The organism is Brevundimonas sp. LM2, from assembly GCF_002002865.1.
Lineage (GTDB): Bacteria > Pseudomonadota > Alphaproteobacteria > Caulobacterales > Caulobacteraceae > Brevundimonas.
This window is the reverse complement of record NZ_CP019508.1, coordinates 1902501-1959730: the sequence shown is the minus strand read 5'-3', so window position 1 is coordinate 1959730 and position 57230 is coordinate 1902501. Positions and strand designations below refer to the sequence as shown.

At 63.5% G+C, this 57230-nt stretch carries 50 protein-coding genes, 1 tRNA gene, 2 rRNA genes and 1 pseudogene (2 of these 54 cut by a window edge); 14 read left to right on the top strand and 40 right to left on the bottom strand.

Annotated features, from left to right (window positions below):
• From BZG35_RS09645 to BZG35_RS09605, 9 genes are all read right to left on the bottom strand, one after another.
• On the bottom strand, nucleotides 1-155 hold the 5' portion of the coding sequence (locus tag BZG35_RS09645) for a hypothetical protein (protein ID WP_150126001.1). The gene continues 193 nt to the left of window position 1, outside the view; only the first 155 of its 348 coding nucleotides appear in the window; it begins with the start codon at nucleotides 153-155; its stop codon lies beyond the left edge, outside the window.
• 55 nt (nucleotides 156-210) lie between these two features.
• The gene (locus BZG35_RS09640; protein WP_077355454.1) at nucleotides 211-651 is read right to left on the bottom strand and encodes a hypothetical protein; all 441 of its coding nucleotides are present in this window, start codon (nucleotides 649-651) and stop codon (nucleotides 211-213) included.
• A complete protein-coding gene (locus BZG35_RS09635) occupies nucleotides 651-1403 on the bottom strand; it encodes a hypothetical protein (RefSeq protein ID WP_077355453.1) in 753 nt (250 codons plus the stop codon). The genes BZG35_RS09640 and BZG35_RS09635 overlap by 1 nt, the downstream gene beginning before the upstream one ends.
• A 201-nt stretch (nucleotides 1404-1604) precedes the next feature.
• Entirely contained in the window at nucleotides 1605-2552 is a 948-nt protein-coding gene (locus BZG35_RS09630) for a formylglycine-generating enzyme family protein (RefSeq protein WP_253189138.1), read from the bottom strand.
• Nucleotides 2553-2557: 5 nt separating this feature from the next.
• Nucleotides 2558-3088: a hypothetical protein gene (locus BZG35_RS09625; protein ID WP_216351840.1), complete on the bottom strand. Its 531-nt coding sequence runs from the start codon at nucleotides 3086-3088 to the stop codon at nucleotides 2558-2560.
• Nucleotides 3089-3103: 15 nt separating this feature from the next.
• Nucleotides 3104-3946: a type 1 glutamine amidotransferase domain-containing protein gene (locus tag BZG35_RS09620; RefSeq protein WP_077355451.1), complete on the bottom strand. Its 843-nt coding sequence runs from the start codon at nucleotides 3944-3946 to the stop codon at nucleotides 3104-3106.
• A gap of 26 nt (nucleotides 3947-3972) precedes the next feature.
• The gene (locus BZG35_RS09615; RefSeq protein WP_077355450.1) at nucleotides 3973-5775 is read right to left on the bottom strand and encodes an arylsulfatase; all 1803 of its coding nucleotides are present in this window, start codon (nucleotides 5773-5775) and stop codon (nucleotides 3973-3975) included.
• A 39-nt stretch (nucleotides 5776-5814) separates the two neighbouring features.
• Complete coding sequence (locus BZG35_RS09610; RefSeq protein WP_077355449.1) at nucleotides 5815-6639, bottom strand: hypothetical protein; 825 nt, start codon at nucleotides 6637-6639, stop codon at nucleotides 5815-5817.
• 78 nt (nucleotides 6640-6717) lie between these two features.
• Nucleotides 6718-7779 carry an AraC family transcriptional regulator gene (locus tag BZG35_RS09605; RefSeq protein WP_077355448.1) on the bottom strand — a complete coding sequence of 354 codons (1062 nt, stop codon included), beginning with the start codon at nucleotides 7777-7779 and terminating at the stop codon, nucleotides 6718-6720.
• A gap of 237 nt (nucleotides 7780-8016) precedes the next feature.
• Here BZG35_RS09605 and BZG35_RS09600 point away from each other — a divergent pair, with 237 nt between their 5' ends.
• Both BZG35_RS09600 and BZG35_RS09595 read left to right on the top strand, forming a co-directional pair.
• Nucleotides 8017-8727 carry a Crp/Fnr family transcriptional regulator gene (locus BZG35_RS09600; protein WP_077355447.1) on the top strand — a complete coding sequence of 237 codons (711 nt, stop codon included), beginning with the start codon at nucleotides 8017-8019 and terminating at the stop codon, nucleotides 8725-8727.
• A gap of 492 nt (nucleotides 8728-9219) precedes the next feature.
• Nucleotides 9220-10293, top strand: a complete 1074-nt coding sequence (locus BZG35_RS09595) for an SDR family NAD(P)-dependent oxidoreductase (protein ID WP_077355446.1) — start codon at nucleotides 9220-9222, stop codon at nucleotides 10291-10293.
• Here the strand turns inward: BZG35_RS09595 and BZG35_RS09590 are convergent.
• The 6 genes from BZG35_RS09590 to BZG35_RS09565 form a co-directional block, all read right to left on the bottom strand.
• On the bottom strand, nucleotides 10286-11239 hold the full coding sequence (locus tag BZG35_RS09590) for an AraC family transcriptional regulator (RefSeq protein ID WP_077355445.1): 954 nt from the start codon (nucleotides 11237-11239) through the stop codon (nucleotides 10286-10288). The genes BZG35_RS09595 and BZG35_RS09590 overlap by 8 nt on opposite strands.
• Nucleotides 11240-11367: 128 nt before the next feature.
• On the bottom strand, nucleotides 11368-12573 hold the full coding sequence (locus BZG35_RS09585) for an MFS transporter (RefSeq protein WP_256364154.1): 1206 nt from the start codon (nucleotides 12571-12573) through the stop codon (nucleotides 11368-11370).
• A gap of 89 nt (nucleotides 12574-12662) precedes the next feature.
• Nucleotides 12663-13607, bottom strand: a complete 945-nt coding sequence (locus BZG35_RS09580) for an AraC family transcriptional regulator (protein ID WP_077355443.1) — start codon at nucleotides 13605-13607, stop codon at nucleotides 12663-12665.
• Between the two features lie 105 nt (nucleotides 13608-13712).
• A complete protein-coding gene (locus tag BZG35_RS09575; protein WP_077355442.1) occupies nucleotides 13713-14507 on the bottom strand; it encodes a MipA/OmpV family protein in 795 nt (264 codons plus the stop codon).
• A gap of 74 nt (nucleotides 14508-14581) precedes the next feature.
• Complete coding sequence (locus BZG35_RS09570; RefSeq protein WP_077355441.1) at nucleotides 14582-15427, bottom strand: SDR family oxidoreductase; 846 nt, start codon at nucleotides 15425-15427, stop codon at nucleotides 14582-14584.
• Nucleotides 15428-15562: 135 nt separating this feature from the next.
• On the bottom strand, nucleotides 15563-15970 hold the full coding sequence (locus tag BZG35_RS09565) for a RidA family protein (RefSeq protein ID WP_077355440.1): 408 nt from the start codon (nucleotides 15968-15970) through the stop codon (nucleotides 15563-15565).
• A 107-nt stretch (nucleotides 15971-16077) separates the two neighbouring features.
• On the opposite strand from BZG35_RS09565, the gene BZG35_RS09560 reads away from it, so the two are divergent.
• The gene (locus BZG35_RS09560) at nucleotides 16078-16974 is read left to right on the top strand and encodes a LysR family transcriptional regulator (protein WP_077355439.1); all 897 of its coding nucleotides are present in this window, start codon (nucleotides 16078-16080) and stop codon (nucleotides 16972-16974) included.
• Nucleotides 16975-16995: 21 nt separating this feature from the next.
• Here the strand turns inward: BZG35_RS09560 and BZG35_RS09555 are convergent, their stop codons facing one another.
• From BZG35_RS09555 to BZG35_RS09545, 3 genes are all read right to left on the bottom strand, one after another.
• The gene (locus tag BZG35_RS09555; RefSeq protein ID WP_077355438.1) at nucleotides 16996-17886 is read right to left on the bottom strand and encodes a LysR family transcriptional regulator; all 891 of its coding nucleotides are present in this window, start codon (nucleotides 17884-17886) and stop codon (nucleotides 16996-16998) included.
• A 138-nt stretch (nucleotides 17887-18024) separates the two neighbouring features.
• Nucleotides 18025-18480, bottom strand: a complete 456-nt coding sequence (locus BZG35_RS09550) for a DoxX family protein (RefSeq protein WP_171981927.1) — start codon at nucleotides 18478-18480, stop codon at nucleotides 18025-18027.
• Between the two features lie 401 nt (nucleotides 18481-18881).
• A complete protein-coding gene (locus BZG35_RS09545; RefSeq protein ID WP_077355436.1) occupies nucleotides 18882-19763 on the bottom strand; it encodes an SDR family oxidoreductase in 882 nt (293 codons plus the stop codon).
• 100 nt (nucleotides 19764-19863) lie between these two features.
• On the opposite strand from BZG35_RS09545, the gene BZG35_RS09540 reads away from it, so the two are divergent.
• Complete coding sequence (locus tag BZG35_RS09540; protein WP_077355435.1) at nucleotides 19864-20682, top strand: helix-turn-helix transcriptional regulator; 819 nt, start codon at nucleotides 19864-19866, stop codon at nucleotides 20680-20682.
• Between the two features lie 180 nt (nucleotides 20683-20862).
• Nucleotides 20863-21447, top strand: coding sequence for an SRPBCC family protein (locus BZG35_RS09535; RefSeq protein WP_150126000.1), 585 nt, complete (start codon nucleotides 20863-20865; stop codon nucleotides 21445-21447).
• Between the two features lie 2 nt (nucleotides 21448-21449).
• Here BZG35_RS09535 and BZG35_RS09530 read toward each other — a convergent pair whose 3' ends face one another.
• The 4 genes from BZG35_RS09530 to BZG35_RS09515 all read right to left on the bottom strand — a co-directional run bounded on the left by BZG35_RS09530 (nucleotide 21450) and on the right by BZG35_RS09515 (nucleotide 24369).
• Nucleotides 21450-21737 (bottom strand): hypothetical protein, encoded by a 288-nt coding sequence (locus tag BZG35_RS09530; RefSeq protein ID WP_216351839.1) that lies wholly within the window; start codon nucleotides 21735-21737, stop codon nucleotides 21450-21452.
• 112 nt (nucleotides 21738-21849) lie between these two features.
• Nucleotides 21850-22779, bottom strand: a complete 930-nt coding sequence (locus BZG35_RS09525) for an oxidoreductase (protein ID WP_253189137.1) — start codon at nucleotides 22777-22779, stop codon at nucleotides 21850-21852.
• A 130-nt stretch (nucleotides 22780-22909) separates the two neighbouring features.
• Entirely contained in the window at nucleotides 22910-23287 is a 378-nt protein-coding gene (locus tag BZG35_RS09520) for an Atu4866 domain-containing protein (protein WP_077355432.1), read from the bottom strand.
• Nucleotides 23288-23298: 11 nt separating this feature from the next.
• Nucleotides 23299-24369, bottom strand: a complete 1071-nt coding sequence (locus BZG35_RS09515; protein WP_077355431.1) for an aldo/keto reductase — start codon at nucleotides 24367-24369, stop codon at nucleotides 23299-23301.
• Nucleotides 24370-24541: 172 nt separating this feature from the next.
• Here BZG35_RS09515 and BZG35_RS09510 point away from each other — a divergent pair, with 172 nt between their 5' ends.
• Complete coding sequence (locus BZG35_RS09510) at nucleotides 24542-25447, top strand: AraC family transcriptional regulator (protein WP_077355430.1); 906 nt, start codon at nucleotides 24542-24544, stop codon at nucleotides 25445-25447.
• A gap of 63 nt (nucleotides 25448-25510) precedes the next feature.
• On the opposite strand, the gene BZG35_RS09505 is transcribed toward BZG35_RS09510, so the two are convergent.
• Nucleotides 25511-25993: a MarR family winged helix-turn-helix transcriptional regulator gene (locus BZG35_RS09505; protein ID WP_216351838.1), complete on the bottom strand. Its 483-nt coding sequence runs from the start codon at nucleotides 25991-25993 to the stop codon at nucleotides 25511-25513.
• Between the two features lie 104 nt (nucleotides 25994-26097).
• Here BZG35_RS09505 and BZG35_RS09500 point away from each other — a divergent pair, with 104 nt between their 5' ends.
• Entirely contained in the window at nucleotides 26098-27111 is a 1014-nt protein-coding gene (locus tag BZG35_RS09500; RefSeq protein ID WP_077355429.1) for an alpha/beta hydrolase, read from the top strand.
• A gap of 158 nt (nucleotides 27112-27269) precedes the next feature.
• Here BZG35_RS09500 and BZG35_RS09495 read toward each other — a convergent pair whose 3' ends face one another.
• The 7 genes from BZG35_RS09495 to BZG35_RS09460 form a co-directional block, all read right to left on the bottom strand.
• Nucleotides 27270-27818 carry a nuclear transport factor 2 family protein gene (locus tag BZG35_RS09495; RefSeq protein ID WP_077355428.1) on the bottom strand — a complete coding sequence of 183 codons (549 nt, stop codon included), beginning with the start codon at nucleotides 27816-27818 and terminating at the stop codon, nucleotides 27270-27272.
• On the bottom strand, nucleotides 27815-28645 hold the full coding sequence (locus BZG35_RS09490; protein WP_077355427.1) for an enoyl-CoA hydratase/isomerase family protein: 831 nt from the start codon (nucleotides 28643-28645) through the stop codon (nucleotides 27815-27817). The genes BZG35_RS09495 and BZG35_RS09490 overlap by 4 nt, the downstream gene beginning before the upstream one ends.
• A gap of 396 nt (nucleotides 28646-29041) precedes the next feature.
• A complete protein-coding gene (locus BZG35_RS09485; protein WP_253189136.1) occupies nucleotides 29042-30493 on the bottom strand; it encodes an AAA family ATPase in 1452 nt (483 codons plus the stop codon).
• A complete protein-coding gene (gene mobF / locus BZG35_RS09480) occupies nucleotides 30399-32084 on the bottom strand; it encodes a MobF family relaxase (RefSeq protein WP_077355425.1) in 1686 nt (561 codons plus the stop codon). Before mobF ends, BZG35_RS09485 begins: the two co-directional genes overlap by 95 nt.
• Nucleotides 32084-32590, bottom strand: coding sequence for a hypothetical protein (locus BZG35_RS09475; protein WP_077355424.1), 507 nt, complete (start codon nucleotides 32588-32590; stop codon nucleotides 32084-32086). Before BZG35_RS09475 ends, mobF begins: the two co-directional genes overlap by 1 nt.
• A 73-nt stretch (nucleotides 32591-32663) precedes the next feature.
• Nucleotides 32664-33038, bottom strand: coding sequence for a hypothetical protein (locus BZG35_RS09470; protein ID WP_077355423.1), 375 nt, complete (start codon nucleotides 33036-33038; stop codon nucleotides 32664-32666).
• A gap of 737 nt (nucleotides 33039-33775) precedes the next feature.
• Nucleotides 33776-34600: a hypothetical protein gene (locus BZG35_RS09460; protein ID WP_077355421.1), complete on the bottom strand. Its 825-nt coding sequence runs from the start codon at nucleotides 34598-34600 to the stop codon at nucleotides 33776-33778.
• Between the two features lie 48 nt (nucleotides 34601-34648).
• On the opposite strand from BZG35_RS09460, the gene BZG35_RS09455 reads away from it, so the two are divergent.
• The 4 genes and pseudogenes from BZG35_RS09455 to BZG35_RS17650 all read left to right on the top strand — a co-directional run.
• Entirely contained in the window at nucleotides 34649-34879 is a 231-nt protein-coding gene (locus tag BZG35_RS09455) for a helix-turn-helix domain-containing protein (protein ID WP_253189135.1), read from the top strand.
• 412 nt (nucleotides 34880-35291) lie between these two features.
• Nucleotides 35292-36920, top strand: coding sequence for a recombinase family protein (locus BZG35_RS09445; protein WP_077355419.1), 1629 nt, complete (start codon nucleotides 35292-35294; stop codon nucleotides 36918-36920).
• Nucleotides 36921-37126: 206 nt separating this feature from the next.
• Nucleotides 37127-38290, top strand: coding sequence for a site-specific integrase (locus tag BZG35_RS09440; protein WP_077355418.1), 1164 nt, complete (start codon nucleotides 37127-37129; stop codon nucleotides 38288-38290).
• 93 nt (nucleotides 38291-38383) lie between these two features.
• Nucleotides 38384-38817, top strand: a pseudogene (locus BZG35_RS17650) (transposase); the annotation flags it as partial.
• A gap of 392 nt (nucleotides 38818-39209) precedes the next feature.
• Here the strand turns inward: BZG35_RS17650 and BZG35_RS17645 are convergent.
• From BZG35_RS17645 to BZG35_RS09415, 7 genes are all read right to left on the bottom strand, one after another.
• Nucleotides 39210-40034 carry a hypothetical protein gene (locus tag BZG35_RS17645; RefSeq protein ID WP_150125999.1) on the bottom strand — a complete coding sequence of 275 codons (825 nt, stop codon included), beginning with the start codon at nucleotides 40032-40034 and terminating at the stop codon, nucleotides 39210-39212.
• A gap of 4 nt (nucleotides 40035-40038) precedes the next feature.
• Complete coding sequence (locus tag BZG35_RS09430; protein ID WP_150125998.1) at nucleotides 40039-42957, bottom strand: TonB-dependent receptor; 2919 nt, start codon at nucleotides 42955-42957, stop codon at nucleotides 40039-40041.
• 61 nt (nucleotides 42958-43018) lie between these two features.
• Entirely contained in the window at nucleotides 43019-43975 is a 957-nt protein-coding gene (locus tag BZG35_RS09425; RefSeq protein ID WP_171981926.1) for a FecR domain-containing protein, read from the bottom strand.
• Between the two features lie 74 nt (nucleotides 43976-44049).
• The gene (locus BZG35_RS09420; RefSeq protein WP_077355414.1) at nucleotides 44050-44571 is read right to left on the bottom strand and encodes an RNA polymerase sigma factor; all 522 of its coding nucleotides are present in this window, start codon (nucleotides 44569-44571) and stop codon (nucleotides 44050-44052) included.
• 530 nt (nucleotides 44572-45101) lie between these two features.
• Nucleotides 45102-45386 carry a DUF2285 domain-containing protein gene (locus BZG35_RS17640; protein ID WP_150125997.1) on the bottom strand — a complete coding sequence of 95 codons (285 nt, stop codon included), beginning with the start codon at nucleotides 45384-45386 and terminating at the stop codon, nucleotides 45102-45104.
• A 225-nt stretch (nucleotides 45387-45611) separates the two neighbouring features.
• On the bottom strand, nucleotides 45612-45737 hold the full coding sequence (locus BZG35_RS18320) for a hypothetical protein (protein ID WP_256364112.1): 126 nt from the start codon (nucleotides 45735-45737) through the stop codon (nucleotides 45612-45614).
• A gap of 9 nt (nucleotides 45738-45746) precedes the next feature.
• Nucleotides 45747-46202, bottom strand: a complete 456-nt coding sequence (locus tag BZG35_RS09415; RefSeq protein WP_150125996.1) for a hypothetical protein — start codon at nucleotides 46200-46202, stop codon at nucleotides 45747-45749.
• A 510-nt stretch (nucleotides 46203-46712) separates the two neighbouring features.
• On the opposite strand from BZG35_RS09415, the gene BZG35_RS09410 reads away from it, so the two are divergent.
• From BZG35_RS09410 to BZG35_RS09400, 3 genes are all read left to right on the top strand, one after another.
• On the top strand, nucleotides 46713-47864 hold the full coding sequence (locus tag BZG35_RS09410) for a Fic family protein (RefSeq protein ID WP_253189134.1): 1152 nt from the start codon (nucleotides 46713-46715) through the stop codon (nucleotides 47862-47864).
• Nucleotides 47865-48111: 247 nt separating this feature from the next.
• A complete protein-coding gene (locus BZG35_RS09405) occupies nucleotides 48112-52308 on the top strand; it encodes a hypothetical protein (protein ID WP_077355412.1) in 4197 nt (1398 codons plus the stop codon).
• Nucleotides 52295-54226, top strand: coding sequence for a hypothetical protein (locus tag BZG35_RS09400; RefSeq protein ID WP_077355411.1), 1932 nt, complete (start codon nucleotides 52295-52297; stop codon nucleotides 54224-54226). Before BZG35_RS09405 ends, BZG35_RS09400 begins: the two co-directional genes overlap by 14 nt.
• A gap of 681 nt (nucleotides 54227-54907) precedes the next feature.
• On the opposite strand, the gene BZG35_RS09395 is transcribed toward BZG35_RS09400, so the two are convergent.
• The 3 genes from BZG35_RS09395 to BZG35_RS09385 all read right to left on the bottom strand — a co-directional run.
• A tRNA-Met gene (locus tag BZG35_RS09395) sits at nucleotides 54908-54984 on the bottom strand.
• Nucleotides 54985-55050: 66 nt separating this feature from the next.
• Nucleotides 55051-55165 (bottom strand): 5S ribosomal RNA (rrf, locus tag BZG35_RS09390).
• A gap of 70 nt (nucleotides 55166-55235) precedes the next feature.
• Nucleotides 55236-57230: ribosomal RNA gene (locus tag BZG35_RS09385) — 23S ribosomal RNA — on the bottom strand (it continues 788 nt past the right edge of the window).

Genomic DNA, 57230 nt, shown 5'->3' with positions numbered 1-57230 from the left:
TCGCCCCGCGACGGCATCGCCGCTTCCAGCGCGGCGATGTCCGCGTCGGCCGTCTGGCAGTTGACGGGCTCGGCCAGGAGCGAGGCGCGCTGATCTTGACCGGCGGTCGCGCAGCCGGCGAGCAGAAGGAGAGGTATGAGCGGGATGAACTTCACGATGCGGTCCTTCGTCGTCTTCACCCGGCAGGGCGTTTGAGGGTTGGGACGGCCGTCAGGCCGAGACAGCCAAGGCCGTCGGCTTGGCCTGCGCCCTGACGTTGAGAATAAGAATGGCGAGCACGCAGGCTTCGACGGCGATCATGACCCCGGCGAAGTCCGCGCCGTGAAAGCGCCACGCGACCAGCCGTCCGATGATCGCGAAGCCGATGAGCATGATGGGTGGATAGAGCCAGACGCGCTCGTCGCTCAGCAGACCGATCAGGATCGCGGTGCCCAGCGTCAGGAAGAATGAGGCGAGGTCGGCGATCTGGGTGCTGAGCCCCAGCCCGCCGAGCAGATCCATGCCCAGCCGCGAGCCGGCGAGCGCGGGGGTGATCCACCAGGCAAGACCGGCGAAGACAAAGCCGAGCGCCGGAACGGCGGCCAGGACCTTCAGAACTGCGGCAACACCCCGGTTGCCCGACCGTCTTTGGGCTCCCTGCGACAGAGCCATCAGAACGAGGCCTGAAAGCCCAGGAACGGCCCGGAAACCTCGACCGTGACTGGGGAAGCCCGGAACTCTCGCTCGATGACCAGGTGCCGGTATCCCCCCACCGCCGACCAGGTCTGATCAATCCGGTAAGCCCCGCCTACGAAGGCCTGCCAGGTCAGGTCCGAGGAATCCTCGACGCCAAAACCGCCCACGTCGGCATAGGCGACGCCGTGCCAGCGGTCGTTGAACTGCCGGCGCACCCGCGCAGCCACGATCGGATCGGTCCAGCCGCCGTCGCGGTTCAACGACGCATCCGGCGTTGCACCCTGGCCAACGAGGTGTGGGTCGATGCTCGCATCGACGTAGCGCAGCCCGCCACCGACATCGATGCGGAGGTCGGTCTGATCGACGACGGCATAGGTCGCATAGGCGCTCAGCAGGGTCATTTGCGAGTCGATCTCGGCCTCGCTGAACTGAAGACCCGGAGGCGGCTCAGCCTCGACGCCGACGTCGAAGAACTGCAGGTCGGCCACGAGGGACACGCGCCCCTTGCGGGCCTCAATCGCCCCGAGGAAGGCCAGGTCCAGCGTTTCCAGGATTTCGTCGAAATCGACCTCGCCTTCGACCTCGCCGAACGGCGTCTCGACGGTGGTCCTCACACCGGGAAACCAGCCGTACAGGGTGGCGCTGTAGTTCCATTCGCTTTGAGCGGCCGCCGATCCCGGTGCCGCCAGTAAGACCGCAGCCAGAAGCGGGATCCATCGGTTCGACATAGGGCTCCCCACCTCCAGGCTGTCACCCAACTGCGCGGTTCATGGGCCGACGCCGCGCCTTGCCGAGCAACAACGTCGTTATACAAGAGGCTCTGTTTCGGCGGACAGCTCCGGACAGGCCAAAAACCATTCAGTTCCGGCCATTACCCGCCTCACCTCCAGAGCCGGATACGATGGCGGTGACGACCTGAAGCAGGAGGCTCAACGAACGACCCTGGGATCGCTGACGAGGCGGAAACCCACATGGGAAGAACTGAAGTCCAGCTCCATACTGTCGCGCGCCGCGACCCGGTACCGTCTGCAGTAGTTCGCACTGCACAGGAATGAGCCGCCCTTGATGGTGTAGCGAGGCGATCCCCGTCCGAACGCGGTCTCGGTCCACTCCCAGACATTGCCGATCATGTCATAGGCCCCGGTCAGTCCGGGATCGAAACAGCCGACCGGCGCGCGCCCGGAGAAACCGTCGGCACCATCGTCCGCCACGGGAAAGAACCCCGTCCAGGTATTGGCCCTCGCCTCGCCGGCCCGATCCCGCACGCCGGACTCCGGGTCCTCGGGATCGAACAGTCCGAGGCTGGCGGCATATTCCCACTCCACCTCCGTCGGCAGGCGTCCACCCGCCCATTCCGCATAGGCGCGCGCGTCATTGAGGCTGACATGCACGACCGGATGGAGGGTTCGTCCGTCCAGACCAGACCCGGCTCCGTCAGGCGACCTCCAGGTCGCTTCCGGATCGAGCCGCCACCACGATCGAGGCCCGTCAGGGTTCGACGTTGGCACGAACCGGGCCGAGCCGCCGTTCCTTTCGGCCTCGGTCACATATCCGGTGGCAGCGACAAACGCCGCAAACTGGCTGTTCGTGACCTCGTGAACCTGCAGCCTGAAGGGCGAGACGAAGACCCTGCGCGGCGGTCCCTCTTCAGCATATCGCGGGTCGGCTCCCATCGTGAATCCGCCGCCGGGAATGTCGACGAAACTGCCCAGACTTCGTCTATCAAGCGCACACCCGGACGCTGGCAGGTTATAGGCCCGCGGCCAGAAGGCCACGGCCGCAACCGCCATTGCGAAGGCGGAGATGCAAGCCGCCATCAGCCACTTCGCGCGGCGTTCTTCTTGGGTATGGGGCATCGAATGCTCGCGTCGGGTCAAAACGATCAGTTCACGGCGTGCTTCATCAGCGCCAGCGAACCGCCGATGGCTCCCGCCGATATCGCGCCCACCAGCGGATGCAGGACGCCGCCGCTGATGACCCAACCGACCCGGGCCCCGAGAAGGGCGAGAACGAGGATGCAGAAAAGCTGGGAAAGGTGGAGTGCGGCCTCTGCAGTGATCCAGCCGAGACCGGCGAGCAGGAACAGTCCCGTCGGGACATTCGCGACCGCCAGGATAGGCCGGCTATCCCGCCAGGCGGCGCCAAGCGCAAGGGCGGTCATCACCGGCTGCCCGGAGTCGAAGCCGTTGGCGAGAAGCGCGGCGAGCGTCCTGGCCAGCGTCATCGCCAGGACCGATCCAAACAGAACCACCGCCGGTCTGAACGCGTTCGCAGACTGGACGTCCAGCGCCATGAGGATCGAAAGGACGAGGATGGCCCCGTAGACCAGACCGAAGGTGGCCCCCTGTACCAGCCGCCAGTGGCGATCGCGCGCCTCCGGACTCATCATGTCGCTCACCGATGTCGTGGTCACGGCCTCGCCTCCTCGTCAGAAGTCTGCCCTTGACCTGCTCTTGGAAAGCAGTTCAAGAATTCGATGCGAGGTCTCGTAACCGCTGTTCTGGTTCTGTCCGGTGATCAGATTGCCGTCGACAGACGTATGCGTGGCGAAAGGGTCAAGCCATCCATGCTTACACTCGAATATTGCGCCCGCTTCTCGCAGTTCGTCTTCCGGATGTTTCGGCGTGATAGCGATGCCGAAAGTATTGATCTGGCGATTGGTGACACCTGTAACGCGCCGCCCCTTGACCAGCGGCTCGCCGTCCGTGCCCCGCGCCGACACCAGTCCGAGCGCGCCGTGGCAAACCGAACCAAGGATCTTGCCCCGGGCATTGGCGCGGGTAACGAGGTCGGCCAGCGCGGCGCTCTGGGCGAGGTCATAGGCCGCGCCCCAGCCCCCCGCCATGAAGAGCACATCGTACTCATCCGGGTTGATCTGATCGATCGGCCGCGAGTTTCGCAGCTTGTGCCTCGCGGCCCTGTCGGAGATGAACCGCCGATCCTCAGCGCACGCCAGCGGCCATGACCAGGACGGAGGCTGGATTGGAATCTCGCCGCCCTTGATCGAGGCAAGGTCCACGTCCATCCCCGCATCCACGAATGCGTAGTACGGGACCGTGAATTCCGAACCAAAGGCACCGGTCTTGCGGTTGGTGGGGTCGAGCCTGTCGTGGCTTGTGCAGACGACCAGCGCTCTCCGGCCACGCAGATTGTAGGGCGGAATACTGTAGTGGCGGTGCAGCCCCAGCAAATGCAGCAGCTGAGGCAGGAGGACGTAAATCGCCAGCCCGACCGCCAGGACGACGGCTAAACTAACCAGGACCAGTTCCATACGGATTCACCCCACGACTTGACTGGTCAGCCAGGAACTTGCGCGACCTGGCGCGCCGCCTTGCGGGCGCGCAGTTTCCTCGAGACAAACCAGCCCGCCAGCGTGCCCGCCGCCAAAATCATGAAAATCAGGCCGGCGAGGAAGGGCCAGTACTTATCAATCGACTTGTCGATGAGGTTCCTGTTGAGAATGGCGATGGCGTTGTCGTCAGGCCCGATCTCTATGGCGCCAACGCGTTTGGCATACGCCTCATACTCGGCGATCATCTCATCAAACAGGGCTTCGTTCCGGGCGGACAGGTCTGTCGTTTCGCCCGGATCAACAGAGAGATCGTAGAGCCGCCATTGGCCGTCGCCGAGAGGGAGGCTGTTGCGAGTGATCTTCCATTGCCCGCGATAGAGTGCGGCATTGCCACTGACCTCAAACGCAAACGAGTTGTCCTCAGCATAGGTGCGGTCGGAGCGGCCGGACAGCATGGGCAGCGCGCTGCGCCCGTAGAACCGGGACGGATCGAACGGCACGTTCGCCGCCTCGAGCATGGTGGGGACCAGATCCGCCACATGCACGGGCGCATGTTTCAGGGCGGACGCCTCGATCCCGGGACCGGCGATGACCAGCGGCACGCGGAGACCGCCTTCGCTGGCGTAGAATTTGTACAGATTGAACGGAGCGGACGAGACGGACGCCCACTCCGGACCGATGGCGGTCACGCTCCGAGGTTCGCCGAGGTTCTCGAACGAGGTGTCGAAGCCCTCGATCAGCTTGACGGCGCTGAGCGCGAGATCGGCCAGTCCCTCCATCGAGGTCATCCCAGACTCTGCGCCATTGTCCGAAGCAATGACGATGATGGTGTTCTCCAGTCGCCCCGTGCGTTCGAGGTAGGCGACCAGGCGTCCGATCTCGAAGTCGGCCGCCTCCATCATGCCCGCGTTCACCTGCATTTCCCGGGCTGACACGCGCTGCTGTTGCGGCGTCAGCTCGGCCCAGAGGCGGTGGCTGGCCGGCGGCGGCGCAAGAGTGGTGGTCGGGGGGACCAACCCCAGGGCGATGGCCCGCTCAAGACGCTGCTGCCGCATGACGTCCCAGCCGGCCTCGAAAAACACGCCGTCATAGCGGTCCGTGTACTCCGCCGAAACCTGGATCGGCATGTGCAGGGCCTGGAGAGCAAGAAACCCATAGAACGGGCGTTCCTCATCGCCTTCGGCAATGTATTCGATCATCTTATCGACCAGCGAGCTGGACGAATACCAGTTGTCAGGCAGAGATACCGAGCGTCCGTTCTCAAACCATTCGACGGAATGCGACCCTGGCAGATAAGGCTTGGCGTCGTAGTTCCCGCCACCCGTGGCATCCATCACGTAGGATCGGTCGAAGCCGAACCTGTCGGGAAGATTGGCCCCGACCTCGCCGATGCCCCACTTGCCTGCGGCATAGGTCTGGTAGCCCGCCTCCGACAGGAGAGAGGCGATCGTCGCCTGGTCGTCATTCCATACCATGGAGTAGCCAGGGTACCGGCGCATGTCTTCGGTGGTGGTCTCTACGAGCGTGCCGATGCCAGTCTGGTGGTTGTCCATACCGGTCAAGAGCATGGCGCGGCTCGGCCCGCAGAAGGGCGAGGTGTAAAAGCGGGACAGCCGTGTGCCTCTTGACGCGAGGCCGTCGATGACCGGGGTGCGCGTGTGGCTGCCGTAGGCGCCGAAGTCCGTGAAGCCCACATCGTCGAACAGGACGAACAGGATGTTGGGGCGCTTGGCCTGGGCCAGCACCGGTGTGGCGCCCAGCGTCGCCACCGCGACCGCGACCAGAGCCAGCTTGCGAAACGTCCTCATGCGATCAGCCTCTGGTCTGCGGACGCCTCGCGCGGGTCCTTACGGTCGTGCCGACACAGCAATTTCGGTATCGGGGTTCGCATCGTCGTTGGGATCGACAAGCCTGCCGGCGAGGAAGAAGACGCTGACCGGCTCGCCCGCCACGCCCAGGCACAGGTCGTGGTTGTTGTCGTTGTCGTTCAAATCGCCGATCGCCATGGGCGAGACCGTGACGGTCCCGCCGTCCGGCCTTCGCAAGGTGACGCGGTACATTTCCGCTTCCCTGGAACCGACCGCGTCGCCGTCAGCACGAGAGACACCGCCGGCCCAGGTCGCACGGACGATCGTCAGGAGCCCTTCCGCGGAACAATCGCTCCCTCCTCCGACAGTCCATTCCGTCCGGGACAGGGTCTCGGCCAGAACGAGGGTCGGTCCAGCTTCCAGAGGTGTGACGGTCGCCGTCGCCCCACGGAAGTTCACTGCGCCGTCAAGCGAGGTGATGTCGCCAATGATCTCGACCGTCGCGGGTTGATCCGCCGACGACCCGAAGCGACTGATCAGCAAGGCGGTGCGAAGCTCTCCGGGCTCGTCTGCAGGACGCAAAGTGACGCACCCGACGTCGCCGATCGCTCCCGACGCCATTGTGACCCGGAAGTCCTCCGGCGCGAGGGTCGTCGCATCGACCTCGTGACTGAAGATGACCGGCATGCCGTCCGAGCCACCGATGCCCTCGCACGTCCGGGCCGTGGCCACGGCGATCCTGAGCGATCGGTCCAGACCGAAGAAGGCGGACAGGATGCCGCCCTCGCTCGAACGTGGCGTCTGGGCCGCGACCGGAGCCGACGACAGGACCAGCCCGGCGGCGATCACGACAAGCTTTCTCATCCGCCTCCTCCCCTTCACCGAGCTTAGCTATGCCGCGCGACCGAAGCGGACAAAAGCTCCGCTGCGGCCAAGGAGTATTCAGTTCCGGCCAGCATGCTGCGGGGCTTTTAAGCCCTCGCGAAAGGCCTTGGGCGTGGCCCCGGTCCAGCGCTTGAAGCTGCGCGCGAAGTTCGACGCCGTGTCGAAACCCAGATCGAAGGCGATGGTCTGGATCGGTTGATCCGTCGAACCCAACAGCATGCGGGCGCGCTGGGCGCGCGCCTGGTCGATCAGCTTGCGGTAGGATGTGCCGGCTCGCTCGAGCTGACGGCGCAGGCTGCGTTCGGAGTAGCCCAGCGACTGGGCGACTTCGGAAAGCGACGCGGCGAGCGTCTTGTCCCGCTCGAGATAGGCCAGGACCTGACCGACCGCCCTGGCCTGGATCGCCGCCTCGCGGGCGAAGACCTCGCACAGGGCCGTGAGGCGCTTGTGGTTGACGGGGTCGTGCGCGGGCAAGGGGCGGTGCAGGTGCTCGGCGGCAAAGATCAGCCGATCCGCATCGGCTCCGAAGCGAACGGGGAACTCGATCTGACTGTCGACCGTCAACCACCCGAGCGGTTCCTCGATCACCGTCTCCGCTCTCACGACGACTCGATCCATCCGCAATATGCCCCTGAACAGACCGTCACAGGCGATCAGGGCGCTGATGCGGGCGAAGTACTCGATATCGTCGAAGGGAAATTTCGGGCGGAGGCAAACCGCGCGTTCACCGGCTTGTTCGAACGGCCCATCGTCGAAGTCGAACTCCACGGCCGGGAAAGCCAGAAAGAAGAACCGTTTGAGGACCGTCAGAGCGTCGCTGAAATTCGCCGCATTCATCGCGGCGTAGGCAGGCAGGCCGATGTAGGTCGGCTCGAACCGCTTTGCCAGCCGGATGCCGAGGTGGGGGTCGCCCGTCTGTTCGATCGCGTTCAGCAGCAAAAGGCGAAGCGGCGAGAACCCGCATCGGAAGTTCGGATCGACCAGTTGCGCCGGGTCCAAACCCGTCCCTGACAACAGCGCCTGCGCCTCATGGCCCTCGCTGCGCAGCACGCGAAAGACGAAGCCCGGATAGGTCATCGGCAGCGCGGGGTCTTCGGGCGTGAGCACGGGATCGGACATCGGTCGGTCTCTCGGGGACGTTCAGAGCAGTTTAAACGGCAGACCGCTCGATCAGGACGGCGGAGGCGTGCGCCGTCCGCCCCGACGGGCAGTCCTGACAACGTCAGCCTGGTCGCCGGACATCAGCACGGCGTGGCCCGCGAGACTGTCCAGAATGAAACATTCAACCCCTGCGACGCGAGCATCCCGCCAGCCCATCTGTGAAGCCGCGAGCTGACCCCCTAGTCTGGGGTGGTCATGCATTCGACCTTCAACAGCTACACTCTAGGCTTGATGGATCTTCTGCCTCCGGACGCTCGCGAGGCGCTGATCGCCGCCGGCGAATCCGTGAAGCTGAAGGCCGGCCAGGTCGTCCAGAGCCGCGGCGATCGGCAGGCTGACCTCGGGATTATCCTTTCCGGCAAGCTGAGAATGATGACGCTGGGCGTGGACGGCTCCGTGATGCTGACGTCAATCCTTGGCCCCGGCCAGCAGTTCAACGAGGTCACCCTGTTCGCAAACGCGGCGCGGACCCATGATGCCGAGGCCGTCGGGGACGCCGTGGTCCTGACTCTGACAGCCTCGGAATACGAAGGCGTGGTCCTCCGCCACCCCGTCATTGTCGAGGCGATGCTGAAAAGCAATGTTCACAGGGTCCATCAACTGGTCGAAGCCCTGAACGACCTCCGCGCCCTCCCCAAATCGGTCGTCCTCGCGCGCGTGCTGCTGAAGAACGCGCGCCACGTCGCGGACGACCGGCAGGCGAACAGCGTCGATCTGGCCATCACCCAGGAGGACATCGCCATGTTCCTCGGCGTCACGCGCTCCTACCTGAACAAGACCCTCGGTCAGCTCTGCGATCTGGACCTGATCGAGCTCTCCTATCGCAAGGTCCGGGTTCTGGATCTCGCGGCGCTCGAACGCTGGATCAACAAGCAACTGACCTATGCAACGGTCGAGGACGCCTGACTTCAGATTGGCACCAAACGGACAGTGCGAACTGACGGTCTGAGTCAGGATCCGACATCGCCCGGGGGCGCGTTTGATTTCCGAAGATGACTCTTAACGGCGGTTTGGAATGTCTCTTATGGGCAGACCATCTTCTCCCGCCGTGGAAATCAGAGCCTGAGTCATGTCGGACGTCGGGAGCTTCCGCTGCGGCGTCCGACTACGAATCAAGGCGTCGGACGTTCGAGCCGCTCCGTGCGCTGCACTTCTTTTGAATCGCTCATCGAGCTGGGCTGAAGCGCTGAAGGATCTGCTCGGAAAAGTGGTGACGCCCGCATCGCATTGAGACGCTGTGGCGCTCCGGCCGTCGGTCTGCGAGATTGCCCAGCGGCGAGCATTCGGTGGGCAACGATAACAGCCACGCCGGACCATCGGGCAAGGATTGCCTCGCTTTCGGCATTTCCCACGTGGGGGCAGCGGCTAGGCTTGCGGCGTTCACGCAAGGATTGCGCCATGACTTTCTCATCAAACCAGCAGCCGGCATCGACGGCTCACAGTACTTCACGACGCCAACTTCTGCGGTTGGGCGCCGCTGGGGCCGCCGCCAGCCTCGCGGCCGGTTGCGCTCTTCCAGGCGCGGCGCAGCCTGCTGATCGTGAATCCCAGGCGTGGGCGGCCGCCAACATTCCTGACCAGACGGGTCGGCGTGTGCTGATCACCGGGGGCAACGGCTACCCGCGCGAGGGCCGCAGCGGCCTGGGCTATCAGGCTGCCCTGGCCCTTGTCCGAAAGGGTGCCGATGTCACTATCGCATCGCGCGATGCGACCAAGGGTGCCGCGGCCCTGCGGCTCATACGCGGTGAGGTCCCCGGCGCACGGATCCGCTTCGACGCCCTCGACCTGACGGATCTTTCACAGGTCAAGGCTTACGCGATGCGGTGGAGGGGGTCGGGCGAGCGCCTGGATCTCCTGATCAACAACGCCGGCGTCATGGGTCGACGTGCCCGGGAGACAACCCGCAGCGGCCATGAGCGGGTCTTCGCGACCAACGTCATGGGGCCCTTCGTCCTGACCGCGGGGCTCATGCCAATCCTGCGGGCGGGACGAGCGCCACGCGTCGCCTGGGTCGCCAGCGGCAGGATCGGCCCCCTTGCGCTGGACGATCTGCAGTTCGAGCAGGACTATGATTACGCGCAGGCCTACGACCGCTCCAAGCTGGGAGTGCTCCTGGTGGCGCAGGAGCTGCAGCGTCGCAGTCAGGCCGCGGGATGGGGCGTCGCCAGCATGGCGTGTCACCCCGGCGTAGCCCGGACGTTCCTCGTGCCGGACGGCCCCGGCATGGAGAGTGCGGAAGGCCTCCGCCAGCGTGCTCTACCGATCCTGTTCGGCCCCGCCGCGCGTGGCGCCCTGTCCCTGCTCTACGCGGGAGCCTCTTCGAGCGCTCGAGGCGGAAGATATTATGGCCCTGCAGGGCTTGTCGCGGGATCGCCGGAAGACGTCGACGTCCCACCCCTGGCTCGCAACGAAACCGAAGCCAATCGCCTATGGGACGCCCTTCAGAGCCTCGGCGATACAGACTTCAGCTGACAACCCGAGCCTCGCCCGCGGCCGCCAGGCGCTCGTTGTGATGGGCGGCGAAGCCGGCCGGGTCGGACCTGGCCCTTTGGGTTTCTCGCCGCGGGGGTGCCCCGAACAGGCGCGCGTATTCGCGGCTGAACTGGGACGGGCTCTCGTAGCCGACGGCGATCGCCGCCACGCCCGCATTGACGCCTTCCGTGACCATCATCCGGCGCGCTTCGAGAAGCCGGAGCTGCTTCTGATACTGCAGCGGCGAGATCGACGTGAGCGTCTTGAAGTGATGGTGAAAGGACGACGGGCTCATGCCGGCCAAACTGGCGAGATTTGCGACGCTGACCGGTGTATCGAAAGTCTCTCTCAGGTGGGCGATCGCTCGTGCGATCCTCAGCGGCTGGCCCTCCGGCAGAACCATCCGCGCCACGTTGCGGCCCGCCGGGCCCATCAACAGCCAATAGGCGAGCTCCCGCATGATCGCGGGATAGAGGATGTCCACGGCGTGAGGCTGATCGACCAGTTCCAGCAGCCTCAGCAGAGCGCCTTCCAGCTGGGGTTCGACGGCGATGACCGTCAATCCGAAGCCCGCGCCGCCCTGAGGGTGGTTGGCTGGATCCAGCCGGGTGACGACGTCGAGGATGATCTCCAGGTCCAGATCGAGGGTGAGGCCGGTGAAGGAACGCTCCGGCGCCGCCTCGACGACCTGGCTGACCACGGGCATCTCGACCGTGACGATCATGGCCTGGCCTGAGCCGTAGGCGACCGCCTGGTCGGCGACCAGCACCTGTTTGGCGCCTTGGGTGACCACGCACAGCTTGGGTCGGTACTGCATGTGGCTGGGCGGCGTCGGGAGGGTGGTCCGCATCAGCGTCAGCCCCGGAACAGGCGTGACGACATAGCCGTCGGTGCCGATCCCGGCGTCGAGCATGCGGGTGATGACGTCGTGCAGGGCCTGGGTCATGTCGGAGCCTGATTGCGAGCTTGCACGCTAGGCCCGGACTCTCAGCGGCACAATCCAGCCTGCAGGATCGGGCAAGAAGTTGCGTGGTTCCGGCATCCGATGCTTGGCGACACGTCGTCAAACGAAGATCATGGGACCTCTTCGGCCCTGGCTGCCGCCAGACGCCGATCCGCCCGGATCAGCGCCCATCCTGTCAGCAGGCTCGCGATCGGCACGAGCAGAAGCGCCAGGCCGAGACCGTTCGACAGACCCGCGCCGGTCGCCGCATCGCTCAGGACGCCGACGAGCACCGGACCCAGAGCGGGTCCGAACAGTCCGGTCGCGATCACGACCAGGCTGGACGCCAGTGCCTCCCTGCCGCGACCGGCCAGAAGATGGGCGGCACCGAACCCCCACGGAAGCATGTAGGAAAAGGCGAACATGGCGGGCAGCAGCAGAGCGGCCGCCATCCATCCCTGAGGGACGCTGAGCGCCCCAGCCGTGGTCGCGGCACCGATCAGGAAGACCATGCCCGGATAGAGCAGAATCCGCCGGCCGCCGGTCCGGACGGCGCGGTCGAAGCCTCGCCCCCCCAGGATGGCTCCTGCCACGCCCATGAGGCCTTGCAACAGGCCGAACGTCAGACCGGCCTCGCTGCTGCTGAACCCATGGGTCCGGATCAGGAACGACGGCATGAAGGCGTAGAAGGGGGCAGCGGCGAACCCCATCAATACGGCGGCGAGAACGAGGCCGCGAAAGGCCGGACGGCGCAGAAGCGCGCCCGCAGAACTTAGAAAGGTCGGGTCGGACGCCGGGCGCGCGAGACGAGGCGTCGGTCCCGCCACAAGAAAGGTCAGAAGCGCGATGAACAGGCCCAGACCACCCGCCGCGAATAGGGTGCCGCGCCAGCCGATCGCTTCGTCGAGAACACCGCCCAAAACGAACCCCGCCATGGTGCCCAGCGGGATGCCCATGGAGAAAACGCCGAGCGCGAGGCCCCGGCGCTTCGTCGGGACCTTGCGCGCGATCAGGGCGTGACCGGCAGGGATCGCCCCGGCTTCCCCGAAGGCGACGCCGAAACGGGTCAGGGCCAGGACGACGAAGCCGGTCGCCAGCCCGCCCAGCGCCGTCATGGTGCTCCACAAACCGATGCAGCCGACCAGCACGCCGCGAGGCGAGCCCCGGTCCGCGGCGCGGGCCAGCGGCAGCGACAAAAGAGCATAGCAGACGGCGAAGGCCAGGCCTGTCACCAAGCCGATCTGGGTGTCGCTGAGGTTGAGTTCGGCACGGATCGACTCGGCCAGGATAAACGGCAGGATCCGGTCGATCTGGGACAGGACATTGACGAGGAACAGGCCGAGCAGGAGCGCCCAGAGCCGTCCGCCCTCAAACGTCTCGCCCGCGGGATCGGGCGCATCGCCGGAAGACGGAGAAGCCGACAGCGTCAGACCGCCACGGCGCCAATGCCGGCGGCGTGATCCGCGGCGCCGGTACCGGCAGGCTGTGGCCGCGCCCGTTGCGTCTGTCGGCGGGGCGAGTCGCCGAACATCCGCGCGAACTCGCGACTGAACTGGGACACGCTCTCATAGCCGACTGAGAGGCCCGCAGCCCCCGCCTTTTCACCTTTGGTCTGCATCAGCCGCCGCGCCTCCAGCAGCCGCAGGTGCTTCTGGTACTGGAGGGGCGACATGGAGGTCAGGGTCTTGAAGTGCTGATGGAAGGTGGAGGCGCTCATGCCGGCGACGCTCGCCAGTTCCGGGACGCTGATCGGCGTGTCGAAATTCTCCCGCATCTTCTGGATGGCTTTGCCAATGCGCGCCGGCTCCCCCTCGGGGATGGCCAGGCGCGCGACGTTCGCGCCCGCCGGGCCGGTCAGCAGCCAGTAGGACACTTCGCGCATGACGACCGGATACAGAATGTCGACGCCAGTCGGTTGATCCACCAGGTCCAGCAGCCTCTGGATCGCCGACGAGATGCGGGCGTCCATGTCCTGAACCAGAAGTCCGTCGCCGATCCTGCCGCGAACTGGGTCGCCGGCGGCTCCAAGCTGGGTCGCGACCTCCAGGATGATCTCCGGATTGAGCTCCAGAACCGCGCCGACGTAGGGCCTGTTGTCCGGTGTGTGGAACATCTGGCTGAGGATCGGCACATCCACCGTGACGATCATCGACTGCATGTCGCCGTAGCGGATGGTCCGGTCGCCGACGAGCAGTTCCTTCTGGCCTTGCGCGATCACGCAGAGCGAGGGCCGATAGTGCATGTGCCGGGGCGCGACATAGGCATGGGTGCGCAGCAGGCGAAGGCCCGGCACCGGGGTCGCGTAGACCCCGTTCACCACCCCCTGCTTGTCCAGGATCGCACCGATGGAGGCGGTCAGGTCATCGGCCATCGCAGGTCTCCTGTTCGGTTCGGCAAGCCCACGGTAACCCCGGGACGGGTGTGCGGCAACCGCCCCGGACCATCCGGCAAAGCTCTCGGCGGATCGGGCAACCGGTCAAAAGCGGTAGGCCAGGGCCAGGCCCACGGTCGGCTGCCATCGGTCGCCCTCTTCCACGATCGGACTGTCCGCTGCCTCGTCCAACAGATAGCTCGCGCCCGCTCGGCCCACCAGGCCCAGCCGCGGTGTGAACCAGTAGGCGGCGTTCAAACCCACGCCGATGTCGCGGACGCCGGACCCCGGTCGATATTCTGGAAGGCCGCTGGCGGCGGCACCGACCGCATCCACGCCGAGGTAGGTGACAGAATAGTCCTCATCGACCCAGGTCGCTCGCAGATCGAAATCGAGTGCGAGACTGCGGCGTCGGACTGCGGCGTAGCTGACGCCCGCCGTCGCAAGAAGGCCGTCATGGCTGTCGGACACATCCTGAAGGACGGACAATTCCGAGGTCAGGGCTCCCTGACCGTCGCGCCCGCCCCCGAACCGATAGGCGATGAAGCCTCCCAGCTCGATGGCCGCGTCGATGTCCGCGAGATCGCCGACCGGTCCATCGACATCGTCTCGACCCAACCGGATGTTGACCACGGGTCCAAAGGCCAGGCGTAGGTCGGACGCCACATCGACGCGGCCACCGAGGCCCCTCACCTGGACCTCCAGGCCGTTCCAGCGGACGTCGCCTGCGACGAAGGGGATGACACGCAGCGTATCGGCGCCGTCATACTCGGGCGTGGCTCCCGGTCCGACGGCGATGAAGCCTGCGACCCGGTCCTCTTGGGGCGGCCCCTCCTGAGCGAAGGCCGGCGTGGCGAAGACGAGCGGCAGCGCCGCCCAGGCTGAACTGGGAGGAAACATGGGGTTCTTTCGCTTGAGAGAGGGACGGGCGGCTTGCGCGGCCGCCCGTGATGTCGGAGACGCTCTGGCGCGCCCTACAAGAAGCCGGCGTTGGCGAAGACGATCTGGCCGTTGATCCATTCGCCGTCGCCCGACACGAGCGCGGCGATGGCGTTGGCGATGTCCTCCGGCTCACCGATGCGGCCGTAGGGTGTCATCGAGGCGGCCTGGGCACGCCCCTGCGGAGGGATGTCGAGCAGCGAGGTGTTGGTCGGCCCCGGGGCCACGGCGTTGACCGAGATGCGCCGACCGGCGAGTTCCTTCGACAGGACGCCGGCGAAGATTTCTTGCGCCGCCTTGGTCGCGGCGTAGCCTCCGTGTGTGGCACGCTTGGCCTTGATGGAGGTCGAAGCCAGGGTCACGATACGGCCGCCGTCGCGCACCCGCCGCGAGGCCTCGCGCAGGACGTTGAAACTGCCCTTGATGTTGGTCGCGATCATGCGGTCGAAGGCGGCGTCCTCGAACTGGGCAAAGGGCGCGACGCTCATGATCGCGGCGTTGGAGATGACCACGTCCACCCCGCCGAAGGCCTCGTCATTGGCGTCGAACAGCGCGCGCACGGCGGCCGGATCGGCGACGTCTGCCTGGCGGTAGATGGCGCGTCCGCCTGCCGCCTCGATGTCGCGGACGACCTGGGCGGCGAGATCGCGGTTGTTCAGATAGTTGACCGTCACGGCGAAGCCGTCGCGCGCCAGACGCTTGGCGGTGGCGGCCCCGATACCGCGCGACGAGCCGCTGACGACGGCGGCACGTCCGGTGCCCGGCTGAGGGCGCGGCCCTTCAGGAGACGAAGCGGTTTGGGCCTGGGCGACGCCGGCGGCCAGTGCCGGAGCGGCGGCTGCGGCGAGGGCGAGGAGCGAACGGCGGGAGGTCTGGGTCATCACGAGGTCTCCGGTTGGGATGCCCTCAGATCATCATGCGGCCGCTCGCTGGTCTTGCCGGATAGGAAGCCATGTTTGCCTGATCCTCCGGATCACAGCCCGGGCGCCTGTGCATCGGCCTCCCGCCGGTCGTTCTCAGGCCGAGCGGGCCTCGTCCGGAACCCGGGCGATGACCTTGATCTCGAAGTCGAACCCGGCCAGCCAGGTGGTCCCGATGGCGGTCCAGTTGGGGTACGGAGGAGCCCCGAGAAGTTCCGTACGGACGGCGATCACCGTGTCGAGCTGTGCCTCCGGGTCGGTATGAAAGGTCGTGACGTCGACGATGTCGTCCAGCCCGCATCCAGCCGCCTCAAGGACTGCGATGAGGTTTGAGAAGGCTCGTCGCACCTGATCTTCAAAGACGGGCTCCGGCGAACCATCGTCGCGGCTGCCGACCTGCCCCGAGACGAACACGAGGTCGCCCGAGCGAATGGCGGCGGAGTAGCGGTGCATCTCATAGAGGGCATGGCGATTGGCGGGAAAGAGCGCTTCGCGAGCGGGCATGGTGGATCCTGTTTGGCGGGTGGACGATCAGTGAGACCCAGATAGGACTTGCGGTAGTGCGCGATTAGACGTTGAAATCGACATGGCCTAATGCAAATGCGACATGAATGGCTCGTCCCTCTCTCAGCGATCTGTTGGCCTTTGCGGCGGTCGCCAATCATCGAAGCTTTCGACGGGCCGCTGACGAACTGGGCATGGCTCCATCGACGCTCAGCCATGCTCTGCGGGCGCTGGAGGAGCGTCTGGGCGTGCGCCTGCTGCATCGGACGACCCGAAGTGTCGCGCCGACGGAGGCGGGATACAGACTGCTAGAACGGCTCGGCCCAGCCTTGGAGCTTTTCGATCACGCGCTGGAGGCCGTGACGCCCTACCAGGGCCGGGTGACCGGCACGATCCGGCTCAACGCGCCGCGGCTTGCGGCGGCGCTTCTGGTGCGGGATGTCCTGCCCCTCATGGCGGAACGGTTTCCCGAGGTTATCGTAGACATCGTCGCCGAGGACCGGTTGATCGACGTAGTCGGAAGAGGCTTCGACGCCGGCGTGCGTCCGATGTCCATGATCGCCCAAGACATGGTGGCCGTGGCGTTCGCGTCGGTGCGCTACGCCTGTGTCGCCAGTCCCGCCTATCTGGAGCGAGCGGGCGTTCCGTCGTCGCCCGAGGACCTCGCGAGACATCGTTGCATCGGCCATCGGCTGCCGGGCGGGCGACTCTATCGGTGGGAGTTCGAACGACACGACGAGAGGATGGAGCTCGACATCGCAGGCGGTGTCATCCTGGACGACGAAGGCTTGATGGTCGATGCGGCCGTCGCGGGACTCGGTGTTGCTTATGCGCCGGTCTTCGCCGCCGCCGAGTTCCTTCGGGCGGGCGCTCTGCAGCAAGTCCTCTTCGATTGGACGCAAGGCGTCGATCGGCTGGCACTCTACTATCCCGGACACCGGACGGTCCCACCTGCGCTGCGGGCATTCGTGGATGTCGCGAAATCCGTCGATGCGCTGTCCTGAGGGCCCGACCGTCCGGACGCGCTAACCCGCCTTCATGGCATCGATAAACACGCGCAGGGCCGGAGGGAGATGCCTTCGCCCCGCATAGTAGAGGTAGTTGGGCGGCAGATGGGGACACCAGTCCTCCAACACGCTGATCAGGCTGCCGGAAGCCAGGTATGGTGCGGCCTGCACTGCGGTGATCCACGCCAGCCCCAGACCGGCCCGGGCCGCGTCGCACAGAACTTCGATGTCATTGGTCAGGAAGGACTGCGGAGGCTCGAGGCTCATCGTCTCCCCGCCGCGTTCGAACGTCCAGGGATACAGCGATCCTGCCGTCGGCATCCGGTAGCTCAGGCAGCGGTGGTCGAGCACGTCCTGCGGCGTTTGAGGCGTCCCGAGCGTAGCGAGGTAGTCGGGCGAGGCCACCAGCCGGAGCGACACCCCGTCGTCGAGCCGCACTGAGATCATGTCCTGTTCCAGCGACGGTCGGCGTCGGATGCCGGCGTCGAACCCTTGGGCCACGATGTCCGCCAGACTGTCGTCGACGACGACCTCCACACTGATATCGGGATAGGCCTGTGCGAACGCGGCCAGTCGGGGCATGACAAGATCGAAGACGGCCGAGCGGTGGCTGGTGACGCGGACCCGCCCGGCCGGTCGATCGCGTTCGGCCCCCAGAGCGGTCATCGCCTCATCAACCACTCGGATCGTCGGCCGCAGGCTGGCGAGCAGGCGCTCCCCGGCTTCTGTTGGCTTGACGCTGCGGGTCGTCCGGTTCAGCAAACGCACGCCGAGACGCGCCTCCATTGCCCGCATGCGATGGCTCAACGCCGAGGCTGAAACACCGAAACGCACCCCGGCCTGCGTAAAGCTTCCCGCCTCTGCGATGGCGGCGAAAATTGCGATATCGGCCCAGGTCTCGCGATCCATTGATGAAGTCTGCTCAATAGCCTCTATTGGTCAGCCGGATACTGGGAAGCTCGGCTTTGGTCCATCTTGTCGGGACGCTCGCTTCATGGGCCAGCCCCGCCAGCACGTGGTCTTCGGCGGCGCTAAGGTTAGCGCAGGCTAGCGGTTGCGTCGGCCGATCAGCACGGCCAGCGCGGCGGCGGCCAAAGCCAGGTTCAGACCCGCGAAGCCGAACTCCTGACGTCCGAGATGCAGGGCGAGGTTAAAGCCGGTCAGACCGGCCAGGCCGATCGCCGAGCCCGCCATCACTGGCGCCAGCCGCCAGGTGAGCAGCGGGGCGACGATCCCGATCGCCAGCGAGAGCTCCACAGCACTGATCGCACGAACCATCGCCAGGTCCACGCCCTCGGGCCAGCCCAGGAGAATGACCAGCAGGTCCGATGGGCTGGTCAGCTTCGCATAGGCGGCGCCGATGAAGAACATCGAAAGCCAGGCCTGAAGCGTCCATAGGGCCAGGTGGCGTTGGAACGCCCGCAGGCGCAGCTGGACCGCTGAGGGCGGCTCAGTTTGGGCCGCCGAACCTCGTGAGGCGACTGTGGGAAAGATCAGGGTCATGGCGATGTCCAATCGTTGCGTTGTCGATGCAACTGTCCCAGCATCGGTCAAGCGATACTTGCCCTCGCGTCGGGAAGACTTGCCCATTCCTATGGATCGAGTTCGTCCGACTGCGGTTTCGAGGCTGCACACAGCCCCCTCTAGGTCGTCGAAGACATGCGACTTTCGTCCGCGTCTTCGACGACCCTGAGGATCGCCGAGGGGATAGGGCGATCCTTTGCGAACACGGCTGGGGGGAGCAGCCGGTCCGCGTTCGAGCGACGGCTGGGCGGGAGGCTGGGGGATACGCCTCGCCGCTGTCTCGTCACGGATGAGACCTTAGGCGAAGGGCCGGGTCACGGGGATGCCGGATCGTTCGAGTTGATTGCTCGATCGTACGAGCGATCCGGCCGGACTGTCGGTCAGCCCGCATAATAGTCCGGGTGACGGATGTCGCTCAGCAAGCTCGGGCCCGTTGGCGTCCATCCGAGACGATCGCGGGTCAGGGCGTTCGAGGCCGGCATATCCCCGCCGGCGAATCCGGCAAACCAGCCGAAATGTTCCGGTTCGCGCGGCTCGACCGGCAGTCCAAGCTTGTCGCCGATCGCCTGCGCGATATCGCGGAACCGCACCCCCTCTTCAGCCGCCGCGTGATACGCGGGTTCGGTCAGGTCGCTCTCCAGAGCCAGACGATAGAGCCGCCCCGCATCCGAGACATGGACGGCAGGCCAACGGTTCTCGCCATCGCCGACATAGGCCGAGACCCCGGTCCGCAGGGCCATGTCGATCAGGATCGGTACGAAGCCATGCCTTTCGCCGAGACCATGGACCGAGGGCGCCAGACGCACGATGGTAACCCGCAGGCCGGCTTCGACCAAGGCCGCTGCGGCCTGCTCGGACCGGCGGGGATAGGACGGATCGGTGATCGGGCGATCGGACTCCACCGCCACGCGACCCGGCGCGAGTAGAGCCAGGCCTGCGGTGATTAGCAGAGGCTTCCGCGTGCCAGACAGCGCCGCCCCCAGGGCCTCGATGGCCTGGCGGTCTTCCTGAGCGCTTTCGGCGAAACGCGAGAAGTCGTGATTGAAAGCCAGATGGGCCACCGCATCGGCGTTCTGCGCCGCGTCGGCCAGAACCGCGGGGTTCTCCAGCGAGCCGATCACCGGTCGAACCCCCTTGGCAGCCAGCGCGCTTGCTTTGGCCTCAGATCGGGCAAGGCCGGTTACCTCGTGCCCATGCGCAAGCAGTTCGTCGACGACGGCTGCGCCAACCCATCCTGTCGCCCCAGTAACAAAAACATGCATCGTCTGTCTCCTTTGACTTGAATGGCCAAGTGATGTCGGAGATATTTATCCTGTTAAATACGTGACCTTATCCAAGTATAATTTTTAACAGGATGTCCGGATGACCGCTTCGGCTCTCGGCGTTTATCTGCGCGAACGCCGCGCCCGCATGGACCCGCTGGCCTTCGGTTTCGCCACTGGCCGCCGACGCACGCCCGGTCTGCGGCGAGAGGAAGTGGCACAGCGCGCGAACATCAGCGCCACCTGGTACTGCTGGCTCGAGCAGGGGCGCGGCGGTGCGCCGTCCGCCGACGTCCTTGACCGGATCTCGCGGGCGCTGATGTTGACCGACGTCGAGCGCGAGCACCTCTATCTCATCGGGCTCGGGCGAGCTCCAGACGTCCGCTATCGACCAGCCGAAGGCGTTTCAGACCGGCTGCAGCGCGTGCTGAATTCCCTCGTCGGCTGTCCGGCGATCCTGCGTACGGTGAACTGGGACGTGGTCGCTTGGAACACGGCCGCAACTGTGATGTTGACGGATTACGCCGTCTTGCCGGCCAACGAGCGAAATGTGCTCTATCGGCTGTTTCTCGATCCAGAGGCACGGGAGCGCAATACGGACTGGGAGGAGGTCACCCGCTTCGTGGTGGGGGCTTTCCGCGCGGACGTGGCGCGCGCCGGTGCCGGACCAGTCCTCGAACCCTTCATCCAGGATCTTATGAACCGAAGCCTGGAATTCGCAGCCCTCTGGGACGACATCGAGGTGCGGGACTTCGGGACTGGGGTCAAACGTTTGCGTCACCCGGTTCTGGGCGACATCACCGTGGAACATTCGGCCTTCGCCGTGGATGGGCGGCCGGACCTGACGCTGCTGGTCTACACCCCAACGAACGACGCTGACGCCCGGCGAATCGAGGCCCTTTCCGCTTCGGCAAAGTAGCCGTCAGGATGGGCGGCGTCCGATGCGCCGAGCGCGCTCTGTTGATCTGGGCTCATAAGGCCTTGGAGGCAAGCGGAATAGTGGAGAGCCGTGGGTCCGTCTAGCTTCAGTCTCAGCAGCCGCCCGGTGGCGGAGGCTCGCTTCTACACCCTGCCGCCCCTTCGCAACGAGGCTCGCGCCATGCGCAAGACACTGATCGCCGTCCTGGCTCTCGCTGGGTTTCTTGCCGCCACGCCATCAGCGGCGCAGACCACGGAACAGGACCTCCCCCGGCGCAACCCCGACATGGCCTGGCCGGCCGGGCTCAATCCGTCCACGGCGGATCTGTTCAATCACAACCAGCTGACGATGGAGCAGAGCTGCGAGACCATCTACAGCTGGCTATCGGCGCCGCAGGACTGGCCGTCTTGGCTAATCTTCGCCCGAGACGTGCGCTTCGACGACCCGGCGGCACCGGTGGGCGTGGGGTCGCGTTTCGCCTGGAACATCTTCGATATCCCGATCGTCGCTGAAGTCTTCGTGGCCGAGCCTGGCCGCCGCTTCGGCTACACGGTCACGCCGCCCGGACCGACCCCGGCCTATGCCCAAAGCTGGTTGCTGACGCCTGCGGGCTCGGGCTGCACGGTCACGACCGAAGAAGTGGGCGTCGGCGATCTCGCACGTGAGACCCGGGCGAGGGGAGACCTTCTGGTCTATCTGGCGCACGAACTGTGGCTCGCCTCGCTGCGCTTCGTATCGAGAACCGGCCCACGTCCTGAGAGCTGAACTTAGTTCAGCGTAGGGACATGTCGCAGCACCACCTCCAGCAGGGAAGCGTCTCGCAGGCTGTTGATCGTCTCATAGTATTCGGCGCTTTCGACCATGTCCGCGAAAGCGCTCCGTCCGGGATAACGGACGATCGCCACGGCATCCCATGGGCCGCCGCCCTCTTCCCAGAGGGCGGAAGAGGTCTCGCCGACATAGACGACCTCGGCACCGAAGCGGGTCAGCTCAGTCCGCATGCGGAAAAGGGCGTCCTCCAGGCGGCTCGGTCCCGTGTTGGCGTCGAAGCGCATCAGGTTGAAGATCAGGACCGGACGGCCGTCGTCCTCGTCCAGAAAGCGCGAAGGCCGCCTCGTCCAGCCGAGGCAGGAAGGCGCGGCGTTTGTCGGAGAGTCTGCTCACCGCCTAGCCAATCGTGACGCCCGTCAGCTGCTCGGAAACCTCCCAGAGACGCCGCGCCACCGCCCGGTCCTCGGCCGCGGGCGGGACCCGGGCCGGCGCCGGCCAGCCCCGCACCTCGCCCATGCCGTGCGGGCCATAGTACCCTCCTCCACGAGCGCTCGGGGCGGTCGCGGCGAAGAGGGTCGGCAGGGCCCCTCGGTCGGCGGGCTGGAAAAGGAAGGGCAGATTGTTGCGGGCCCAGGACTGGAGGCTGTCGCGGCCCGGAGCGTTGTTGAGAAGCTCGGTGCGCGAAATGCCGGGGTGGGCGGCGAGACTGATCACCGGCCATCCCGCCGCCTCGCACCGCCGCTGGAGTTCCAGAGCGAAGACTAAGCACGCCAACTTGGACTGGGCATAGACCGGCATCGGTCGGTAGCGCCGTTCCGCGTTCAAGTCCTCGAAGTCGATGGTACCTTGCCTTGCCGCGACGCTTGACAGGGTGATGACCCGCGAGTCCCGGCCCTTCAACAGAAGCGGCATCAGATGGGCAGTCAGGGCGAAGTGGCCTAGGTAGTTTACGCCCAGCTGGCTCTCGAAGCCGTCCTCCGTCTCCACGCGACGCGGCGGCACCATGATTCCGGCGTTGTTAATCAGCCCATCAAGGCTGGCGAAGGACTGTTTGAGGCGATCGCCGAACCGCGCGATCGAGGCCAGACTGGCCAGATCCAGCTCTTGGAAGTGAACGGCTGCGGATGGTGCCGCGGCGCGGACACGGTCGATGGCTTCTGCCCCCTTGGCGGGGTTGCGCCCGGCGATGACGACCGTCGCATTGGCCTTCGCCAAGGCCAGCGCATCCTCGAAGCCGAGCCCGCCGGTCCCGGTCACCACGACCGTGCGACCGCTCTGGTCAGGAATTTTTGCTGTCGTCCAGTGGGCCATGATCGCGTCTGTCACCTCGTGCTCGCGAGGCTCGCGAGACATCGTCCACAGGGTGGCGGAAGTCCCGGAAATGCGAATGCCCATTCGGACAGGCTGTTTGCCCGATCGTCCGAAAGCGGTCGCCTCGCACCCGAACTGATAGGGATCAGTCTCTCTCGCGGTAGAAGATCATCCCGCCGTGGTGGAGTTCGTCCTCATTCACGAAGGTGCCGTCTGCGGTGAAGCCGGTGTCGTCCCAGTAGTCGATGTGGGTTCCCCGAACCGCGTAGCGTCCTTGATAGGCGCTCTGGCGCGAGCCGCGTGCTTCGTCGTAGCGGCCGTTTAGCAGCAGTTCCTGACGGATGTGCCCGTCGGCGGTGACCCACATTCCGACGTAGGGGTGCTGTGTCATCAGTGGTCCTTTGGCTTCCTGTTGCTTGGCTTCGGCCCTTTGAGTGGCCGGGATCATCGTCTTCGGGCTGGTTGCGCCCGCGACCAGGGCGACAACGGCCAGCGCGGACGCGGCGGCGAAGGTCGCCCTCATTGCTGAGCCCCTCATTGACGATCCAGCAGGGTCGAGACGCCGCGGATCAGTTGCTGCACCATCGGTCGCGCGGTGAAGCGAGCCGGGAAGATCGGCGTCGGGGCGCTGGCCTTGTTCAGAAGTTCCAGCTGATCGTCCGACAGCGTCAGCTGCAGGGCCCCCAGATTGTCCTGCGCCTGTTCCAGCGTGCGTGCGCCCATGACCGGCGAGACGACCGCCGGGTGGCGCAGGGTCCAGGCCAGGGCGACCTGTGACGGCGATGCGCCGATCTCGGCGGCGACCGTCTTGACGACGTCCGCGATGTTCAACGCGCGCGCGTTCAGATGTCCGCTGGACGCGATCACGCCCTTGCGGGTCCGGGCCACGTCGGCGCTGTTTTCGTCCGACAGGTCTTCACGGCGATACTTGCCGCTCAGGATGCCGCCGCCCAGAGGCGACCAGGGCAGGACGCCCAGCCCGAAAGCCTGAGCCATCGGCATCAGCTCGTGCTCGACCGTGCGCTCCAGCAGATTGTACTCGATCTGCAGGGCGACGAAGGGTGACCAGCCGCGCAGGTCGGCCAGGGTCTGCATCTGAGCCACGCGCCAGGCCGGGGTGTTGCAGATGCCCAGGTACAGAACCTTGCCGGAGTTGACCAGGTCGTCCAGGGCCCGCATGACCTCTTCGGGAGAGGTCGTGAAGTCCCAGGCGTGGACGTACAGCAGGTCGATCCGGTCCGTATCGAGCTGACGCAGGCTCGCCTCGACCGACCGCACCATGTTGAAGCGATGGTTGCCGCCGGAGTTGATGTTCTCGGGGTCTCTCGCCATCGTGAACTTGGTGCCGAGCACGATCCGGTCCCGGCGGTCCTTGATGAAGCCGCCCAGGATGCGCTCGGACGAGCCGTTCATGTAGTTCACGGCGGTGTCGATGAAGTTGCCGCCGTGGTCGACGTAGGTGTCGAAGATCCGCCGGGCCTCGCCCTCTTCGGCGCCCCAGCCCCAGTCCTCCCCGAAAGTCATGGTGCCGAGCGAAAGGGGCGAAACACGCAAGCCGGATCGTCCGAGCAGACGGTAGTCATCAAGCGCGGTCGGATAGATCATTGGAGGTCTCCACAGATAAAATGTCGGTCGCTCTGCACAGGCTGCGACTTCACCTCTTGTCCCGCATCGAGCGCGCGTCGGGGTAGCCGGACCGTCCACTATGCTTGCCGGATTGTCCGCCAGTGCTTCCGTTCGACTTTTTGTAGCCAAACCGCTGTGGGATGAGATCGACATGGACACTCTGGAGATCCTCGCCGGCCAGATCGCGCGGCACGCGCCCTCGGACGGGACGTTCGAGACGCCGCTGACCGGTGTGAAGCTCATCCGGTCAGCCACTCCGACCCTACCGATGCCGGTCATCTATGAACCGACCGTCTGCATCGTGGCCCAGGGCCGCAAGCGCGCCATGCTGGGGCCGGTCGCCTATGTCTACGATCCAGCCCAGTTCCTGATCGCCTCGGTCGGCCTGCCGGTGATGGGCTCGGTGATCGAAGCGAGTGCGGCCAGGCCCTACCTCTCGCTGCAGATCGACCTGGACATAAGGGAGCTTGGAGAGATGATCCTGCGTCACCGGGCCACCCGGCCAGGCCTCGACGCACCCGCCGGCTTGACCCTGAACGAGACCACGCCCCACCTGATCGACGCAGCGTCCCGGCTGATCGGGCTTCTCGATGCGCCGAGCGATCTCGAAGCTTTAGGGCCGCTGACCTTGCGAGAAATCCTGTACCGCCTGTTGTCCGGGCCGGGCGGCGACGTCATCCGCCAGATGGCGACGGCCGACAGCCGTCTCAGCCAGGTCGCTCGGGCCATCCTCTGGATTCGCGCCCACTTCCGTGAACCGTGCCGGATCGAGGAGGCCGCGGAGATCGCAGGGATGAGCCGCTCGACCTTCCACCTGCATTTTAGGGCGGTCACGGCGATGAGCCCGATCGAATATCGCACCCAGCTGCGTTTGCAGGAGGCGCGTCGTCTGATGGTGACCGACGCCCTGGACGCCGCCAGCGCCGGCTTCATGGTCGGATACGAGAGCCCGTCCCACTTCAGTCGAGACTATTCCCGGATCTTCGGCCGGCCACCTGCGACCGACGCCGGCCGCCTCCGGGAGGCGAAGGGCGACGTCGCCCCACTTGAGGGCTAGCCGCAGCCGACGGTCATACCGATCCGCGGTGCAGTCACGGCCGCGCCGTCCGGCGAGCCTGGATCAATCCGACCCTCTCGTCGTGTCGCGCAGCGTGGTCGCTAGTCGCGTTAACTGCTGCGTGAGCGACAACAGCTCGACGTCGTTCAGCCCCGTGGCGTTCTGGATCTCGCCGGGAACACAGCGCTGCGCTTCCTCAGCCACCTTGCGTCCTTTCAACGATAGCGACACCCGCACCACCCTTTCGTCGAGGGAATCGCGCGTGCGCGTGACCAGCCCAGCGGCCTCCAGCCGTTTCACCAGTGGGGTGACTGTATTGGACTCCAGATAGAGCTTCTGACCGAGGATCCCGACCGTCTGGCTGTCCTCGGCCGACAGCGCCACGAGCACAAGATACTGTGAATAGGTGATGCCGAACCGATCGAGCAGCGGCTTGTAGACGCGGTTGAAGGCCAGGCCCGCCGCATACACCGAAAAGCACAGAAGGCCGTCCATCGGATCGGCCGAGACAGATTTGGTTTTCGACACTTTTTCCATGACGGACATATAAATCGTGCGCGATCTAATCGCAACCGCTTGACAACGGGGTAGCGGCCCAGCATTTCTATCGCACACGATATGATCGTGCATGAAGCATAGGAAGCAAGACGATGACCAAGACGACCCTTCTCTCCGGACTGGCTGCGGCCGCAGTGCTCGCCGGAACCGTGGCCCACGCCGACCCGGTGCTGGAACCGGCGGCAAAAGCGTTCGCGGAAGCCGCAGCCAGCGGCACGCCGCTCTACACCCTTCCCTACGCCCAAGCGCGCGGCGTGCTGGCCTCAGTGCAGTCGGAAACCGTCCCCGCTTCGGCCCCGACCACCACCGAGGATCTGGTCTGGAACATCGGCCCCACGGGCTCGGTGCGGGTCCGCATCGTGCGCCCTGTCGACCTGCAAGGCCTGGCGCCGGCCGTTCTCTATTATCATGGCGGCGGCTGGGTCATGGGCAATCGCAACACCCACGATCACCTGATCCGCGAACTGGCCGTCCAGAGCCGCTCGGCCGTGGTCTTCGTGGAATACGACAATGCGCCGGAGGTCCGCTATCCCGAGAACAACGAGCAGTCTTATGCCGCGCTTGAATACGTCGCGGCCCATGCCGCTGACCTGGGGCTGGACGGCTCTCGCCTCGCCGTGGCCGGAGACAGCGCGGGCGGCAACATGGCGATCGCCGTCACCCTGATGGCCAAGGAACGTCAGGGCCCAGCCATCCGCCACCAGCTGCTGTTCTACCCGGTCACCGACGACGTCTCGGACAACGCCTCCTACCAGGCCTTCGGCAACGGTCCCTTCCTGACACGGGCGGCGATGGACTACTTCCTGGAGGCCAACTATCCGGCCGAGCGTCGTGACGATGTGCTGGCCTTCCCGCTGCGCGCGCCGGTCGCCCAGCTGACCGGCCTGCCTTCGGCGACCATCATCGTGGCCGAGAACGACCTGCTGCGCGACGAGGGCGAAGCCTACGGTGGCAATCTGGTCGAGGCCGGGGTGCCGGTCACCTCGACGCGGTACAACGGCACGATCCATGACTTCGTCATGTTGAACGCCTTGGCCGAGAGCACGCCGGCTCGCGCGGCGGTCGCCCAAGGGGCAGCTGAACTCCGCGCGGCCTTCGCGCGCTGAAGACGGTGGCGGGTCGGTGGCGCTAGCCATCGACCCGCGCCGACGCTTGCCGCGTCGTCGGCCTTGGCACCGCCTGTGATCAGGACGGTCTTGTCGATATTTGCCATGGTTCTTCTCTTGAGTGGCTCGAAGGGCTCCAGATCATCGCGCTGGACGGCTCAAGGCTGGTCGCTCTCCGCTGGAGCGGCGGGCACGCGGCGCAGCACATCGTCATAGGCCGGCAGGTCGAGGAATGCGGTGACCTCGACGGCCCGGCCGTTCTCCATGCGGAAGATCCAGACGTAGTCGTTCTGATACGGGCGGCCGTCGCCGGCGACGCCGCGTCCTTCCCAGCGGGCGATGACATGATCGCCTTCGGCCCAGACTTCCGTGGCGACCGGGCGGACAGGCTCGCGCATCCGGGTCGCGAACGGCCGGATGGCGCGCGTGGTGAAGTCCTCCAGCCCCCGGTAGGTCCCGGCGCTGGGGCCCGAACCCTCAATGGTCCAGACGACATCCTGGGACAGAACGGTGGCAAAGAAGTCCGCTCCGCCCGCCGCCCAGCGGTCGAACGCCGAGGCGATGAACGTGCCGTTCTGCGCCATCGCCACGGTGGCGGCGTCGGTCTGGGCAAAGGTGTGCGAGGTCGCGGCCAGGCTTGAGCCGACCAGCACGGCGACAAACGCGAGGGGCTTGAAGGCTCGCGGACGCCGGCTTCGGCCGTTCATCCTTGCACCTGGCGGAGCAGACCTTCGAGGTCGCGTTCGCCCTCCCGGGTTTGGGCACCCGACCTGAGCTGCGCCGCCATGAGGTCCGCGGTGTCCGGCCGGAACGCGAGACCGGCCCAGCCTGCGGTCTCGCGCAAGAAACCGGCTGCGTGATCCGCCTGACCAATAGCGGCCTTGGCCGCCGCCACGATCTCGCTCGGGAGGGCGGCGATGTTCCGGGCGAGGGTGTCGACGAACGCGTCGAGCGTATCCGTGGGCAAGGCGCGATTGATCCAGCCGTATCGCTCGGCCGTTCGGGCGTCGAACAGTGCGGCGCCCAGGACGACCTCGAGCGCCCGGCCCCGCGTCATGCGGGCCGGCAGATACTGCGTCGCTCCGCCGCCAGGGATGATCCCCATCAGGGCTTCGCACTGGGCCAGACCCGCGGTTTGCTCGGCCGCGAAAGCCATGTCCGCCGCTGCGACGAACTCCGCGCCCCCGCCCCGCGCCAACCCCTTCAGCTTGACGATGGTCACCTGCGGCTGAGCACGCAGGGCCTCGGCAAAGGCCTGGAACGGGTTGAGCGCTTCCGACGCGAAGGCGGTGAGCTCGGCCACGGCCTCGGGCCGCGTGCCCAGGGTCATGTCGACGTGCGCCAGAAAGAAATCGGGGTCCCTGCTTTCGAAAATGATGACACGCACGCCCGGGTCGGACCTGACGCGATCAAGGAACCTCCGAATCTCGCCCATCAGGGTCTCATCGAGCAGATTGATCGGCGCGTTCGAGAGCTGCACGGTGGCGACGCCGTCAGCCTTGGTGATCTGAAGAGTTCGGTAGTCGTCGGCCATAAATCGGCTCCAAGGAAAAGAGGGCTAGGGTGTGAGACCAACGGGGCGATCGGCGCGGGCTCTCGTTTTGAAGTGTCCCAAGAGTTCGCCAGAACACCTCTGCGGGCCATGCCAGTTCTGCCGATCCTCTTGCCTGATCATCCGAGATGCAGCGTTGTCGCCAGCACCGGTTGCCAGCGCTCCGAGCTCATGCCCGCTCGCGTCCGCGCATTTGTCGACTTCGTCCAAGAGATCGTCGCGGGCGGCCTCCGCCTTGCCAGACCTCACGCGAGTGTCGCCTTTTCGCCGGGTGCTGAATGACCGGAACTGGCGCAAAGCAGTCCTGCCGGCCGGATCCGGCGAAGTTTTCCCCAGCACTGAATCAGCGGAGAGTAGCAGGGGTCTGAACGGCAACGGTCATAAGCTATGCACCTGCGTTGGCGACGCGGGTTGGTGGGCCTTTTCAAACGCCTTGTCATCGGCCTTTTCGGGATAAGCGCCGGCGCTCTGCAGGACCGATTCCGCGCCCGGCTTTTCAGTTTTCGAGCCGCCCAGGCTGTCGTCGACGAGAGCCGCCAGACCGTTTTTTCCGGAGATATCTGAAACCATCCCGGCCAGTTCATGGCTGGCGATCGCGTTCAACCCGGTCTGCTTGCTCAGCTTTATGACCAAGAGCTTGGGGTCGTTGGTGATGAAAGTCAGATTCTCGGCTGAGCGGGACATCATGACGTAGGCGCGGCTCTCGGTTGCCGCCTCGCCGTGCTTGCTCGAAAGGACCCCGACGACGTCCTTATAGGTTGAGGCTTGGGACCGGTCGGCGGTCTCGGCATAACCGTAGCTGACGAAGCGCAGCATGGGGCCGGACGCCGGGACGGTTCTGGTCTGGCCGTCCTCGGTGCGGATGGTCCAACCGGCCTTGTCCATCTTCTCGACGGTGAAGCTCTCCCCGACGCGCACTCCGAGAGTCTTGTCCAGCTTATCCCAAACCATGCGGTCGCCATCCCGGACCTCGAGTTTGCTTTCCCGGTAGGCATCATGGGCCTGCCGCCCGCCTCTGCGCTTCGCATTCAGGTCCAGGACTCGCTTCGTCCCCTTCCCGTCATCAAGAACCAAGGTGTTGCGATTTTCGTCGCGGCCTACGACCGTCAGTTCTGAGCCCCGACCGATTCCGGCCGCCTTGTTCCCCGTGTGGAACACCAGGACCTGGCCCTCTGTGTAACAGGCGGCCTTTGCAGCTTCGGCCGACGTCATCCGGATCTGCCGTAGGGTGGGCACCTCTCGCACCTGCCCCAGTTCGCCGCTGGCTATGAGATCCGACCGGATCATCTGACCGACCTCGGCCCTGAGGGCATTTGTCGGGACGATGACGGCAGGCGCTGTGCCCCGGGTCGTTCGATAATCGCTCCATGCAACGACGGCGGCCTTGGCGAGATCGATGTCCGTCGCATTTGCGCCGACAGCTACGACGCGGTCGCCGAGGCCCCTAATGGCGTTGGTGATGTCGCCCCTGGCCATATGGGTCACGGCGGCCAAAAGGACTGGGTCCCTCTGCCGGATGATCTCGGTCATCTGAGCGTGTTGAAGGCCGCTCCCGAGCGCGAGGCGACATGGTGCGCCAGCTTCCGGAGAACCCAGCTGGCGCTCGTCACCGATATAGATCATTCGGGCCAGACCAAGGGCCTCCGATGCCTTCATCAGACGGTCGGCCTGGGCATTGGACTGCATCGAAGACTCGTCCACGAGTACCGTACGGCCCGCCCACGCGGCCTTATGTTCAGCGGCCCTGGCACCGCCCTCGGCCAGCGCCGACTCGGTTCGGCTTAACCACTGCTCGATCGTCTGGGACGGTATCCCTGCCCCTTCCCTCATGGCCTTCGCGGCCTGATTGTTTGGAGCCAGCCCGGTCAGCTGAGCGCCGCATGTTTTCGGCGGCCTCCTTGACCACCCGGAACATGGTCGTCTTGCCCCCGCCGGCGAAGCCCTGGACGCCGACATAGCGATCAGGACTCGTAAGCAGCAGCGCCGCGGCCGCTGTTTGCCCCTCGTTGAGCCGGAGGCCTTCGATGGGGCTATCCCGCAGCCGCATAAGATGGCTTGCTGCAGCCTGGGGGTTCATGAGCGGTGTCGCTGCCCCCTTCCCGCTTTCGATCGCCGCGACGAGTGATCGCTCCAAGGCGACGGCCGCCTTGGTCGTGATTCCCTCCCGGATGGTTTGGTCTGCCTGCAGAAGTCGACCGTCTGCGCTCAGTCGTGCTAGTTCGCCAAGGACACGATCGACCGTCATGCCAGCCTTCGAGATTTCGAGGGCGTGGCCGACGACTTCGTGTTGGGTGAAGACCGCCTTGCCCTGTTCCATGACCCTTATGCCGAAGCTGGTGGCCTCGCGGGCTTCAATGTCGCGCGAAGGTGCAGCCCGGTTGCCGCCGTAAGGGTCGGTGCGCGCGGCCGGATCGACTTTTGCGCCAAGGTGGCCGAGGGCCTGGGCCAACCGCACGATAATGTTGGCGGAAAGGCCCGACCGGGCAGGAGTGACGTCCGCGCCCGGCTCGGCGCTGGTCTTTGCCCGCGCTACGATGCTGCGGTTGTCCAGGCCAACCTCTTTGGCCTCCATTCGCCAGCGGGCCTGTAGTTCGGCTCGGGGCACATCGAGCTTCTTGGGCCGGCCTTTCAGAACGAGCGCATCCCGTTGGGCGCCCGTCAGCGTGCCCTTCTCCCTCATTGCCTGGGCAATGGCATCCCGAATGTCAGCGTTTCGTTTGCTGAAGGTGCTGAGAGCCGCCTCTTTGTAGGCCGCCAACTCAAAGGTCCCCTGCGCCGGGTTCCTGCGGACGTCATAGCCGAGCCCCAAGACCTCCTTCGCCAGTTCCGCCCGATAGACGGCACCCAGCAGCTTCATGTTTTTGTAGAGATGAAGGCTTTCAACAGCTCGAAATTTCCCGGAGGACTTATCGAAAGTTGCGTTGGCGACGACGTTGTGGGTGTGAAGCTGCGGGTCGCCCTTACGAGAGGTGGAATGCTCGGTGCTGGCGTAAACGAGGTTCCGGGTCTGCACTTCCCGGATCTTGCCTGCCTCGCGCACTCGGGTGACGGCGAAGTGCTTCTCCGCATAGGCCATTGCCCGATTGACTGAAACGCGGTGCGCTTGCACCAGGCGATCATCGCCGCCGACCAGGTAGGCCAGGCTGACGCTCTTGGGGGCGGAGAAGGTAAGGTCCCAACCCGGCCGGTGGTTCTGATCCGGCTTCGCCTGGCGATTAGGGTCCCGCAGCGACTGATGTTTCCCCTGCAGGACGTCGCGGAACTCACCGGCTGATGCGACGCCCTTCAGCCCCGCCTGCTCACTGCCTTTGCCCTTCCATTCGACGCCGGGCGCATCGGCTTCGCCGGTCACATAGTAGTCGTCCTTACCGTAATATTCGGCCGCGCCGCCTGCGCTGCCGATCGAGCTGACCGACAGCATTATTGGATCTCCATGTCGTCGGAGATTTCGATGCCGGGCTTGTCGTCCTGGCTGGCCAGTTGACCAGCCGGGTTGTCAGGATGATTGGGAGTGGGAAAGCCCCGGGTGCTGATGAGGCCGACGAGGAGGAAACCAGCGCGGAGCCAAAGTCCGGGACCAAGCATGGCGTGGGTACGGTAGGCCGCCGCATAGAGAAACACCGATGGGCAGGTGCTGACCTTGGACACCGGGTATGGGCGCGGACCATAGCCGGGTGTGGGCAGGCTGATGGTCGGGGGTGACGGCGGACCAACCCACTCAAAAAGGCCCGCCATGAAGCACTGGGTGCCGTGGGTCTGCTCCTCCTCGGAGACGCGAAGGAGGACGCATACGACGCTCACTACGCGCCATAGGATGAGGACGATCACGATACGCGCGAGGACCTCGCGGATCATATCGAAGGTGTGACCAATATTCTGGCCCCCGCGCAGCCACGCGGAGAAGTTACCCTTGCTGGGTCGGCTCATAAAATCCCCGTCTGTTCAAAGACGGGGCGGCCCGCAGTGCGATCGCGGTCCAAGTCTGTAGGGGACCTACGCCTTAGCGATCCATAAGAGCCTTGTGAAGAGCATCAAGACGCGGATCGACCGGACCCTCCAGGTCCGGCGCAAAGGGAAGAGGCGGCACATCGCCAAACACGAGCTTGCCGGCCTGAACACCCATGACCCTCGCATCTTTGAATTCGGCCTCTGTCAGACTCTTCTTCGCCAGGGCGGCAATGAAGGTCAGGGACATCATCGTCTGGTGTCCCATCTGCCGTGCGAGGTACTGCTCGGAGGTCGGAGCCCACTCTTTGATCAGCTGTTCCAAGAGGCCGCTGGTGGACAGCCCGAGCCTTTCCGCCTCGCGTTCGAAATTCTCTGCGAGAATCGGGCTTACATAGGCCGACAGACGGACTCTAGAGGGCGACGGCATAGAGACGCTCCTGCAACGGGCGGTTATAAGTAGTCCACCGTAACATATGGATATCAATATAAATATTGGGCCTCTTAAAAAGTAGACTACTTGTGGCTTCCCTCGTGCATTAATTGTTCCGTTGCGAAACAATAGCTTGCTGTACTGCAGGTGTGCGTAAGGTGTGCACGTCGAAAGACGTTACTTCAATAGCTCCCTGGAGCTTCCGGAACACCATCTTTTGGAGCCTTCGAGAGGCCCGCGTGGACCACTTCCGCCTCTAGGCTACGACGCAGCCCAAAGAGCCGATGGACCGTGCCGACCTCACCAACCAAGCTCGGTGCCTGGCCAGCTCCTTAATCCCCATGACGTGCGATTCTGATTGCATCGGCCACTCACGCTTCTGCAATCGAACACCCCCCCTCTCGCAGCCCATCCCTCGCCCGTTCAAGGTCGAGCAAGGTGGTGGCGTCTTCGTAGCGCTCTCTCCAGTCCGCGCAGTCGGCGCGATATTTAGGGGGTGTTCCCCACCGCTCGTTGGCCAAAAATACTACGCCCACAAGCGCCAGGATCACCGTGCAAAGCACTAGCGGCTCTCGCTGTCTCTCGGCTCCCAAGAGCGCCATGGCGCACGTCCAGAGCCATGCGCCCAAAGCCAAGCCGAAGGCCATTGCAAGGACGGCGCTAAGCAGGTCCATAAACCCTCCGAAACATCCGATGCCGCTCAGGCGGCCGGCAGAACGGTGTCCCGCGGATTGTCAGAGACCAACCTCAAGGCCGGCGTTCGATCGCGAGCGAAATACTCGAGATGGCAGGCTGAGAGCCTGCAACTTGGCGCGCCCCTGCTCCTTCCAAATGAGGCCAAACCGCTCGAGGTAACCGTCAGCCTCTGCGAGGAGACCGACGACGCAGTCATACAGATGCTCGAGCTCGGCGACCTCGTCGTGGAACTTCCAGAGATCGGCCATGGCCTCCTCAATGGTACCGTCCAGAGTCAGCTTCTGTCGGGCCTCCCAGGCCGCTCTCCGAGCCCGCAGTTCGGCCATCCGAGCGACAGCTTCCGGGCGCTCGGCGTCGGGCGTGGTCGGGGCGTTCAGTTGCTGGTCGAGAAAATGCTTCGCCTCATGGCAATGCGATTGAACGGCAGCCACGTGATCCAGCAGCCAGAGCCGGTCGAGCTCCGTCACCAGTCGGGAGTCATCCAGCGGGATCCACGCCGACAGATTGAGGGTGACCCGGCCATCCCGCTCCCACAATTGATTCATCGAAAGGTGGGCTGAGATCTCTGTCAGGGCGGCCATGATAGAGTCCACGTCCGTGTCTATGGCCATGGCAAGGTCATCCGGTCGCACCGAGACGAACCTCGGCTCGTCCCGCCCGGCACGCCGCTGCTGCATCCAGGCCAACGAGACGTGACGCAGCACGACGAGCCCAGCCTGGCTCATCCCGGCTTTCACAGCCTGCGTCATCAGATCCAGGGCGACCAGCGCCACGACATCGTCGGCCATCCTGTCGGACAGGAAGGTCCCTCGCCCGACCAGCCGGCCGAAAACTCCATACTCTTCGATAAGGTCGTCCAACATCAGGCTCCAAAGAAATCACACTGATAGTGTGTAGTTCGGCGCGCGGGCGTGCCGCAAGTCGGCAGGGTGAAAGTTGATCCGGAGCTTCGAGACCTGGGCGTGCGCCTGCGGGCGCTGCGGTTGGAGGCTGGGTTAAGTCAGGAAGACCTCGCCGATCGCTCCGGCCTCCACCGGAACTACATCGGCGGCATCGAGCGCGGCGAACGCAACGTCGGGATCAAGGCGATCCTGGCGATCTGTCGGGCATTGAACCGCTCACCGGCGGACGTTTTCGCCTAGAAGGGCCGGCGCGCAAGTCGATGGATCGCGAGCTGACCGGTGCCTTCGCGTTTACGCAGTCGTAGGATTTCAGCCCTAGCAGAAAGGTCCCCCTACACGTTCCGTCGCGCACGAAAGTTGCGGCATGTTTTCGTGTGGGCCATGTCTAATCAAAATCAGTGCACTCTCCTCCCCGCCTCGAATGCAGCGGCTACGGCAAAACCGACATCGCTTTCAGCCGTGCCGTGCGAGGCCATAAGCCTTACGTCGCACGTTGGCGAAGCCACCGCCGCCATCTGCCGCGACAGCCAGCTATGGCCCGAGACCCGGCTGACGGGAGCCAGGCGCTCGTGGATGAACTGGCCCGCGCCCTTGCGCGAATGATCATCGAACGACAACCTGAGGCCTCATCTGCCCTGGAGCCGAACGCCTGATGCGCGCAGCCTTGTACGCCCGCTACTCCAGCGATCTTCAGAACGCTGCCTCTCTCCAGGATCAGTTCGCGTCCTGTCGCCTGTTCGCCGAGCGCCAAGGTGTCGAGGTTGTCGCGAGCTACCAAGACGCCGCTATATCAGGGGCATCGACTGCGAACCGCCCGGGGTTGCAGGCTCTGATGGCGGGGGCTGAGACCGGGGAGTTCGATCTCGTGATCTGCGAGGCCCTCGACCGTCTGCCCCGGTCCCAGGCCGACGTCGCCATCACCTTCGAGGATCTCCGCTTTCACAGTGTTGACATCTGCACGATAGCCGAAGGCAAGGTGAGCGAACTGCATGTGGGCCTGAAGGGCACGATGAATGCCCTCCAGCTGCAGGAGATCAGCCGAAAGACGCGACGAGGTCTTCAGGGTGTTGTGCGTTCCGGCCGCCACACCGGCGGTCGCGTCTACGGCTATCGCGTTCGCCGAGAGCTCGACGCAGCCGGAGAGCCCCTCAGAGGTTTGCGTGATATCCACGAGGCCGAGGCCGATGTGGTGCGAGACATATATCGTAGCTACGCAGCAGGTGCCTCCCCCAGGGCGATCGTCAATGAGCTAAATACGCGCGGGATTGTCGGCCCCCGTGGCGGCAAGTGGAATGCGTCGGCCATCAACGGCAATGAGGAGCGCGGAAACGGCGTCATTCACAACGAACTCTATCGGGGCGTGCTCGTTTTCGGCCGTCAGACGTGGGTCAAGGACCGCCGTACCGGCAAACGCCGGGCTCGGACGGCGGACGTCCAGGATATCGTCCGGTCCCCCGTTCCCGACCTAAGGATCATTCCCGAAGAGCTTTGGCTAAAGGTTCGGGAGCGATACGAAGAGAACCGGCTTGGCCCTCAAAAGAAAGCTGCTCGGGGTTCGGTCCGGCCGACCCATCTTCTCAGCGGCAAGCTCACCTGTGGGATATGCGGCGGGAAGCTCGTTCGCAGTGGCGACGACCACAGGTTCATGTGCTCCAACCGTCGTGAGCAGGGACCGTCGGTCTGCACGAATGGCCGGGGTATCAAGGGACGCGAGATCGAGGCCCGTGTCCTGGCCGCGATCAAGGACCGCCTTCTGGCCCCGGAACGCGTGGCGATTGCTGTCGAGGAAGCGCGACGAGCAGCGGAGTCCGACGCTCGAACGCTGGCGCTGGGCCGATCCAAGGCCGAGGCCGAGCTCGCCGAGGTGAAGCGTCGCGCCGACCGACTGGTCGACGAAGTCGCCGACGGCGTCATGACCGGATTGGCCGTCCGCGATCGGCTGTCGATGCTAGAGACTCGACGGTCAGAACTTCAGACAGAACTGGCTACCGCGCCGGCCGTTTCGATCGTCGCCTTGCACCCACGGATGGCCGATCACTATCGAGAGGTCGTGGCGTCGCTGGAGCGCGCTCTAGAACGCAGCGAAAGCGAAGCCGCGATGGACGCGCGGGACCTGGTGCGTCGGCTCATCGAAACGGTCGTGGTGAGGCCCCTGCCCGAGCGTGGAGCGTTCGCGCTGACGGTACAAGGCAAAATCGCCGCCCTGGTGGACCAGGACGGCGATAATACTATGAAAGTGGGTGCGGGAGCAGGATTTGAACCTGCGACCTTCAGGTTATGAGGACGATTTTTAGATTTATTGTATAGTACTATAAAGCATCCAAAGTCACGCTAAGGCCATACGCCATCGCGTTTTCTGTTGATCTCGACGTGTTCCTGAATCATCCTTTCTACGATGTATTTCGCCTGGCTTTCCGAGCTCATGCTTCCACCTCACTGCCACGGAATCGCAGCTGGAAACCGGGACGTAGAGAAAGGATACTGACAATGGGCCGCGAGAACCTGACCAAGCGAATCGTGGACCGGCTAGAGCCTCGACAAAAGGATTACATCGTGTTCGACGGTGATCTGCCGGGGTTCGGTGTCCGAGTCATGCCGAGCGGCAAGCGCTTCTACCTGATCCAGTACCGTCGGCACGGCCGAACCCGCCGGGTGATGATCGGCCCGCACGGGCCGGTTACGGCCGAGATCGCCCGGCGGGAGGCGAACCGGATGCTGGGAGCCGTGCGGGGCGGCGGCGATGACCCCGCTACGCTGCGGGATATGGAACGCCAGGCGGCGACCATCCCCGAACTCGGCGCGCGTTTTCTCAAAGAGCATGTCGAGGTGCGCTGCAAACCTTCCACGCAGTACGAGTACCGCCGCGCCGTGGAGCTGTTCATCAATCCATTCTTTGGCAAGCAGAGGGTTCGGACGGTGACCTCGGCAGATGCTGCCGAACTGCACGGCAAGTATGCCCACACCCCGTACCAGTCCAATCGGGTGCTGGGCGTGCTGTCGAAGATGATGAACCTAGCCGAGGTTTGGGGCATGCGGGATCGCCGGACGAACCCTTGCGACGACGTTCGCCCTTTCCCTGAACGCAAGCGTGAGCGTTTTCTCTCTCCCGGGGAAATCGAGCGCCTGGGCGCAGCCCTCAACGCGGCCGAACGTTCAGGTGCGGAAAGCCGTTTCGCCGTCGCCGCCTTTCGGCTGTTGCTCCTGACTGGCTGTCGCCTGGGGGAGATCCAGCGGTTGAAGTGGAGCTACGTCGATCTGGGCGCGTCGCGTATCCGACTTCCCGACAGCAAGACCGGCGCGAAGACCGTCTACCTCGGTGCCGCCGTCGTTAAGCTTCTTCGGAAGCTTCCCGAGGTAGACGGCAATCCTTATGTCATCGTCGGGAAACTGCCGAACACGCACCTGACCGACTTGCAGCATCCGTGGCGTCGCATCCGAGCTTCGGCGGATCTGGACGATGTTCGCATTCATGACTTGCGGCACACCTTCGCCTCAGACGGCGTCCTCGCCGGCGAAGGGCTGCCGATGATCGGCAAACTGCTCGGTCACACCCAGGTTCAGACCACCGCCCGTTATGCTCACCTCGCCGACAGCCCCGTCAAAGACGCAGCGACGCGAATTGCAGGACGACTCGCTGCAGCGCTCGGGTGATCTGCCTAGATCAGCGACGCGTCCGCCAGGCGGATAACAGGATCCTGGGCTCGCTCCACGCTCCTGATGATGGCGGACCATCTCCTGGTCGTGGCGGCGCAGATCCACCAACTTGAACGGCGGCTTCTGGCCTGGCATCGTCAGGACCAGGTCAGCCAGCGCCTGGCGACTATTCCCGGGGTCGGTATCATCACAGCCACCCCCCTGTCGGCCAGCATCAGCAACCCAGCGCTGTTCCGCTAGGGCCGCGAGTTCGCCGCCTTCCTGGGTCTGGTTCCAAGTCAAAACTCTTCCGGTGGCAAGGATCGGTTGGGTCGCATCTCCAAAATGGGCGACGGCTATCTCCGCAAGCTTCTGGTCGTTGGAGCGACCTCGGTGATCCGACGGTTCGAACTGGAGCATCCCTGGCCTCGGCTTCTTGGGTCCGTTCCCTGCTGGAACGCCGTCGGGCACGACTCGCCACCGTCACCATGGCCAACAAGACCGCCCGGGTCGCCTGGGCTGTCAGGGCTCGCGGCGAGACCTAGAGGCCGCCGGTCATGGCCTGATCGAGATTGCGACGACCGATCCGGTCGTCGCTCCAAACTGGAAGGGGGCAAAGGGACGATGGCGATCAGATAGCGGCCGTAGTCAGGACAATCCGAGGTGCTGGCGGAGCCTTACGCTCGTTGGACAGAGAGGGACCTGACCCGCGGACTCCATCAGGGCCAGCAGTCATAGACACCACGCAAACAGGCCAGACAGATGACCGCACCACCAGATCGACATCTAATGACCCCTTGCAGCGATGGGGCCGCCCACAGATGACAGCACCGTTCGGTCGCCCTGCGGGTCGCCTAGGAGGCTGCCGAGGAAACAGGCCATCGGCCAGGGTGACCTTGGTTGCTCGCCCGATCTTCGCTTTGACTTGCCAGGACGGCTACTCTGCTGCCGCCACGGTACCAGAAGCGCTGTGCATCGAGTTTTGCCTTATCCAGCCTTCGATTGCAACCGGAGTGAGGTTCGCGCTCGAAATACTTGCTAGGAGACCATCGCCGGTAAACAGCAGGAGCGGCTGGCTTTTGTGAAATAGGCGAAAGCGTCCCCATATGCCGCCGTTGTTTGTGAGATTAACTCTCGCTATCCGGCAATCAGCGGCAAGGTTCCGAGCCAGTAGCTCGACACGCCGCGCGCGTTTAGGTTCACCAAATGGCTTAGTAGTGTGACAATAAACGACAGTTACCTTGCCGGTGTCTATCAATGCGTTGTCGAACGTATCATCTGTGAAAGTCGCTACAGATGGCATAAGTTTTTCAGCACGCGCCTCTGCGGCTGCGTACCAATCCGCTCCATCCTTGTACATCTCCAACCATGCGCTATGCGCCGCCAACGCGCGGTGTTCGTTGGCTGACATCTCTTCGTCCCTGAACAGACTGCGCTTTCGCATCGCCGACAGATAGGCCTGACGGCAGAACGCCGCGCGGTCGGCACAGTCACAGGGAAAGTCAATCAAGCCGGTCCGCTCGATCACTTCGCCCGTGGACGGGTACGGCGGATTGGTATGCTCGATGTAGTCCGAGAAGGCCTTCTCTTCCTCATCGGTAAGTGGGGGGGGCATTTCTCCGCCGAGCCTCTTAGCTCGACGGATTCTCGCGACCTTACCCATTGCCATCCACACGATGGAGGGACGACAATCGACGGCTTCGCAGGCGGCGAGAAAGGTTTCATCCGCCGCCTCATTGGACGTCTCAAACACGGTTGTCATCTACCTACCACTTGCTGCGCAGGCTGAATGTGAACCGGCGTGGCGCGCCGTACCAGTTGCCGGATGACACGCCCCCGACTGATTGATAATAAGTTTCGTCCATAATGTTCTCAACGTTGAGAGCTGCAGACCATCGCTCGTTCAACTTATAGTCTAACCGTCCAGAAACAATGACGTAGGGCTCCACAGTGAACGCAAACGGCACTAAATCGACTAGGCATAGTGATTCTCCCGTGAGAGGATCAGGCTGCCCCACCTGATCCTCCGGGCACGTTGATCCTGATCGATACGCCTCGGATTGGCCATTCACCCCAGCAGATACTATCAGGTTGGCCAACCATCCACGTGCACCTGACGCACCGAAATCGTAGCTGGTCCACATCTTGTAGAGATGCTCTGGCTGGATGGTCAAAAACGGTAGGTTTTTCTCGTCTGGACCAAAGCTTTCACCTTCATTGATTGTCTCATTGAATGTGTAGCTGCCCGATATTTGCCAACCGGGCCGCAGTTCGCCGGCTATTTCGAAGTCGAGTCCCTCGCTAATCAGTGAACGGTCTGTCCGCTGAACGTAGCAACAAACATGATAGGGATCGGGCCTCCCAAGAGGTACTTCCGTCCCGTCATTTACGATTACAAAAAAGTTTCGGTTAGAATCGAAGAAGATGGAGCCATTAGGGTTACGCCTCACACGACTTAAAAAGTCTGGCTCTTGCCGGGCAAAGCCTCGTTTCTCTATGTGGTAAACGGAAAAGGTCGCATTCAGGCTACCATCTGGTGTCGCCCACTTGAGTCCAATCTCATAATTTTCCCCAGTTACTGGATCTAGACTTTCCAGATCACCATCCAAGAAGCTCGATTGATCCTGATAGATGTCAGTGTAGCCAAGGTATCCGACAAGCCGATCACTAATGTCGTAGGACAAGGCAACCGAGGGAGGCCAAGAGAGCCTCTCCTGGGTTCGGAATTGATCTCCAGCGACGTATGGGTCCCCTATGTTGCGACCAACACAATTGGTAGGGCTTGGTGTGCCGCTGTCTGGAATCGTCTCGCAGAAGCGTTCTTCAGCATACTTGAACTGGAGCCGGCTCCATCGCGCGCCCAGATCTACGTGCAGTCGCTCGAACGGATTCAGCCGAAGATTTAGGTACGCGACAGACTGCACTTGGCCAAGTTCGGGATAACGCTGGGAAGGTATGGAGCTGGCCGGTTCTGTGAACAGCGGATCGAAAGGGTTGAAGTCAAAGACATTGATGGGCGGTGACCCTGGTCTTAGCGTGTCTGCCGGACATGAGCCCGCGCCGAAGTCATCGCAGAAGCGCGGCCCGCCTGGATATGGCTGATAGGGAGCAGAGGAAGAACTGACGACGAGAGGGCCGTACGCCGTAGAACCTCCACCATTCTGGTCGCTCTGATTTATGCCAAGCGTGACCTCATGTGATTGCCCGAACAACCGAAAGGCCCCGGAAAGTGTTGCTTCGACAGAGAACTGCTCACTTGAAAAACTGTTGTACCGACCAAAAAGCCTTGGCCCAGTTAAATTAACTGGATTGACCGCTCCGCTACTGAACCCAAGTTTTTGCTCGCTGTCTTGAGTATTGTAAGTCAAATCAAGTTTGGCTGTCCAAGCTCTTCCAAACTCCTGCGAAAACGATCCGAATATCTCCGTGGTTTTAAACTCCCATCGGTTCCATGGAAATACAAAACTTCTGTGACGAGGAAGATCGAGTTCCCTCCCCGTCAAATACCTTGGCAGACCATCCTGCCAAGGGACGCTGTCCTGACTAGTTATACTGACCCCAACCGTCACTAAACTTTCCGGCGATAGGTCAAGTTCTAATATACTATAAACGAGAGATTTTTGATCTTCGCTTAGATCGTAAAACTGTTCATTATCTTGCCACGTAAATACTGCCCGACCGCGCAGGTGCCCTTCAAGGGCCAGCGGCGCTGTAACATCCAGCATAGTACGATAGTGATTCCAACTACCCAGTTCAGTATCGAGCAGCAACTGTTCACGATCGAGAGGCTTCTTTCTAACAAGATTTATGGAGCCGGATGGGTCACCGTAACCATTGAAGAGGCCGGCGGCACCTCGAAGTACTTCAACATGGTCGTACTGAGATAGGTCGATCTGGGTGAAATAGGCGGCACCAGGCCCAAGCTGCGCGAAGTTTGTCGTTAGCGGTGCCCCGCCATCGATTTGGATCGAGGTGATTTCGAACCCCCGCGAGTAGAAGCTTGTCTCGAGGCTCGTCTGGCCTTGAGCAAAGGACACACCCGGGGCCTGCTGGAGCGCCGTCGTGAAGTCGTTGATGTTCTGCTGTTCCAGGCGCTCGCCGGTGATCACACTCACCGACTGCGGCGTTTCCTGAATGCTGCGCGGCGCTTTCGACCCGATAGTCAACGCCCCACTGGTGAAGCTTCCGGTATTCTCTGTGGCCGTGATATCGCGCGAGCCGTTGACGCCATTGACGCCCGCCGCTTGGCCGGCGCGACCGAAGCTGCCGTCGCCGGTCTCTCCTTCCACCCGTACTGGCCCCAGCACCCGCTCCCCGTCCACCGGCACCGTCTGGACCGCCGCGATCGTCACCGTCGCCTCCCCTTGGAAGCTAAACGTAAGCCCCGTGCCCGCAAGGACCCGTCCCAAGGCCTCCGCATCCGTGAGCGCGCCGCGCGCACCGCCGGTCCGGCTCCCAGCGGTGATTGCGGTCTGATAAACCATCTGCACCCGCGCCTGCTCAGAGAACTGCCGCAGCGCCCGGTCGAGATCGCCAGCGGGAATGGCAAAGGTGGTCCGTTCTGCCTGATCCTGGGCCTGGGCAGGCGAAACCACGGCCGCGCCCATCGAGGCGGCGGCCAGAGCCAGAACGAAATGAGACGCAGTGAGCGCGCGACGGCGGCGAGCGGTATTGAGCTTGGTCATGATCAGTCCCCCTGCCCGCGCCAAGCGGGCCTGTGCGTGAGACACCGCTCCGTCCGTTCGCCTAACCCCCGTCGTTATCTTGACTGACGATCGTGACAGGTCCCCATCGCGTAATCCGCAGACCTTCCGTCGTCGCCAAGGCTTGCAACCCCGCGTCCAGGTCGGCGAGCTCAAAGAGCGCCGTGACGCGACGCTGACGCGCGCTGGGCTCGAGCCGGACCCATATCGGGCCGGGCGTGTAGCGATCCAGTTCGCTCAGAACGGAGCCGACCGTTTGGCCGGCGAAGGTCAGTCGCCCCGTCTGCCATTCCGCGACTCGGGACGCGTCAACGGGCGCGATGGGCGAGAGTTCGCCCGCGCCGCAGACGGCGGACTGGTTCGGCAGCACGGCGCGAAGGTCTCCCACACACGCCATTCGCACCTCGCCTTCGCGAACCACTACGTTCACCGACCCGCCGTCGCGTCGCACCCCAAACACGGTGCCGATGTCGGTGATCGTGGCGTCTCCCGCTTTGACCAGGAAGGGGCGCGTTTCCGGGGCCACGTCGAACCAGGCCTGACCCCGGCGGATAACGATGCGTCGCTCATCGACCGAATAGTCGATGTCAAAGGCGCTGTCGGTGTCGAGCCAGGCCGTGCCCCCGTCGGGGAGAGACACCATTCGGACCTCACCCTCGCCGGAGCGTTCGTCTGCGCCAGCCAGCTGAAGCTCGGGCCAGACGATGATGGCGAGCACGGCCGCCGCCGCCGTGGCGAGGCCCGCACCAAAGGTCCGGCGGTTAGCTCTCGGACGCCAACGTCGATCGACCAGCGAGGACTCGCCGAGGGGCGCGACGCCGTGCCAGGCGCGCTTGACCCGGTCAAAGGCGGCTTGATGTTCGGGACGCGCGGCAAGCCACGACCGCAGGTTCGCGACGTCGTCGTCCGTCGCTTCGCCCGACTGGAGCCGCACCCACCAACGATTGGCGATGGCGTCCGGTGTCTCCGGGGAGTCGGGTCGGGGCCGGTCCGGCTTCAAGATCGTGCGCTCACTTAAGTGACGGCTGTATGACACCGCCCACGCGGCTTCCCTAACCTAGGGCGCGGAACGGTTCAGGTTTCAACCGCCGCGACGAGGGCGGCCATCGCCCGGCGCATGTGTTTTTCCACGGCTGTGGTGGAGATGCCTAGATGTGTCGCGACCTCTCGCTGTTTGAGCCCATCGAAGCGATGCAGGCGAAACACCACCTGGCACTGCGGCGGCAAGTTCTGGATCGCGGTTTGAGCGCGATCCAGTGCCTCGGCATCGAGCACCTGGCGTTCGGGCGTGATCGCCTCGAACGGCGGAGCGATCAGATCCGCATAGGTGCTGAAGGCGGCTCGACCCCGGCCGTCGGAGCGCGCTTGATTGCGGATCAGATTGGCGGCGGTCTGGAACAGGAGCGCACGGGGATCGTGGATGGGCGGCCGAGCCCCCGACGCCCGGACATAGACTTCTTGCACGGCATCCTCGGCGGTCGCGAAACACCGCAGCCGCGACACCAGAAAACGCAGCAGTTCTGGCCGATGTCGCAGGAACGCTTGCTCGACCGGGGACGCGCCGAGATAGGCCATGTTGTCGTTGGCGAAGGTCACGCCAGCCGCTCCACGCCGGATCGATGCCGACCCAAGGCTGGGGCGACCAGGATAGTCGAAATCGGGGCAGGCGACAACATGGGATGCTGAACCCTCGGCTAGCGGGCTTTAACCTTGCCCGGGGATAACGAGCCGGACCGCGCCATGCCGAATCCGGTGCGCACGGTGCGCAGGACCCAGTCCGGGCTGCCGCCAGAGCGATTCCGCACCTTGCGCCACGAAAACGCAAGGTGCGCGCGCCGTCGCGCCTACGACGAGCACGCGCTCCAGCGCGCGCCAAATCTCGCTACCGCCCGACCCCCGCCGACCCACAGGGTGCGGCTTTTATCTTGCAATACTTATACTTTGAGCTCGTTGCGCTCCCACCACCATGCGCCTGTCACCGAAACGGATGACCTGAAACACTCAAAGCTGCGCGCGAGGACGCCGACCTGCCCGATGGACGGCGCTCTCTTGGCCCCGCCGCGGATTGTCCCGAAATGAACCGGTCGGTTGCACCCGATCTGTGGCCGGACCGACACGCCCGTCGCTCAATCCCGGCTGTCTGAGATCAGCGGCAGATAGCCTTCCGCCGACATCCATTGTGCGCGCTGAAGGTAACGACTGTGCGCCGCGACCGCTTGGTCTTCTGACGTTTCAGCAGGGAACCGCAGCACGGTTCCAATGACACTCGACGGGTCTGCGCCGGCGGACTCGGCGTCCAATAGACGGAGGTAGGTTTTCACATGGTCACGGTCGAAATCCGTCAGTTCGGTGCCCGTCGGAACATCAAGGGCGTGAGGACCGTCGGGTTCATTTGGTTGGTCGGTTGGCATTGATCAATCTTCTCATACGGACAACATCCCCCCCTAGAGAAGACGAACGACGGCCCGAATACAGTAGGTCGCGGGCGTAGGTTTTTGTGGATGGTTTGCGAGGGTGCGCCTTTCAGGAGGTGCGGCGGGAGGCGGCCATGCAGCCTCTCGCGCGCATCGGCGGCGCTTAGATGATCCAGGTCGAGGCGATCGGAGGCCAGAGAAGTCGCGACCGTCGCGGCGTCTTTACGCCGTTCCAGGCGACGCGAGATGCGCGAGAGGCAGCGTCGACCAGACGTCGGTCAGGACGATGTCGCCCTGACGCCGCGCCGTCAGCCGTGCATTGATCTCTTCGATCTCATCGGCGGTCATGTCGTGCCATCACCGTCGCAGGGGACCGGACAGACGGCGGTTCAACGGTCCGGACGGCGTGTCGATGGCGTTCTCGATGCGGTCCAGCTGCGCCGCCACCGTGGTGTTTTGGGCGCGTTCGGTTGGGGGCAACGCGCGTCGGCGGCCGGTCGCGAGGTCCACGGCGGCGTCGAAGCGACCTTCGATCAAGAGGTCATAGGGCCGAACTGAATGCGCGCCACGATCGAACAGACGCGCGCGCGTCGCCTGCGTGGTGATCGCCGCGAGCGCGCGGACGGCGTCGAGCACGGCGCGCAGACGGGCTTCCTTGCGGGCACCGATGGGGCTGCCCGCGAGCCATGTCTGGAGGCTGCGGTGGCTGACGCCGAGAAGCGGCGCGATCTCTTCATTGGTTAGACCCGACGCGACTTTCAGCTCAGCCGTCAGCACTTGGGCAGCGGTTTCCGGTGGCCGAGTCGGGATCATGATCTACCCCCGGCTGGGCTACAGAAGGCCCATAGGCGCGGCGTTCGCGCGTTTGAATGCATTGGCCCCCGCTAGCCGTGAACGTCAGAGCGAAGCGCAATCCCTGCAATGGAGTTGCGACCAAACTGGGTCCGGCGATATCGATACCGATGGATTGCCCGATCAGAAGCAAACGGCGAGAGCTTGCAACGGTCCACGGCCCGCTCCTTTGTTCGCCCAAAAGACCGCTCCTTCATCCCGCCCAGGTTATGGAATGCCGTCGCGCGCAGCCCCCGTCCAGGGCGGCCGAAGGCCGGCGCAAAGCGCGTCCCTGGACGGGGGCGAGCACGGCGGCAGCCTGTGGTAAGCGCGGGCTATTCGTCACGTCGAAAATGGCGGCGGCCCTAGTTCGGAACTGGATTGTCCCTGTGGCCACCATGGCGAATGGCTCGGCAACGCAACCCTGCGGTGATTAGCAACGCTATTCACCGCGTGATTTGCGGTGATCATGGTTGCTATTTGCGGTGATTAGTGGTGATAATCACCGCAAATGATGCGGTGATTATTTTGACGTACATACATGAGTTGGCGGAATGGCCGACCTTCCAATGGAAGGCGGAGCGCTTGGCGGAACCGCTTGCAGCGGTCAGCCGCCGCCAAGGCCTGTTGATCGGCCACATGGCCGCACTCGGCTTCCAACTACGCGCCGAAGCCGTCTTGGCCACCCTGACCGAAGACGTTCTCAAGTCCAGCGAAATCGAAGGCGAAGTGCTCGACAAGGAGCAGGTTCGCTCCTCCATTGCCCGTCGCCTGGGCATGGACATCGGCGCACTCGCGCCAGCCGATCGCCATGTCGAGGGCGTAGTCGAAATGATGCTCGATGCCACTCAGAACTACGGCGCACCGCTGACTGCCGAACGCCTGTTCAGCTGGCATGCGGCGCTATTCCCGACGGGGCGCAGCGGTCTCAGCAAGATTGTCGTCGGCGCATGGCGTGACGACAGCTCCGGCCCCATGCAGGTGGTCTCCGGTCCCATCGGACGTGAAAAGGTGCATTACGAAGCACCCGCGGCCGAACTGCTGACGCAAGAGATGGCGGCGTTCCTGGAATGGTTCGAGAGCGATTCGCCGATTGATCCGGTGCTCAAGGCCGCCGTCGCGCATCTATGGTTCGTGACCATCCACCCGTTTGATGACGGCAACGGTCGGATCGCGCGCGCCATCGCCGACATGGCCTTGGCCCGTTCAGAGAAAAGTCCGCAGCGGTTCTACAGCATGTCGGCGCAGATCCGCCAGGAGCGGAAGGTGTATTACGACCTGCTGGAAGCCACCCAGAAAGGCGATCTCGAAGTCACACGCTGGCTGGAATGGTTCCTGGCTTGCCTTGGTCGCGCCTTTGACGGTGCTGAGGCCACTCTGTCGAATGTGTTGGGCAAAGCGCGCTTCTGGGACGCCCATTCCGGAGCGGCCTTCAACGAGCGGCAGCGGAAGATGCTGAACCTTCTTCTGGAAGGCTTCGATGGCAAACTGACCAACGCTAAATGGGCGACCATCGCCAAGACTTCGCCTGACACGGCGTTGCGTGACCTCAACAATCTGGTCGGGCGCGGCATATTGATAAAGGAAGCTGCGGGTGGGCGTAGCACCAGCTACTCGCTGGTGGAGACGCCCAATGGCGTATGATTTCTCAAGTCTCTCGCCAGCCGATTCTGTCAGCCTTTAGCAAGTCCACTCAAAATCCAGTTCTGGCTCTAAGTTGCCGCGTATGATGTCCGCTCTTTGGAGGGATGCTCGGTCGATCTTCCAACTTACCCGTCTGACAAACTTGAGGAAATCTCGCTATCTGGCAACCTGTTCGAACCCGCAGCCGTCAAAGGTTAATTGATGATCGGCGATGAGCGCCTGAGCGAGCTGGCACGGAAAGACAGTAATGGCTGATCCCGCAATTCTGACAGGAGCCGTCAAAGTTGCGGCAGGAGCCATTGCCCCGGTCTTCAAGGCCGTGAAAGGCGAACTCGCGCGAAGAGACGCGGACGCCAAGCCGTTGAGTGTGACCGACCTGGACGACGAAATGAACGAGGCGCTCGACGTCCTCTCGCAAAGCGGGACCAACCCGGGCAGCGCAGCCTTCAACGCGGTGAAAGGGATACTTTCCGGGCGCCCTGAAATCTTCAACCACCCCTCGGTGCGGACCTGGCTTGAAGACGCCGGTGCTCGCACGGAAATCCGTACGGCCGTCTACGAATGGGTCGCCGACACCGAGAGCGAACCGCAGGCTGGGCCGGCGCTGTCTCACTTCAAGCCCGTCGGTACGGAGGATGCGACCGCAGGACACGTGGCGTTCGCCTACACGATCGCTTTCGTCGTCGTCAGTCTGAGCCGGAAGCTTGATGTTGGCGACAAGCTCCAGCTCCTGAAGATGGATCAACTTGGTCAGCTGGTCAGAGACCAGCCGGCCATCCCCCAACATCTGATCGATGATCTGGTCGCTCAGGAAGCCGACCGGATGCGGAAGACGCGCTTTCTCATCGGCGAGCCGATCCTGGATGAGGCAAAACGCTTCGCCGAACGGCTGACCGTGGGAGACCTGCGCGGCGCATCGCCAGCAGTGCGCGCCGCCGCGATCGCGCAGGTTGTCCGATGGAGCTCGCACGATGCTGAACTGTCGGAGATGGATCGGCTGCTCGCGATTTCCACGTCGCTCGTATCGACGCCTGAAGCCGTACTCGCGTCTGCCTTCGTTGAAGCGAAGCGGTCAGACTGGACGGGTGGAATTGCCAAGCTGCAACCGATCGACAGCCCCGCGAAGCGTTTGGTCGCGATGCAAATCCGCGCCAGAGCGGATGTCGAACCGGAGCCGCTGACGTGGCTCGCCGATGCCGGGTTTACTGCAGACGACCTGGACGCCGACGGGAAGTTTTTCCTTCTTGCTCAGATGCACATGCGCGCCAAGTGGGCAGCCGCGCTTGAGCTCGTACACGGACTAACGGCTTCCGATTTTGTGGAGTGCCCGGCGCTTCTCGCTGATGCAGCGTTCGTCCATCTCTCCTCGGCCGTCGTCGACGATCTGAAACACCTCGTCGCCGGCGGAAGCTTCCAGATCGACGCCCTCGGCTTCCCTCTCGACGACACACCCGATGGTCTCGCCGCACGGCGACTGGCTTCGTCGCTGTATGGCGAGGCGCAGCGCGCTGCTGAGTGCGTCGGAAACATGAAGAGAGCGCTCCATCTACGGAACATGGCGTTGTGGCTCGATCTGCGTGATCCCCAGACGCGACTGGAAGCGCAAGATCGTCTCACGACCATTCTGGGGGATGGCGGCGCGGATATTACCGTCGTTCCGATGGCGCTCGGTTTCGGTATTCCCATCGATATTCCCTTGGTCGAACGCGCTCTCAAGAGACAGGCCACGCTGGATCCCAAGGGCAATGACGATGTGGCGTTCGCTCACTTCGCAGTTGCTCAAGCGCGACCGACGCCCGCTGAAGCGCTAGAGTATTTCAACCGCCATCGCGAACTGCTCTACGCACATCTGAACGTCGCCGGCATGACGGACTTCGAAGTCCGATTGCTGGTGGCGGCTGGTCAATCGGGCCGTGCGGCCGAGGTCCTTGCGGGGGCGGGGAACGCATTGCTCCCGGCGCATCTCAAGATGCTCGAGGAGGTCATCGCCAACGGACCCGGTCGGCAGTCGGTCGCGTCGCTTGAGGCGGAATACGAGAAGTCAAAATCCGTTCTCGTCCTCAGCCGTCTCGTCAGCGCGCTCGCGCATGAAGGCTATTCGGACAAACTTCTCGAGCTGTGGCGGCGGCTGATCCGCGAGCTGAAGTCGCTCGATGAAGCCGAGCACCTCATCCGTTTCCTCAGCCGAAACGAGCGTTTGTCGGAGATCGATGCGATGCTGGATGATGTCGAGGACCTTATCCCCGGTTCGCAAGACCTTCGCGCCGCGAAGGCTTGGAGCGATTATCGCCGAGGCAAGTTCGGCGACGCCCAAAGCCGATTGGCTGAGCTTCAGGGTGAACGCGACGATGCCAACGATCGCGCGCTCCAGGTCAACCTCATCATCGCGTCGGGACGCTGGCCCGAACTGTTGAGCTTCGTCGATACCGAGTGGGCTGCCCGCGAGAGCCGGACCACGCAAGAGATCCTCGGTGTTGCGCAACTGGCCGCGCGAGTGAAATCGCCGCGGCTGATCGACTTGCTAACCAAGGCGACCGAGAAGAGCCCCCAGGATCCACATGCGTTGATTACGGCGTATTCGATCGCCACCGAGGCGGGTCTCGACGAGCTCGCCCACACGGGCCTTTGGCTCGAGGGGGCGATACGCACCTCGGGCGACGACGGCCCCCTTCAATCGATTTCGCTCCAGGAACTGGTCGACCAGGCGCCGGACTGGAACGCGCAGACCGATGACGTGTGGACGAAGCTGAAGGCCGGTATTGTTCCAATGGCGCTTGCGGGCTCCGCGCTTCGTCGCCCGTTGATTGAGCTCCAGCTGGCGCAGATGATCGCCAACCGCGCCGAGGACGATCCTCGCCGACGCGGCGTCGTTCCTGCGTACTCGGGAAAGCGCGGCAAGACTGAAGATGATGTGGTCAAACTGGGCCTGGATCTCAGCGCGCTGATCACCTTGGGCGCGATCGATCTGATCAGTCCCGTCCTGGCGAAGTGGGACGTTCATATAAGTCACAGCACGCTTGGCATGCTGTTCGAGCAGCAGGCCAAGGCCGGCTTCCACCAGCCGAGCCAGATCAAGGCCGCGCATGGCCTTCGTCAGGCGCTCGTCACCGGCAAGCTCGCCGTGTTCGTGGCGGGCGCGACGCCTGATTCAAAGCTCGTGGCGGAGGTTGGACTGGCGCTGGCGAGTATGCTGACGGAGGCGAGCGCCGAGTCCACGGAACCTCGTTTCGTCGTTCGATCCGGTCCGGTGACAAAGATCGGTTCGTTCAGGAACGAGAGCGTCGATCTGGGCGCGTACAAAGACGTCCTTTGCAGTTGCGAGGCGGTCATCGATAAGCTCGCGGACGCCGGGAAGTTGACCGGCGATGAAGAGCGCCGCGCCCGGCTGTACCTGCAGCAGCAGGAGACGCGATGGGAGGACGAACCCGTCATCGCCGACGGCGCGACCCTCTATCTCGACGATCTCTCGGTCTCATATCTTCGGACCGTGGGCGTGCTCGAGAAGCTCGCGAGCGCGGGCCTCAAGGTTCTTATCAGCCAGGACGAGATCGATCAGAGCAACGCTCTTATCGCGATGGAAGGGCGCGCTGGCGAAATCGACGTCGTCATCGAGCGTATTCGCGCGGCCCTCGCGGAGGGCATCGTCAGTGGCAAGGTGACCGTTATTCCGTTGGTCCCCCGCGAGGAAAAACAGGGGCTCCCAACGTACGAGACGCTCGATCTCGCAACCAAGGTCGCGGCGATCGTCTGCGACGATCGGTTCGTCAATCAGCACCGGCTCGTCGAAACGCCAGACGCCAGTTCTGCGATCTGGACCAGCCTCGACGTGATGGATCGGCTTGTCGCCTTGGGTGGGTTGTCCGAAGCTGAGCGGTTGTCGCATCGAACGACCCTTCGACAATCGGGGCTGGCGCTCTTCCCAGTCGAAGTCGACGAGATCGTCGGTCATGTGAAGCGAGCGACGGTTCGAGACGGACGTTTGGTCGAGAACGGCGACCTGCGAGCCTTCCGCGAAAATCTGGCGCTGACGCTGATGCGGGGATGGTTCGCGCCCCGGACGGAAGATCCCTGGCTGATCGGATGGGGCGAGGTCTTGATCGACGCCATGATCGCGCAATGGGGTGACGCGGCGACCGACGAGGAAGCCGCCGCGCGCTCAAACTGGCTGCTGGCTTGCGCGGATCCGAGAAACTGGTCCGCGTTGATCGACAACCCGGACTCGATCATGGCCGCGCACGGGCATGCATGGAAACTGAGCCGGCTCGCGATGAGCGTGTACGAGCTTCCCGACGAACCGAGCAGCAAACGCTTCGAAGCCTGGCTCAAGGCCAAGGTGGAGGCGCTCAAGGACAGAGAGCCGCCGAGTTATGAATGGCTCCTGGATACACTTCGTCAGATGATGACGGCATACGCTGAAAGGGACACCCGTTTTGGCGAAGGATGACCAGCGGCGAGTGCGGGCGGCGCGTTTCCTGACGTTGCTGCCGGGGTTCATTCGTCCCGCCCTGATGGCGGGCGATGATTTTCGGAAGCACCTTGGGCTTGAAGTTGAAGGATCGGTTTTCTTCGGCGCTTGCCCCGCGACCTTTCGGCGGGACGGGTTCTTTCAAACGGTCGCGCGCCTGTACGCCAACACGCAGAACTCGACCGAAACCCTGAAAGCCGACGACGGCAGTGATTGGACGATTGAGCGCGCCGACGATGTCGCCAGCTCTCCGTTGCGTTTGAGGGGCGGGGACTCGGTCTTCCTGATCCAACCGTACTTCGGCCTGAAGGCGACCCCCGAAGAAAGACTTGAGGGGTTTGACGACGAACTGGCGGCGGCGGGTCTGATCGCGGAGGATCTCACCGAGTGGCGAGAGACTCTGAAGTCGCGGACGCTGCTGCCGCCGGAAATCGCTCCGCTCGCCGATCAACTCTCAGCGGGTCCCCAAGCGGTTCTCGATGCGATCCGCGAGACGCTTGATCAGGAAACCTTCGAACTGACGGCGCTCGTTCCGACCGAACTCGCCTACTACGAGCGCTTGATCGGCAAACCCGTATCAACGCTCCCTGAACTGGCCGAACAGATTGCTCCGACGGTGATCTCGCGTTTTCTCGCATGGGATACCCTCGAGGGAGCCCGCTTCGCACTGGCCTTGTCGGCGCACGCCTCGATCCTGCGGCATGCCGACTGGTCGTCCGTCGAGGCGAGCCAATACGCAGACCTTATGAACTGGGCGCTGGAGTCGGATGATCTGATCTCCAAAGTTGGGGCTGTCGAGATCGGTTTGCCGCACGTCGCAAAAGCGCCGGAGCTCGAGGCGCCCTTGCTGGCGCTGGCGAAGCAAATCTGTTCGGCAGATGCTCAGGACGATGGCGGGCAGCTCCGGCTGCTGACCGCGATGTTCATGCTGGTCGAAGGCGAACTCCTCCGCACCGGCGTACTCCGCGAGTACCGTCCCTTTCAGCGCCGTCTCGCGTCGCTCGCTCATGCATCATTACTGATTAGAGAGGTGCCGAGCCGGGTGGATATCGCCCGATTTTCGCGGTTGGCGCTCAAGGCACGGGCCCGAAACGCCTATCTACGATCGCACATCGATCTGCGACTTGAATCACGTTGGCTGCCCGACTCGGTCGATCCGACGCGCCTCAAGGCGGAACTCATCGGTCGGCTTCAGAATGCGGTCGAGCGGAGCGCCAGCGATCTCCCGGAGGGGCCGCTGCGTAACTTCCTGACCGGCAACTCCAAAGATCACGACACCTTGTCGAAGCACATCGTGTTCCCGTTCAGCTATGCGCCCGGTCCCCTGGAAGGCGACGCACCCCCGGTCGAAAATCCGCTGCCTCCGCAGGTTCGCGAATTTCTCGACAAGCTCCCAAGCGACACGATGGTGCTCGAACCAAAGAGCGTGATCGCCCTCATCAACCTTCAGGGCGTTCACACAATTGATCCGATCTACCTCGAGCAAGCGGTCAAAAGGATCGAAGCCGCCGGTCACCGGTTCACAGCCAGTACCGACGACGCCACGGTGAAAACGCTGCTGAACGGTCTGGCTGGCGTTGCATCAACAACCCGTAATCCGGCGCTGGCGGAGCAAGTCCGCATCCTGTGCCGCAAACGACGCTACGAACGGCCCGATGCCGATTTTTCGCACCAAGAGCTTTTGATCGCGCTGATCGGCGCGGCCGCTCACGCCGAGCTTGAAGAATGGCTGAAGTTTGCCGCCGCCTGGATCGAGGAGATCGCCTTTGCGATTTCCGACAAGGCACAGGCTGGCCAGATGCTCAACGATCTGAACGTCCTGTGCGTTATCGAACCCCAGCTGCGCTCGTCCATCGGGCGTTCGATGGCGGGGCTTGAACTCTTCGCACGCGCGTGAGCTGGCTCTGAAACGTCACCGCGAGACAATCCGCTGAGCCCCCATGGGCGTGAGCGGAAATGAGCTCGACGGGATTTAATGACGCCTTTCCCTCAGTGAACCGACGTCCGCTCCTGGCGCCTTTCAGTCCTAGGAGCCCCTTCAAATCATGCAGCTCTGACGAGCCCCGCACCCCTGGCAGGGGCGAGCACGGCGGCAGCCGTGTTGTAAGCGGAGCCATTCGTCCACTTCAGTATGCGCAGCGGGCCGAGGCCTTGGACCTGATGATCCTAAGGCCGCCTCCGGCATGCCAGTGCATCGAAGCTCGTAGCGATCAGTACGGCCTTCTAAGCGCCGGACGCGTTCTGCCGGTCTAGCGCCTGACAGCGACGCCGGACGACGACCAGATCGTCGCCTGGAATGATCGGTCCGGACACAGCGTCGCGGTCGAGCGGCCTGACGATCGCAGTTCCTAGAGCACCGGCTGCCCGTCACCGACGAGGCGCTTGCGTCGGTGTGCGATGACGTTTTGAGCGCACGTTTCACAGGTCCAATCGAGAAGCGAAAAAAGTGCGATAGCACAGCAACTTACGCTACGGTTCGCCGCCTGACGCTTCCACGAGGCTGCCACGATCAATTTTTGAGTGACGAATCCGGGCAAGAAAAAACCCGCTATCCTGTTGAAATAGCGGGTTTAAATCTTGGGTGCGGGAGTAGGATTTGAACCTACGACCTTCAGGTTATGAGCCTGACGAGCTACCGGGCTGCTCCATCCCGCGGCAGATGGGTGTGTTGTGAAGGAAGATGTTCGAGAGAACTCAGATAATCTGTTGTCCGACTGGTAGACCCGGCGGCGACCTACTCTCCCGCGCCTTGAGACGAAGTACCATTGGCTCTGGAGGGCTTAACGACCGAGTTCGGAATGGGATCGGGTGGGGAACCTCCGACATAACCACCAGGTCAACCAGGCGGACAGCAGATTATTTGAGAAGACATTGTCTGTTAAAGATCGAATGAGTTTTGCTGAGAAACGATCAAGCCGATCGGATTATTAGTACCAGTAAGCTTCACGCGTCGCCGCGCTTCCACACCTGGCCTATCAACGTGGTAGTCTTCCACGATCCTCAGCGAAGCCTTGTTTTGAGGTTAGTTTCCCGCTTAGATGCTTTCAGCGGTTATCTATTCCATACTTAGCTACCCTGCTGCACAACTGGCGTCATGACAGGTCCACCAGAGGTATGTCCATCCCGGTCCTCTCGTACTAGGGACAGATCCTCTCAAGCTTCGAACACCCACGGCAGATAGGGACCAAACTGTCTCACGACGTTCTGAACCCAGCTCACGTACCACTTTAATCGGCGAACAGCCGAACCCTTGGGACCTGCTCCAGCCCCAGGATGTGATGAGCCGACATCGAGGTGCCAAACTTTGCCGTCGATATGGACTCTTGGGCAAAATCAGCCTGTTATCCCTAGAGTACCTTTTATCCGTTGAGCGATGGCCCTTCCACGCGGGGCCACCGGATCACTATGGCCGACTTTCGTCTCTGCTCGACTTGTCAGTCTCGCAGTCAGGCGGGCTTATGCCATTGCACTCGACGACCGATTTCCGACCGGTCTGAGCCCACCATCGCGCGCCTCCGTTACACTTTAGGAGGCGACCGCCCCAGTCAAACTACCCACCACGCCATGTCCCGGGACCGGATAACGGCCCTCGGTTAGACGTCAACGACAGTAAGGGTGGTATTTCAAGGATGGCTCCACCAGAGCTGGCGCCCCGGTTTCATAGCCTCCCACCTATCCTACACATACGGTCGCTAACGCCAAGGCGAAGCTATAGTAAAGGTTCATAGGGTCTTTCCGTCTGACCGCGGGAACCCCGCATCTTCACGGGGAATTCAATTTCACTGAGCCTGTGCTGGAGACAGTGGGGAAGTCGTTACGCCATTCGTGCAGGTCGGAACTTACCCGACAAGGAATTTCGCTACCTTAGGACCGTTATAGTTACGGCCGCCGTTTACCTGGGCTTCAGTTCGTCGCTTTCACAACTCCCTTTAACCTTCAGGCACCGGGCAGGCGTCAGACCCTATACGTCGCATTGCTGCTTCGCAGAGCCCTGTGTTTTTGCTAAACAGTCGCTACCCCCTGGCTTGTGCCACTCTGCAAAGGTTGCCCTAAGCAGAGTCACGCTTATTCCGAAGTTACGCGTGCAATTTGCCGAGTTCCTTCAGCACAGTTCTCTCAAGCGCCTTGGTATGCTCTACCTGACCACCTGTGTCGGTTTCGGGTACGGTCTCTGCCAGAGTTATTTCCAGGGACAACTTCCCTGCCAGGACAATCCAATAAGCCCTGACAAGTTACGCCATCCGTCACTTCTGGCTGGTGCAGGAATATTTACCTGCTTCCCATCGACTACGCTTTTCAGCCTCGCCTTAGGGGCCGACTAACCCTGCGCAGATTAGCTTTACGCAGGAACCCTTGGTCTTTCGGCGGGAGTGTCTCTCACACTCCTTATCGTTACTCATGTCAGCATTCTCACTTCCGATACCTCCAGCCAGGCTCACGCCTGACCTTCACCGGCTTACGGAACGCTCCGCTACCGCTCGCTTACGCGAACCCATATCTTCGGCGCATGGCTTGAGCCCCGTTACATTTTCCGCGCAGGATCGCTTGATCAGTGAGCTGTTACGCTTTCTTTAAAGGATGGCTGCTTCTAAGCCAACCTCCTGATTGTCAAAGCAATCCCACATCGTTTCCCACTTAGCCATGACTTGGGGGCCTTAGATGATGGTTAGGGTTGTTTCCCTTTTCACGACGGACGTTAGCACCCGCCGTGTGTCTGCCCGATAGTTCTCTCAGGTATTCGGAGTTTGGTTAGTATTGGTACCACTCGCGCAGCCCGCAACCATCCAGTGCTCTACCCCCTGAGGAATTCGTCGGACGCTCTACCTAAATAGATTTCGCGGAGAACCAGCTATGTCTAGGTTTGATTGGCCTTTCACCCCTATCCACAAGTCATCCCAGAA

What these genes read in the sequence shown, in the direction of transcription:
- BZG35_RS09640 (WP_077355454.1), bottom strand. Translation starts at nt 651, where the DNA reads ATGGCTCTGTCGCAGGGAGCCCAAAGACGGTCGGGCAACCGGGGTGTT.
- BZG35_RS09635 (WP_077355453.1), bottom strand. Translation starts at nt 1,403, where the DNA reads ATGTCGAACCGATGGATCCCGCTTCTGGCTGCGGTCTTACTGGCGGCA.
- BZG35_RS09620 (WP_077355451.1), bottom strand. Translation starts at nt 3,946, where the DNA reads ATGGAACTGGTCCTGGTTAGTTTAGCCGTCGTCCTGGCGGTCGGGCTG.
- BZG35_RS09615 (WP_077355450.1), bottom strand. Translation starts at nt 5,775, where the DNA reads ATGAGGACGTTTCGCAAGCTGGCTCTGGTCGCGGTCGCGGTGGCGACG.
- BZG35_RS09610 (WP_077355449.1), bottom strand. Translation starts at nt 6,639, where the DNA reads ATGAGAAAGCTTGTCGTGATCGCCGCCGGGCTGGTCCTGTCGTCGGCT.
- BZG35_RS09605 (WP_077355448.1), bottom strand. Translation starts at nt 7,779, where the DNA reads ATGTCCGATCCCGTGCTCACGCCCGAAGACCCCGCGCTGCCGATGACC.
- BZG35_RS09600 (WP_077355447.1), top strand. Translation starts at nt 8,017, where the DNA reads ATGCATTCGACCTTCAACAGCTACACTCTAGGCTTGATGGATCTTCTG.
- BZG35_RS09595 (WP_077355446.1), top strand. Translation starts at nt 9,220, where the DNA reads ATGACTTTCTCATCAAACCAGCAGCCGGCATCGACGGCTCACAGTACT.
- BZG35_RS09590 (WP_077355445.1), bottom strand. Translation starts at nt 11,239, where the DNA reads ATGACCCAGGCCCTGCACGACGTCATCACCCGCATGCTCGACGCCGGG.
- BZG35_RS09580 (WP_077355443.1), bottom strand. Translation starts at nt 13,607, where the DNA reads ATGGCCGATGACCTGACCGCCTCCATCGGTGCGATCCTGGACAAGCAG.
- BZG35_RS09575 (WP_077355442.1), bottom strand. Translation starts at nt 14,507, where the DNA reads ATGTTTCCTCCCAGTTCAGCCTGGGCGGCGCTGCCGCTCGTCTTCGCC.
- BZG35_RS09570 (WP_077355441.1), bottom strand. Translation starts at nt 15,427, where the DNA reads ATGACCCAGACCTCCCGCCGTTCGCTCCTCGCCCTCGCCGCAGCCGCC.
- BZG35_RS09565 (WP_077355440.1), bottom strand. Translation starts at nt 15,970, where the DNA reads ATGCCCGCTCGCGAAGCGCTCTTTCCCGCCAATCGCCATGCCCTCTAT.
- BZG35_RS09560 (WP_077355439.1), top strand. Translation starts at nt 16,078, where the DNA reads ATGGCTCGTCCCTCTCTCAGCGATCTGTTGGCCTTTGCGGCGGTCGCC.
- BZG35_RS09555 (WP_077355438.1), bottom strand. Translation starts at nt 17,886, where the DNA reads ATGGATCGCGAGACCTGGGCCGATATCGCAATTTTCGCCGCCATCGCA.
- BZG35_RS09550 (WP_171981927.1), bottom strand. Translation starts at nt 18,480, where the DNA reads ATGACCCTGATCTTTCCCACAGTCGCCTCACGAGGTTCGGCGGCCCAA.
- BZG35_RS09545 (WP_077355436.1), bottom strand. Translation starts at nt 19,763, where the DNA reads ATGCATGTTTTTGTTACTGGGGCGACAGGATGGGTTGGCGCAGCCGTC.
- BZG35_RS09540 (WP_077355435.1), top strand. Translation starts at nt 19,864, where the DNA reads ATGACCGCTTCGGCTCTCGGCGTTTATCTGCGCGAACGCCGCGCCCGC.
- BZG35_RS09535 (WP_150126000.1), top strand. Translation starts at nt 20,863, where the DNA reads ATGCGCAAGACACTGATCGCCGTCCTGGCTCTCGCTGGGTTTCTTGCC.
- BZG35_RS09530 (WP_216351839.1), bottom strand. Translation starts at nt 21,737, where the DNA reads ATGCGCTTCGACGCCAACACGGGACCGAGCCGCCTGGAGGACGCCCTT.
- BZG35_RS09520 (WP_077355432.1), bottom strand. Translation starts at nt 23,287, where the DNA reads ATGAGGGCGACCTTCGCCGCCGCGTCCGCGCTGGCCGTTGTCGCCCTG.
- BZG35_RS09515 (WP_077355431.1), bottom strand. Translation starts at nt 24,369, where the DNA reads ATGATCTATCCGACCGCGCTTGATGACTACCGTCTGCTCGGACGATCC.
- BZG35_RS09510 (WP_077355430.1), top strand. Translation starts at nt 24,542, where the DNA reads ATGGACACTCTGGAGATCCTCGCCGGCCAGATCGCGCGGCACGCGCCC.
- BZG35_RS09505 (WP_216351838.1), bottom strand. Translation starts at nt 25,993, where the DNA reads ATGTCCGTCATGGAAAAAGTGTCGAAAACCAAATCTGTCTCGGCCGAT.
- BZG35_RS09500 (WP_077355429.1), top strand. Translation starts at nt 26,098, where the DNA reads ATGACCAAGACGACCCTTCTCTCCGGACTGGCTGCGGCCGCAGTGCTC.
- BZG35_RS09495 (WP_077355428.1), bottom strand. Translation starts at nt 27,818, where the DNA reads ATGAACGGCCGAAGCCGGCGTCCGCGAGCCTTCAAGCCCCTCGCGTTT.
- BZG35_RS09490 (WP_077355427.1), bottom strand. Translation starts at nt 28,645, where the DNA reads ATGGCCGACGACTACCGAACTCTTCAGATCACCAAGGCTGACGGCGTC.
- BZG35_RS09485 (WP_253189136.1), bottom strand. Translation starts at nt 30,493, where the DNA reads ATGAGGGAAGGGGCAGGGATACCGTCCCAGACGATCGAGCAGTGGTTA.
- mobF (WP_077355425.1), bottom strand. Translation starts at nt 32,084, where the DNA reads ATGCTGTCGGTCAGCTCGATCGGCAGCGCAGGCGGCGCGGCCGAATAT.
- BZG35_RS09475 (WP_077355424.1), bottom strand. Translation starts at nt 32,590, where the DNA reads ATGAGCCGACCCAGCAAGGGTAACTTCTCCGCGTGGCTGCGCGGGGGC.
- BZG35_RS09470 (WP_077355423.1), bottom strand. Translation starts at nt 33,038, where the DNA reads ATGCCGTCGCCCTCTAGAGTCCGTCTGTCGGCCTATGTAAGCCCGATT.
- BZG35_RS09460 (WP_077355421.1), bottom strand. Translation starts at nt 34,600, where the DNA reads ATGTTGGACGACCTTATCGAAGAGTATGGAGTTTTCGGCCGGCTGGTC.
- BZG35_RS09445 (WP_077355419.1), top strand. Translation starts at nt 35,292, where the DNA reads ATGCGCGCAGCCTTGTACGCCCGCTACTCCAGCGATCTTCAGAACGCT.
- BZG35_RS09440 (WP_077355418.1), top strand. Translation starts at nt 37,127, where the DNA reads ATGGGCCGCGAGAACCTGACCAAGCGAATCGTGGACCGGCTAGAGCCT.
- BZG35_RS17645 (WP_150125999.1), bottom strand. Translation starts at nt 40,034, where the DNA reads ATGACAACCGTGTTTGAGACGTCCAATGAGGCGGCGGATGAAACCTTT.
- BZG35_RS09430 (WP_150125998.1), bottom strand. Translation starts at nt 42,957, where the DNA reads ATGACCAAGCTCAATACCGCTCGCCGCCGTCGCGCGCTCACTGCGTCT.
- BZG35_RS17640 (WP_150125997.1), bottom strand. Translation starts at nt 45,386, where the DNA reads ATGCCAACCGACCAACCAAATGAACCCGACGGTCCTCACGCCCTTGAT.
- BZG35_RS18320 (WP_256364112.1), bottom strand. Translation starts at nt 45,737, where the DNA reads ATGACCGCCGATGAGATCGAAGAGATCAATGCACGGCTGACGGCGCGG.
- BZG35_RS09415 (WP_150125996.1), bottom strand. Translation starts at nt 46,202, where the DNA reads ATGATCCCGACTCGGCCACCGGAAACCGCTGCCCAAGTGCTGACGGCT.
- BZG35_RS09405 (WP_077355412.1), top strand. Translation starts at nt 48,112, where the DNA reads ATGGCTGATCCCGCAATTCTGACAGGAGCCGTCAAAGTTGCGGCAGGA.